General features: G+C 71.3%; 56 protein-coding genes and 4 pseudogenes (2 of these 60 only partly in view). 30 read left to right on the top strand and 30 right to left on the bottom strand.

All coding sequences use genetic code 11. The features are described 5' to 3' along the window. The 9 genes from OG329_RS23660 to OG329_RS23620 all read right to left on the bottom strand — a co-directional run. Positions 1-1303 carry the beginning of a sacsin N-terminal ATP-binding-like domain-containing protein gene (locus OG329_RS23660; RefSeq protein ID WP_405797868.1) on the bottom strand. The gene continues 1808 nt to the left of window position 1, outside the view, so 1303 of the gene's 3111 nt are visible here — the first part of the coding sequence; its start codon is at positions 1301-1303; the stop codon falls past the left edge of the window. A gap of 107 nt (positions 1304-1410) precedes the next feature. Further along, positions 1411-2217 carry a hypothetical protein gene (locus OG329_RS23655; RefSeq protein WP_405797866.1) on the bottom strand — a complete coding sequence of 269 codons (807 nt, stop codon included), beginning with the start codon at positions 2215-2217 and terminating at the stop codon, positions 1411-1413. 186 nt (positions 2218-2403) lie between these two features. Further along, positions 2404-3393, bottom strand: coding sequence for a hypothetical protein (locus tag OG329_RS23650; protein WP_405797865.1), 990 nt, complete (start codon positions 3391-3393; stop codon positions 2404-2406). Next, a complete protein-coding gene (locus OG329_RS23645) occupies positions 3390-3845 on the bottom strand; it encodes an NUDIX domain-containing protein (RefSeq protein WP_405797863.1) in 456 nt (151 codons plus the stop codon). Before OG329_RS23645 ends, OG329_RS23650 begins: the two co-directional genes overlap by 4 nt. 72 nt (positions 3846-3917) lie before the next feature. Further along, a complete protein-coding gene (locus OG329_RS23640) occupies positions 3918-4118 on the bottom strand; it encodes a hypothetical protein (protein WP_405797862.1) in 201 nt (66 codons plus the stop codon). 115 nt (positions 4119-4233) lie between these two features. Further along, complete coding sequence (locus tag OG329_RS23635; RefSeq protein ID WP_405797861.1) at positions 4234-5076, bottom strand: helix-turn-helix domain-containing protein; 843 nt, start codon at positions 5074-5076, stop codon at positions 4234-4236. After that, complete coding sequence (locus OG329_RS23630) at positions 5073-5228, bottom strand: DUF6879 family protein (protein ID WP_405801982.1); 156 nt, start codon at positions 5226-5228, stop codon at positions 5073-5075. Before OG329_RS23630 ends, OG329_RS23635 begins: the two co-directional genes overlap by 4 nt. Before the next feature lie 99 nt (positions 5229-5327). Further along, positions 5328-5987 carry a GntR family transcriptional regulator gene (locus tag OG329_RS23625; RefSeq protein ID WP_405797860.1) on the bottom strand — a complete coding sequence of 220 codons (660 nt, stop codon included), beginning with the start codon at positions 5985-5987 and terminating at the stop codon, positions 5328-5330. 257 nt (positions 5988-6244) lie between these two features. Further along, positions 6245-7045, bottom strand: a complete 801-nt coding sequence (locus tag OG329_RS23620) for a GntR family transcriptional regulator (protein WP_405797859.1) — start codon at positions 7043-7045, stop codon at positions 6245-6247. Positions 7046-7144: 99 nt separating this feature from the next. Here OG329_RS23620 and OG329_RS23615 point away from each other — a divergent pair, with 99 nt between their 5' ends. Both OG329_RS23615 and OG329_RS23610 read left to right on the top strand, forming a co-directional pair. Then, positions 7145-7498 carry a hypothetical protein gene (locus OG329_RS23615; protein ID WP_405797858.1) on the top strand — a complete coding sequence of 118 codons (354 nt, stop codon included), beginning with the start codon at positions 7145-7147 and terminating at the stop codon, positions 7496-7498. 92 nt (positions 7499-7590) lie between these two features. Continuing rightward, entirely contained in the window at positions 7591-7947 is a 357-nt protein-coding gene (locus OG329_RS23610; protein WP_405797856.1) for a hypothetical protein, read from the top strand. On the opposite strand, the gene OG329_RS23605 is transcribed toward OG329_RS23610, so the two are convergent. Then, the gene (locus OG329_RS23605) at positions 7884-8156 is read right to left on the bottom strand and encodes a hypothetical protein (protein ID WP_405797855.1); all 273 of its coding nucleotides are present in this window, start codon (positions 8154-8156) and stop codon (positions 7884-7886) included. The genes OG329_RS23610 and OG329_RS23605 overlap by 64 nt on opposite strands. Here OG329_RS23605 and OG329_RS23600 point away from each other — a divergent pair. Further along, complete coding sequence (locus OG329_RS23600; protein ID WP_405802242.1) at positions 8092-8481, top strand: hypothetical protein; 390 nt, start codon at positions 8092-8094, stop codon at positions 8479-8481. The two genes, OG329_RS23605 and OG329_RS23600, sit on opposite strands and share 65 nt — an antisense overlap. Then, positions 8478-8927 carry a nuclear transport factor 2 family protein gene (locus OG329_RS23595; protein WP_405797854.1) on the top strand — a complete coding sequence of 150 codons (450 nt, stop codon included), beginning with the start codon at positions 8478-8480 and terminating at the stop codon, positions 8925-8927. The genes OG329_RS23600 and OG329_RS23595 overlap by 4 nt, the downstream gene beginning before the upstream one ends. 59 nt (positions 8928-8986) lie before the next feature. On the opposite strand, the gene OG329_RS23590 is transcribed toward OG329_RS23595, so the two are convergent. The 4 genes from OG329_RS23590 to OG329_RS23575 form a co-directional block, all read right to left on the bottom strand. Beyond that, the gene (locus OG329_RS23590; RefSeq protein WP_405797853.1) at positions 8987-9691 is read right to left on the bottom strand and encodes a L,D-transpeptidase family protein; all 705 of its coding nucleotides are present in this window, start codon (positions 9689-9691) and stop codon (positions 8987-8989) included. Between the two features lie 117 nt (positions 9692-9808). Next, positions 9809-11968: a choice-of-anchor A family protein gene (locus tag OG329_RS23585; protein WP_405797851.1), complete on the bottom strand. Its 2160-nt coding sequence runs from the start codon at positions 11966-11968 to the stop codon at positions 9809-9811. 178 nt (positions 11969-12146) lie between these two features. Continuing rightward, a complete protein-coding gene (locus OG329_RS23580) occupies positions 12147-12854 on the bottom strand; it encodes an HNH endonuclease (protein WP_405797849.1) in 708 nt (235 codons plus the stop codon). Between the two features lie 255 nt (positions 12855-13109). Next, positions 13110-14009 carry a DUF3027 domain-containing protein gene (locus OG329_RS23575; RefSeq protein ID WP_405797848.1) on the bottom strand — a complete coding sequence of 300 codons (900 nt, stop codon included), beginning with the start codon at positions 14007-14009 and terminating at the stop codon, positions 13110-13112. A gap of 418 nt (positions 14010-14427) precedes the next feature. Here OG329_RS23575 and OG329_RS23570 point away from each other — a divergent pair, with 418 nt between their 5' ends. The 5 genes from OG329_RS23570 to OG329_RS23550 all read left to right on the top strand — a co-directional run bounded on the left by OG329_RS23570 (position 14428) and on the right by OG329_RS23550 (position 19074). After that, positions 14428-15777, top strand: a complete 1350-nt coding sequence (locus OG329_RS23570; RefSeq protein WP_405797846.1) for an MFS transporter — start codon at positions 14428-14430, stop codon at positions 15775-15777. A gap of 27 nt (positions 15778-15804) precedes the next feature. Then, entirely contained in the window at positions 15805-16296 is a 492-nt protein-coding gene (locus OG329_RS23565; RefSeq protein WP_405797845.1) for a DUF2771 domain-containing protein, read from the top strand. A 43-nt stretch (positions 16297-16339) separates the two neighbouring features. Then, positions 16340-17041 (top strand): futalosine hydrolase, encoded by a 702-nt coding sequence (locus tag OG329_RS23560; RefSeq protein ID WP_405797844.1) that lies wholly within the window; start codon positions 16340-16342, stop codon positions 17039-17041. Then, positions 17038-17898, top strand: a complete 861-nt coding sequence (locus OG329_RS23555) for a 1,4-dihydroxy-6-naphthoate synthase (protein ID WP_405797842.1) — start codon at positions 17038-17040, stop codon at positions 17896-17898. Before OG329_RS23560 ends, OG329_RS23555 begins: the two co-directional genes overlap by 4 nt. A gap of 147 nt (positions 17899-18045) precedes the next feature. Continuing rightward, entirely contained in the window at positions 18046-19074 is a 1029-nt protein-coding gene (locus tag OG329_RS23550; RefSeq protein WP_405797840.1) for a questin oxidase family protein, read from the top strand. A gap of 107 nt (positions 19075-19181) precedes the next feature. On the opposite strand, the gene OG329_RS23545 is transcribed toward OG329_RS23550, so the two are convergent. Beyond that, a complete protein-coding gene (locus OG329_RS23545) occupies positions 19182-19721 on the bottom strand; it encodes a TetR/AcrR family transcriptional regulator (RefSeq protein ID WP_405797839.1) in 540 nt (179 codons plus the stop codon). A gap of 106 nt (positions 19722-19827) precedes the next feature. Between OG329_RS23545 and OG329_RS23540 the strand changes: the two genes are divergently transcribed. Next, a complete protein-coding gene (locus OG329_RS23540; protein ID WP_405797837.1) occupies positions 19828-21129 on the top strand; it encodes an MFS transporter in 1302 nt (433 codons plus the stop codon). On the opposite strand, the gene OG329_RS23535 is transcribed toward OG329_RS23540, so the two are convergent. Then, on the bottom strand, positions 21072-21773 hold the full coding sequence (locus OG329_RS23535) for a TetR/AcrR family transcriptional regulator (RefSeq protein WP_405797836.1): 702 nt from the start codon (positions 21771-21773) through the stop codon (positions 21072-21074). The genes OG329_RS23540 and OG329_RS23535 overlap by 58 nt on opposite strands. Before the next feature lie 223 nt (positions 21774-21996). Here OG329_RS23535 and OG329_RS23530 point away from each other — a divergent pair, with 223 nt between their 5' ends. Then, positions 21997-23421, top strand: coding sequence for a serine hydrolase domain-containing protein (locus OG329_RS23530; RefSeq protein WP_405797834.1), 1425 nt, complete (start codon positions 21997-21999; stop codon positions 23419-23421). A gap of 106 nt (positions 23422-23527) precedes the next feature. Here the strand turns inward: OG329_RS23530 and OG329_RS23525 are convergent, their stop codons facing one another. Then, positions 23528-23911: a cold-shock protein gene (locus OG329_RS23525; RefSeq protein WP_405797832.1), complete on the bottom strand. Its 384-nt coding sequence runs from the start codon at positions 23909-23911 to the stop codon at positions 23528-23530. Between the two features lie 248 nt (positions 23912-24159). On the opposite strand from OG329_RS23525, the gene OG329_RS23520 reads away from it, so the two are divergent. Then, on the top strand, positions 24160-24396 hold the full coding sequence (locus OG329_RS23520) for a hypothetical protein (RefSeq protein ID WP_405801980.1): 237 nt from the start codon (positions 24160-24162) through the stop codon (positions 24394-24396). On the opposite strand, the gene OG329_RS23515 is transcribed toward OG329_RS23520, so the two are convergent. Further along, complete coding sequence (locus OG329_RS23515; RefSeq protein ID WP_405797831.1) at positions 24363-25022, bottom strand: HAD family hydrolase; 660 nt, start codon at positions 25020-25022, stop codon at positions 24363-24365. The two genes, OG329_RS23520 and OG329_RS23515, sit on opposite strands and share 34 nt — an antisense overlap. Positions 25023-25149: 127 nt before the next feature. Between OG329_RS23515 and OG329_RS23510 the strand changes: the two genes are divergently transcribed. The 3 genes from OG329_RS23510 to OG329_RS23500 are packed head-to-tail and all read left to right on the top strand — an operon-like array spanning position 25150 to position 28123. Then, positions 25150-26187 (top strand): FecCD family ABC transporter permease, encoded by a 1038-nt coding sequence (locus OG329_RS23510; RefSeq protein ID WP_405797829.1) that lies wholly within the window; start codon positions 25150-25152, stop codon positions 26185-26187. Beyond that, complete coding sequence (locus OG329_RS23505; protein ID WP_405797828.1) at positions 26184-27290, top strand: FecCD family ABC transporter permease; 1107 nt, start codon at positions 26184-26186, stop codon at positions 27288-27290. The genes OG329_RS23510 and OG329_RS23505 overlap by 4 nt, the downstream gene beginning before the upstream one ends. After that, entirely contained in the window at positions 27290-28123 is an 834-nt protein-coding gene (locus tag OG329_RS23500; RefSeq protein ID WP_405797826.1) for an ABC transporter ATP-binding protein, read from the top strand. Before OG329_RS23505 ends, OG329_RS23500 begins: the two co-directional genes overlap by 1 nt. Before the next feature lie 243 nt (positions 28124-28366). Here the strand turns inward: OG329_RS23500 and OG329_RS23495 are convergent, their stop codons facing one another. Beyond that, positions 28367-29425: a hypothetical protein gene (locus OG329_RS23495; protein WP_405797825.1), complete on the bottom strand. Its 1059-nt coding sequence runs from the start codon at positions 29423-29425 to the stop codon at positions 28367-28369. 84 nt (positions 29426-29509) lie between these two features. Beyond that, positions 29510-29980: pseudogene (locus tag OG329_RS23490) on the bottom strand (hemerythrin domain-containing protein); the annotation flags it as partial. 416 nt (positions 29981-30396) lie between these two features. Between OG329_RS23490 and OG329_RS23485 the strand changes: the two are divergent. Continuing rightward, the gene (locus tag OG329_RS23485) at positions 30397-32931 is read left to right on the top strand and encodes a helicase-associated domain-containing protein (protein WP_405797824.1); all 2535 of its coding nucleotides are present in this window, start codon (positions 30397-30399) and stop codon (positions 32929-32931) included. A gap of 13 nt (positions 32932-32944) precedes the next feature. Here OG329_RS23485 and OG329_RS23480 read toward each other — a convergent pair whose 3' ends face one another. After that, positions 32945-33625, bottom strand: coding sequence for a VanZ family protein (locus OG329_RS23480; protein ID WP_405797823.1), 681 nt, complete (start codon positions 33623-33625; stop codon positions 32945-32947). A gap of 186 nt (positions 33626-33811) precedes the next feature. Here OG329_RS23480 and OG329_RS23475 point away from each other — a divergent pair, with 186 nt between their 5' ends. From OG329_RS23475 to OG329_RS23465, 3 genes are all read left to right on the top strand, one after another. Continuing rightward, positions 33812-35218 carry a WD40 repeat domain-containing protein gene (locus OG329_RS23475; protein WP_405797821.1) on the top strand — a complete coding sequence of 469 codons (1407 nt, stop codon included), beginning with the start codon at positions 33812-33814 and terminating at the stop codon, positions 35216-35218. Positions 35219-35286: 68 nt separating this feature from the next. After that, a complete protein-coding gene (locus OG329_RS23470) occupies positions 35287-35526 on the top strand; it encodes a hypothetical protein (protein ID WP_405797820.1) in 240 nt (79 codons plus the stop codon). Between the two features lie 286 nt (positions 35527-35812). Continuing rightward, on the top strand, positions 35813-37456 hold the full coding sequence (locus tag OG329_RS23465; RefSeq protein ID WP_405797818.1) for a DNA repair helicase XPB: 1644 nt from the start codon (positions 35813-35815) through the stop codon (positions 37454-37456). On the opposite strand, the gene OG329_RS23460 is transcribed toward OG329_RS23465, so the two are convergent. Next, on the bottom strand, positions 37414-38661 hold the full coding sequence (locus OG329_RS23460; RefSeq protein ID WP_405797817.1) for a glycosyltransferase 87 family protein: 1248 nt from the start codon (positions 38659-38661) through the stop codon (positions 37414-37416). The genes OG329_RS23465 and OG329_RS23460 overlap by 43 nt on opposite strands. Positions 38662-38737: 76 nt before the next feature. Further along, positions 38738-38953, bottom strand: a complete 216-nt coding sequence (locus OG329_RS23455) for a hypothetical protein (protein WP_405797816.1) — start codon at positions 38951-38953, stop codon at positions 38738-38740. 341 nt (positions 38954-39294) lie between these two features. Here OG329_RS23455 and OG329_RS23450 point away from each other — a divergent pair, with 341 nt between their 5' ends. Both OG329_RS23450 and OG329_RS23445 read left to right on the top strand, forming a co-directional pair. Further along, a complete protein-coding gene (locus tag OG329_RS23450) occupies positions 39295-41442 on the top strand; it encodes a HelD family protein (protein ID WP_405797814.1) in 2148 nt (715 codons plus the stop codon). Positions 41443-41456: 14 nt separating this feature from the next. Next, the gene (locus tag OG329_RS23445) at positions 41457-43091 is read left to right on the top strand and encodes a signal peptidase II (RefSeq protein ID WP_405797812.1); all 1635 of its coding nucleotides are present in this window, start codon (positions 41457-41459) and stop codon (positions 43089-43091) included. 9 nt (positions 43092-43100) lie between these two features. On the opposite strand, the gene OG329_RS23440 is transcribed toward OG329_RS23445, so the two are convergent. Together OG329_RS23440 and OG329_RS23435 are read right to left on the bottom strand one after the other, a co-directional pair. Beyond that, positions 43101-43805, bottom strand: coding sequence for a copper homeostasis protein CutC (locus OG329_RS23440; protein WP_405797810.1), 705 nt, complete (start codon positions 43803-43805; stop codon positions 43101-43103). A 176-nt stretch (positions 43806-43981) separates the two neighbouring features. Next, positions 43982-44929, bottom strand: coding sequence for a hypothetical protein (locus tag OG329_RS23435; protein WP_405801979.1), 948 nt, complete (start codon positions 44927-44929; stop codon positions 43982-43984). A 154-nt stretch (positions 44930-45083) separates the two neighbouring features. Here OG329_RS23435 and OG329_RS23430 point away from each other — a divergent pair, with 154 nt between their 5' ends. From OG329_RS23430 to OG329_RS23410, 5 genes and pseudogenes are all read left to right on the top strand, one after another. After that, entirely contained in the window at positions 45084-47378 is a 2295-nt protein-coding gene (locus OG329_RS23430; RefSeq protein ID WP_405797808.1) for a heavy metal translocating P-type ATPase, read from the top strand. A 135-nt stretch (positions 47379-47513) separates the two neighbouring features. Then, a pseudogene (locus OG329_RS23425) lies at positions 47514-48356 on the top strand (ThuA domain-containing protein); the annotation flags it as partial. A gap of 47 nt (positions 48357-48403) precedes the next feature. Continuing rightward, positions 48404-49426: pseudogene (locus OG329_RS23420) on the top strand (YihY/virulence factor BrkB family protein); the annotation flags it as partial. Positions 49427-49468: 42 nt separating this feature from the next. Further along, positions 49469-50137 carry a hypothetical protein gene (locus tag OG329_RS23415; RefSeq protein ID WP_405801977.1) on the top strand — a complete coding sequence of 223 codons (669 nt, stop codon included), beginning with the start codon at positions 49469-49471 and terminating at the stop codon, positions 50135-50137. A gap of 97 nt (positions 50138-50234) precedes the next feature. Then, a complete protein-coding gene (locus OG329_RS23410) occupies positions 50235-51467 on the top strand; it encodes a Cmx/CmrA family chloramphenicol efflux MFS transporter (protein WP_405801976.1) in 1233 nt (410 codons plus the stop codon). Between the two features lie 312 nt (positions 51468-51779). On the opposite strand, the gene OG329_RS23405 is transcribed toward OG329_RS23410, so the two are convergent. After that, positions 51780-52046 carry a DUF4031 domain-containing protein gene (locus OG329_RS23405; protein ID WP_405797806.1) on the bottom strand — a complete coding sequence of 89 codons (267 nt, stop codon included), beginning with the start codon at positions 52044-52046 and terminating at the stop codon, positions 51780-51782. Position 52047: 1 nt separating this feature from the next. Further along, positions 52048-52446: a hypothetical protein gene (locus OG329_RS23400; RefSeq protein WP_405797805.1), complete on the bottom strand. Its 399-nt coding sequence runs from the start codon at positions 52444-52446 to the stop codon at positions 52048-52050. Between the two features lie 43 nt (positions 52447-52489). On the opposite strand from OG329_RS23400, the gene OG329_RS23395 reads away from it, so the two are divergent. From OG329_RS23395 to OG329_RS23380, 4 genes are all read left to right on the top strand, one after another. Further along, positions 52490-52897 (top strand): MerR family transcriptional regulator, encoded by a 408-nt coding sequence (locus OG329_RS23395; RefSeq protein ID WP_405797803.1) that lies wholly within the window; start codon positions 52490-52492, stop codon positions 52895-52897. A gap of 15 nt (positions 52898-52912) precedes the next feature. Beyond that, complete coding sequence (locus OG329_RS23390) at positions 52913-53830, top strand: MurR/RpiR family transcriptional regulator (RefSeq protein WP_405797802.1); 918 nt, start codon at positions 52913-52915, stop codon at positions 53828-53830. Between the two features lie 123 nt (positions 53831-53953). Then, positions 53954-54922: an N-acetylmuramic acid 6-phosphate etherase gene (gene murQ / locus OG329_RS23385; RefSeq protein ID WP_405797800.1), complete on the top strand. Its 969-nt coding sequence runs from the start codon at positions 53954-53956 to the stop codon at positions 54920-54922. Between the two features lie 275 nt (positions 54923-55197). Further along, positions 55198-55776, top strand: a complete 579-nt coding sequence (locus OG329_RS23380) for a Uma2 family endonuclease (protein ID WP_405797798.1) — start codon at positions 55198-55200, stop codon at positions 55774-55776. Between the two features lie 130 nt (positions 55777-55906). Here the strand turns inward: OG329_RS23380 and OG329_RS23375 are convergent. The 3 genes and pseudogenes from OG329_RS23375 to OG329_RS23365 form a co-directional block, all read right to left on the bottom strand. Continuing rightward, a pseudogene (locus tag OG329_RS23375) lies at positions 55907-56269 on the bottom strand (Uma2 family endonuclease); the annotation flags it as partial. Positions 56270-56463: 194 nt separating this feature from the next. Beyond that, the gene (locus OG329_RS23370) at positions 56464-56697 is read right to left on the bottom strand and encodes a hypothetical protein (protein WP_405797796.1); all 234 of its coding nucleotides are present in this window, start codon (positions 56695-56697) and stop codon (positions 56464-56466) included. Beyond that, a protein-coding gene (locus OG329_RS23365) for a hypothetical protein (RefSeq protein WP_405797795.1) crosses the window boundary here: on the bottom strand, positions 56694-56874 show its 3' portion. It continues 32 nt past the right edge of the window; only the last 181 of its 213 coding nucleotides appear in the window; its start codon lies off the right edge, out of view — the gene reads right to left on this strand; its stop codon occupies positions 56694-56696. The genes OG329_RS23370 and OG329_RS23365 overlap by 4 nt, the downstream gene beginning before the upstream one ends.

Raw genomic sequence — 56874 nt, 5'->3', positions numbered from 1 at the left:
CGGTGTCGGCGCCCGCGCCCTCCACGACCTCCGCCTCGAAAGGCCGCAGCGCGGTCAACTCCTCGCTGGGGGCGGCTGGTTCGAGGAAAGCGACGCGCGGCAGGCGCCGCAGGATCGCGGCCCGCAGCAGCCCGTCCAGCTCACCCTTGCCGAGCGGCCCCGGCACCAGGTCGATGGTGCCGGTGGACACCGGCCGCCAGTCGCCGAGCAGTTCGGCGTACGCGTCGGCGGCGCGCTCCACGAGGAAGTCGGTGAGCGGTCCGGGCGCGGGGTGCCGCCGGGTGGTGTCCAGCGGCAGCGAGGCGATCAACAGGGCCGGTACGCCCAGGGGTTCATCGGTCGGTGTGGGGGCGTGCACGACGGGTGCGGTACGGGGACGGGCCGGGGCGCCCTCGTCGTCCACGGGGACGGCCCAGGTGACCGCCCAGTGGGGCCGCAGGCGTTCCTCGACGGGCCGGCCTTCGAGGAGTTCGGGCGCGGTGACCCCGTGATGACTGACGACCCGCCAGCGCCGCACACTGTCCGCCCGGCTGTCCTCCACATGCACATACGCCCCGTGCTCGCCGCGCCTCAACACCCGTTCGCCGTCCGGGGTTTCGACGGCGATCTCGGTGAGGCCCGGCAGGGTCAGCAGCAGCGCGTCGTCAATGGCGGCGAGCAGCCGCTCCACCAGATCGAGCGCGGCCGAGTCCCGCAGGGGCAGGATGACCACGGTGTCGTAACCCTCGGGCGCGCTGCCCTCGGCGGGCAGCGGCAGCCGCAGCAGCGGCACGTGCCCGTCGCGGCGGCGCAGCTCGTCGCCGAGCCCGGGGCTGGCCTGCGCGGCCTCCTGGGCCAGCTCGCGCGCCTCGGCGAGCGACCAGCGCACGCCGCCGTGCCGGCCGACGACGGCCGGTTCGTCACTGACGGCGATGACGGCGGCGAAGCCGACACCGAAGCGCCCGACGGCGGACTCGTGCCCCTCGCGCTTGGCGGAGGCGCGCAGCGTGCTGAGCGATTCGACACCGGTCGCGTCGAGGGGCGCGCCGGTGTTGGCGGCCACGAGCACGGCGGGCTCCCGCGCCGTGGCGGGCCGCAGGGTGAGCCGGAGCCGACCGGGGGTGCCGGCGCGGGCGGCGGCGTCGGCGGCGTTCTGCGCCAGCTCGACGATCAGGCGGTCACGGTAGCCGCCGAGCGCGAGGTCTTCCTCGGCGTTGGCGTCCTCCCGGAAGCGGGCGGGCCCCGCACCCCACGAGGCCAGTACCGCACGCCGCAGCCGAGCCGTTCCGAACGGGTCGGCCCCCTCGGTCGTCGTGACGCTCACCCTGTGACTCCGCTCTGTCCGCGTACCGGTCCCGCATCGGTCCCGTATCGGTAAGTGTGCGGGCCCGAACGTACCGCGCGGCACGCCTCGGGTGGGGTGCGGGGTTGCTACGCGCCGCTGGTAGCTCGGGGCCGTAGACGGTGATACATCCGCACCGCCGCGTACCCCACGACGGGGACGCCGACAGCGGGCACGATCCACCACTCGACGCCGATCCACACGGCCGGGAGCCCCACCGCGAAGCAGGTGACGACGCTGGTGATGAGCAGCCGTTTGCCGTACGGATTCCAGGTGAACGGCTCGTAGCCACGGGGCTTGACGACGCGCACCGCGCCGAACACGAACCCTTGAGCCGCGAGGAACGCGGCGAGCATGCCGAGGGCGGCGTTCATCTCAAGCTCGTCACGGGGCGCCTGGGAGCTGTTCTGCCGGACCCCGTCCTTGCTGAGCGACATGATCTCGCGGTGCCAGACGGCGGCCGTGACCTGATCTCCCGGCTTCAGTTGCTCAAGGAGCGGTCCCGGGTCACCGAAGTCCACGACGCCCCGCCAGGAGTCCTTGTCCTTCACGGTCGCCTCGTAGGTGGAAGACTTCCCGGATTTGACGACCGTCTTGACGACGGTGAAATGCCAGGTGCTCACGCAGTCGCGCTTCACCTGCTCCGTCGCACGCGTGGGACATGGCTCGGCCGCCTGATGGTCCTGGTAGCGCTCGCGGTCGGTGGGCAGCCACACGGCGAACGCGATGTAGCAGAGCACGGCCGGTACCACCGACAGCAGGACCAACAGCCCACCCACAAACCGCACCCGCCCCGGCGACGGCCGACCGGCACGCTCCTTGCCCTTGCCGCTGCCCTTGCCTGGCGGCCGGCCACCCGGACCCATGTTGTGAATGCTCGGTTGCGTTGTCGGCATCGCCCACCCCCTCGACACCAGCTTCCTTCTTCCGGAAGCGGGAACGCATCGGGGTGGCACGGCAATGGTGAGGGGGTGCCGGCTTCCGCATCCCGGCAATCCTGGCACGATGAGGGGGCCATCGCCCTACGGAGTGGCACCGGCACCCGGCGACGCCGCGCATGGACGGGGTCGGCGAGAGACCGCCTACGCGGTCAAGCCAGGTTCGAAGTACCCCGGGGTGCGGAACAGGCCCGTGAACGTTCCGGGGCCGTGCCGATCGTCCAGCCATGCCCCCAGCGACGTCACATCACCGCTGATGATGGCCGCGAGAAGGCGCGTGTGGCACTCACTCCCTTCCCCGGGGGCGAACTCCTCAAGGAAGTGCGAGTAACGGCGGTTGACGCCCTTCTCGTAACCGCTGAGGGCCGCCCCGTACCGCGTCTGCTCTTCGCTTTCCGGTACGTCCACCACGCGCCGGATGTCGTCTTCCGTCAGCGTCCCCGTCAGGTCCCTGAAGGCGAGGGAGCCGGGAGCGTCCGAGGGTTCCGCCACGCCAAAGCGTTCCGCCGTCTGCCGGGTGACGGCGCGCGCTTCTTTGTCGCACGCGCCTTCCATGACAATTCCCACGTTGCGCGTGTGGTGGCTTCCGCGCCGGTCCGCTGCCGAGTAGGACTGCCCGGTTGCGCGGCGGTAGTTGATTCCGTATTGAGTACGGACAGGGACGCCCGCCACTTCCACGTACCGCCGACGCGCCCCGTAGTGAAGGCAGTCATGGGCGTACGCGCGCAGCAGGTCAAGAAGTGCCAGCGCAGGATTTTCGGGATTCTGCCTTTCCATGGGCCCGTACATGGTGATGACGGCCACCATTTGAAGGTGCCGGTATCCCTGGTCCGGGTGATGGAATCCGCCGAAGGCACCGGCGCGCGAGGAGTCGCAGCCCACCAACACGCGGTCGAGCGGCAACATCTTCGCCAACCCGTACCCGACGTACCGGCGTCTGGCGTTTTCGACACCGGCATGAAAGGGCGTGGTGTCGATTCCGGCTGCCGCCCACCGGCTGAGCATTTCCGAGAGGGGCCGGAACACATGGGCGGGGTGCTTCGCGGTCAGCGGTGACACATCGGCGCGCATCGCCGCCAGTGTCGCCATTGCCTTGGCGCCGGTGACGGACTCGTTCGGGGCGAGTTCCGTCAAGTCGGTGAGCCAGCCTTGATGAGTTGGACGTGGGACTCCTGCATCCCCTCCGGGAGCGCGTCCGGACTGAACCATTTCGCCTGCAGAATCTCGAAGCTGTCGAGCTTGAGAGTTCCACCCACGTGAAGGGCCTCGTAGGCGATTTCCACGCGGAGCTTGTAGCCACTGGTCACTTGCACCAGCCGACCCGGGACGACTTCGAGGCCGGTTTCCTCGCGGACCTCACGAACGACGGTCTGCGCGAACTCCTCACTCTTGATCGCGTAACCGGTGGGAAGTCCCCAAGGCCGGTCTGCGGGCCACATGCGGTGCTTGAGGAGCAGGACTTCCCCCGCCTCGTTACGCACCACTCCCGTGACACCGATCATGAATTTGGCGTGCGCGAACCACAGAACACGCCATTGCAGAGGGCCGCGAATGAGCTTCCACATTCGGGCGATGATGTGCTTCATACGCACCCTGTCGATAGGACAAGCGCATCCAACGCTTGCGATGCTGACTCAACCTGCGCCGTGGAGTACGGGTCACGCCTCGCCACAGTCGACGTGCCGGTAGACGACCACCGCAGAGGCGGACCGCCGTTCCAGCGTTCCCCGGCGGCAACGCTCAAGAACTCCGATCGGCTTCGTGCACGCGGGGCACGTCTCGCCCGCTGGGGCATAGGTCGTGTACTCCCGCTGCCACGCGTCCGTGTCGCTCGTGCTGTCGGCCTCGCTCGCGGCCATCGTCGTCCCCTCGCCACATCGTTCCGATGGCAACGACGCTAGGTCCGACTCGCCCCCAACTCCCGCTGTGTTTCTCGATGTTTCTCGCGCCGGCGCACGATCTTCCCCATGGTTCTCACCCGGCGGCAAGCAGCCGGCGAGCGCGGGCCAGAACCCGGTGAGCGTCGGGGCCGTAGGCGGCGGCACTGTTCAGGCGGTCCCAGACTCGCCCGTAAAGCGCCACGTCGGCCGGGTCGTCCAGCCGTAGCTCCGTGCTGATCGTCTCCACCCGGACCAGCCGCTCATCGAAGATCCAGAATCCATGCTTCGGGGTCAGCTCCATGGGTGCGCCAAGAGGGACGATCCCAAGGGAAACCGTGTCCAGACCGATCAGCCCGGCGAGGCGGTCAAACTGCGCGGCCAACGCCTCGGGGGTGCAGGGGCGAGCGTGCAGCGCCCCCTCCCACACGATGACGCGGTGACGCTTCCCGGGCTCGTACAACGTCTCTTGTCGCCTCATGCGGGCGCGTACGGCGGCCTCCGTATCGCGGGGCGTCCGGTGGATCTCAGCGTTGTGGGTCAGCAACGCCCGTGCGTAGTCGGGAGTTTGGAACAGCCCCGGAATCACGGTCGCCTCATAGGCCCGGACCGTCTGCGTCTCGCGGTACTCGACCACCGACTGTTCCTGAATCGGACCGTGTCCGGCGGAGAGTTGACGACGACGGGATTGAACGTGTGTCTGCAGCCCCCGCAATCGGCGCTTCAGGTCCTCGGCCTCTTCAGGGGCATCACAGCCACGGGCCCACTCGTCCAGGTCTTCTGGCGTCGCCGTCTGACGCCCGTTCTCCAGCTTGGACACCTTGGAGTGGGGCCAGTGGCAGCGCGCGGCCAGTTGCCGGCCGGTCAGCCCGGCCCCGGTGCGCAGCTCCCGAAGCCGCACACCAAGTGCTCCACGGGCTCGCTGGAAGTCGGTACTCACACAGCGGAAGGTACCTGCGTAGCGAATTCCTCGTACGCAACAGCGAAGTGCCAGGCACTGTCACGGACTTGGCACGCCTTGAGTACTTCGGCCGGATCGGTGATCAGCTCCAGTCCAGTCGTGCTGCCGTCCTGGTGGTGAAAGCGGGCCAGCCAGTTTCCGCTGTGACTCCCCCCGTCCGCGTACCGCTCCCGTATCGGTCAGTGCGCGGCCCGAAGGTACGGGTGCGGCGACTTCGGCAACCCCGGCCTTCAGGCGAGCGCGAGCGGATGTCCGGGCGCGTAGACGCCCTCCCCCACTCCGATCACGGTGTCCCCGGTGACGTAGACGCTGCGCATCACGAGCAGAGCGTGGTCCCCGTCCAGCCCGAGATCGGCGCGGTCCTGAGCGGTGCTGATCCGGGCGTCCACAACCTTGGAGGCAACCGTCACCGGCTGCCCCGAGCGCTGCTGGTAGATCGCCTGCCACGACGGGTCGCAGGCTTCCGGCTCATCCACTTCGGGCACGATTTCGGCGACATCAAGGCCGACCCAGGACTGCGACGCCTGCAAGATCGTTTCGCCCCGGTTGACTGTCCGCGCGCGGTTCACGCACTCTCCCTCGCCCAGGATGCCGGCGACCCACGGGGGTGCCTCCACCCGGATGCTGTGCTTGTGGTGAATCGTCTCGTCAGTCTGGGTGATCCCCTCCAGGATCCGGCGCGTGCCGGAGATGAGCGCGCGCCGGTCCATGACGAAGACGCCCTTCCCCTGCTGCGAATGGACGTAGCCCTCCGCCTTGAGCAGTCCGATGGCGCGGTACACCGCGTTGTCGGACAGGTTGAACTGCTGCATGAGGAAGCGGGTCGGGGGGATCTTGTCGCCTGCCTTGAGCGTTCCCGCGTCAATCCGCGCCTTCAGGTAGGCGGCCATGCCTGCGACGGTCCCGGGCACTGGGCCTCCTTCGAGTACTTCCTATCGGATGTCCCTTGACGATAGCCCACAAACCCTTCTAACTTCCCATAGGAAGTCACTTCCTATGGGAAGTTTGCGCGGCGTCGTCAGCCACTTATCGGCGCGATGTCACCTGCACGTGGACAGAGGAGCGGGCCATGATCAGCGAGACGCCACCGAAAGTGGGGGCCTCGGTTGTGGATTCCGCTGCGGGCAGACTGACCGAGTACTGGGGTTCAGTCGTCCAGGTCGATGACGAAGTCAACAACCGTGGTGTCCCCTCTGCGGACGATCGGATGTGCGACCTCCACAACACGTCCGCTGTCCGCGATGTGCCGTCGCGTGTACCGCAACACCGGGACCCCGGCGCCGATACGCAGAGTCGCAGCCTCGGCCTCGGTCGGCATCGCCGCCGTGAAACTCTCGGTGACCCGGTTGACGTGGATACCCAGGCCGCCGAGCTGCGCGCGGGTGCCGCCCGGCCAGGGCTCGTTGATCGGGTCCGCCACGGGTGTGCCGGCGACGTCGGACCAGCGTACGTAGCTGGTGGACATCTGCGTCGGCTGGTCGTTGTCGTGGAAGACGAAGTGCCGGGCGAGCAGCCGTTCGCCCGGCTCGCACTCGAACAGCGCGGCCAACTCGGCGTCGGCCTGGACGCGTTCGTACCGCTTGTCGAGCCGGTACTCGGACCAGCCGATGCCCTGATCGCGGGTGTACGGCGTGGCCCTGGCACCGGGAGCGGCGCGATACCGGTCGGCAGCCATGCGGTGAACGGGCGGCTGCGGCCTCACCCGGGTCCCGGCCCGCGCCTTGGACTCGATCAGCCCCTCGTTGCGCAGCAGGCTGAGCGCGTTGCGGATCGTCGTCTCCGACACGCGGTACGCCTCGCACAGCGCGGGAAGCGTGGGCAGTCGGTCGCCGGGCCCGTACTCACCGGAGGAGATGCGGCGCCGCAGGTCAGCGGCGATCCGCAGGTACTCGGGCTGTGCCACCGCCACACCACCGTCCTCAATGATCGTGTCAATCTGTACACACATACTCTCCCCTCCCGCTTGACCAGCGCCAACTCGCGCGACAATCTGAGTACAGAAAAGCATTATCCGTACTCAGATAGCCATGGAAGCCGAGGGACAGTCATGTCCGAATCGGGACACACCTGGCGCCTGGTCTTCAAGGGTCACCCTGCCGAGGCCGTCCGCGTCCGCCAGTGGACCGGGGACCGCCTCACGCACAGGGACGCCCCCGCCATCGCGAATGAACTGTTCATCGCGATCCTCGGCAACTCACCCGCCCGGTGCTCCGCCGCCATCGAGATCACCCTCTCGACCGCCGGCCGACGCGCACGCATCAGCGCAGACGGCGCCCACCCCCTGCCGATGCTCCAGACCCACGGACCGGGCGCTCTGATCATCGCCCGACTGTCGCAGTCGTCCGGCGTCACCGCCGACGGGTACGGCCTGTGGGCCCAGTTACACCAGGAGTCGGATTGATGCCCAACCAGACGCATTGCGGACCTCGACGGGGCCGCGCCCGCCCGTACCACCGAAAAGACATCACCTACATCTAGGCAGAGGAGCGAGCAATGATCGGCGAGACGCCACCGGAAGTGGGGGCCTCGGTTCTCGACATCGCCATGGGCAGACTGGCCGAGTACCGAGCTACGGTCGCCGGGCTGTGGCGGCTGCGGTCCTATCTGGGTGCGGACCAGTGGGACGCACGTCCCGAGGACGTACGGCGGGCGGAAGAAGTCCACGCGCCGGGCGGTGTCGCGATCCCAGAGGCGCACGCGGAGTGCGAGGAGTGTGACGCCTGGTGGTGGGCCGAGCAACTTGCTTTAGGCGAGGAGGAGTTGAGCGAGGCCGTCGACTGCCGCGTCTACCTCGAACGGCACCACCACGCGGCGCACGGCGGCACCACAAGTACGGCGCGCCCGGCCTGACAAGCCCGTCCGGCGATTGAGGACGAAACCGGACACCGGGCGGACCCGCTTACGTGCGTCGGGGGCTCAGTCGTGGTGTCCCCTCTGCGCACGATCGGATGTGCGACCTCCACGACACGTCCGGTGTCCGCGATGTGCCGTCGCGTGTACCGCAGCACCGGGACCCCGGCGCCGATACGCAGAGTCGCAGCCTCGGCCTCGGTCGGCATCGCCGCCGTGAAACTCTCGGCGACGCGCCTGACGTGGCATCTGCGTTGGCTGGTCGTTGTCGTGGAAGACGAAGTGCCGGGCGAGCAGCCGTCCGCCCGGCTCGCACTCGAACAGCGCGGCCAACTCGGCGTTGGCCCGGACCCGTTCGAACCGCTTGTCGAGCCGGTACTCGGGCTGTGCCACCGCCACACCACCGTCCTCAATGATCGCGTCAATCCGTACGCATATGTTCTCCCGCGTCGATCCGAAGGGAGTACGGCGCCCAGGACGATGTCTGATTTCCGCGAGCACGATGCGCCTTCGCTGATCACGCTGAAGCCATGACGATGTCATCTCCTACAGACTCAGTAACAGTCCTCACCGGCATGTACGCGGCTGAGGCCGAGTACCTGGCGGCCGGCGGCCCTGGCGAGGCCTCGTTCGACTTGCTCGCCCCGTTCTTCGCGTCGGATGTCGAGCTGCATCAAGCGGATGCTCTGCCGTACGGAGGTACTTGGCGTGGGCACGAAGGACTGACGCGGTTCTTTCTCACCATGGGACAGGTCTGGGAGACGTTCGACATGGTGGAGCAGGAGTTTCTTGCCACCGGTGAGACCGCGGTCGTACTCACTCAAATCCGTGCTCGCGCTCGTGCGACCGGCCGTGAACTCAGCTTCCCGATTCTGCAAACGGTCACGGTCAAGGAGGGACGGATCACCGAGGTCCGTCCGTTCTACTGGGACACTCGGGCTATCGCCGACGCCTGCGCCGCGTCCGCGCCGACAGACTGAGACTGAGACCGACTGCGAATCCGCCGGTGACAGCCGGCAGGCTCACAGCCGGCAGGCCCTCAGCCGACCGTGCCCGGCTTCGTACCCCAGATGTACAGCGCGTCGTCGACCGCCAGCAGGTCCCACAAGGTCGCCGCGTCCGCGAGGCGCAGGTTTACGCAGCCCGCCGAGCCGCCGCCGTCGAACAGGTCGTCGGGGCGGCCGTGCAGTGCCTGGCCGCCGTTGAAGAACTGCGAGTACGGCATGGGCGCGTTGTCGTAGATCGTGGAGACGTGGTGGCGGTCCCGCCAGTAGATGGCCTGCCAGCCGGTGCGGGTCTCCTCGTTGTCGCGGCCCGTGCGGATCGGTACGGGGTGGAAGACGACCTTCTTCGCGACCTGGACCCACAGGAGTTGACGGTCGAGGTCGACGCACGTGACCCGGTAGGAGCGCTCGGGGCAGACACCGGCGGCGTTGGGGTTGGCGCGGGCCTTGACGGCCGTCATCGTGCGGTACGTGACGAGGTTGGCGTAGCCGTCGGCGGGGTTGATCGACTCGGACCGCTGGAAGGTGCGGATCGCCGCGCAGTCCTCGGGGGACTGGACACCGTCCACGGTCCGCTTCAGATACTCCTCCATGGGCCGCTGGTAGGGGCCGGTGGAGGCAGTGCACGTCTCCGCCGCCGCCGTCGGTCCGGGCGTGGCCGTCGCTGTCGCTGTCGCCGTACCGGGAAGCGCCGCCGCCAGTCCCGCGCTCACCAGGGCCAGCACCGCGATCCGTCTCATTGCCGGCCTCCTCGTCGCGTACGTCCGTGACCCCACAGCTATCAGGAGCGGGCCGCCCGCGCCCTCGGAGTGCGCCGAACCGGTGAGGCCGGAGCCTCACCGGTTCGGTAGGAGGGGTTACTTGCCCTTGCCGGGCTCCCCCCGCTTGTTCGCGATCTTGACCGTCACCGTCTCACCGGCGTTCTGCTCGGTGATCACGTACGGGCCCTTCACCGGGTCCGCCGGCAGGACGTAACCCTCGGGTACGGCCGTCTCCAGCAGGTAGTAGCTCCCGAGCGGCAGGTCGTCGAAGACGCACACCCCGACGCGGTCCGTCGAGCAGCCCGGACCGGTGCGGGTGTCCGGCGGTACGATGCCGTTCGGGCGGGTCTGGAGACCCGTGATCCCGTTGGACTCGCGCCACAGCTCGAAGACGGCCCCGGCGAGCGGCTTGCCGTTCTTCGCGTCGGTCTTGGCGACCTTGATGGTCGAGTCCTTCTGCGGCACCGGCGACTTGCGGTTGTCCGCGGTCACGGTGACACCGGCGGTGGCGTTCTCGTCGGTGAGCACCAGCGGGCCGAACACCGAGGGGGCGGGCAGCTCGTACCCGGCGGGTGCGGCCGTCTCGCGCCAGTAGTACGTGCCGGTTTCGACGGTCTTGGCGCACTGTCCGTTGGCGCCGGTCGTGCAGGAAGCGCCGATCGGGGTGTCGGGGGTGGTACCGGTGGTCTGGAGACCGGCGACGCCGTTGGTCTCCTCCCACAGCTCGAACACCGCGCCCGGCAGCACCGCACCGCTCTCCGCGTCCTTCTTGACCACCGTCACCGCACCCGTGACCGGGGTCTTCTCGTCCTCGACCGTGATGCTGACGCCGTCCGGGATCTGCGCCGGAGTCAGCGTCACCGGCCCGAAGACCGTCTGCGGAGGCAGCTCGTAGCCCGGCGGCGCGGCCGTCTCCCGCCAGTAGTACGTACCGAGGTCCACGGTCTTCGAGCACTCACCGTTGGCGCCGGTCGTGCAGGAAGCGCCCACCTGGGTGTCGGGAGTGGCACCGGTGGTCTGAAGACCGGCGACGCCGTTGGTCTCCTCCCACAGCTCGAACACCGCGCCCGGCAGCACCGCACCGCTCTGCGCGTCCTTCTTGACCACCGTCACCGGAGCCTGGGCCGGCGGGACCGTGCAGTCCGGCAGATCGCCGTCGAACGGGTAGGAGTGCATCTCCTGGCCGCCGCCCCCGCTCGCCGCGCTGGTGTGGGTGAGCGAACCGGTCGTGAAGAAGCGGCCGTTGACACCCGGCAGCGTGATCGTGGTCTCCGAGGCCGGGTTGCCGATCAGGACGCTGCCCTGGAACTGGCCGGTGCCGGCCAGATTCACCGTCGTGGCGTCCGGGAAGTTCCACAGCAGGCGCGGGCGGAGCTGGTTCAGCGGGTCGGTGTCCGCGATGCCGCCGCTGTACGTGCTGAGTGTGCGGGTGGTCCCGAGGACGTTGACCAGGACCGTGGCGCCCGCGGGGATGTTCCGGAAGACGAGGCCCTGCTGGGCACCGGTGCTCGTGGTCATGTCGAAGTCGACGTTGAAGACCTGGAGCGCCGAGGTGTTGTCGCCGGTGAAGAGGGTCTGGCCGCCCTGGTTGACGGCGGTGCCGGTGGCGGGCCGGGGTCCGGTGGCGTCGCGCGCGTAACACTGGCTCGCCGTCGTGAGCTGGCCGGGCAGCTCGCTGTACGGTGCGGCGGCGTCCGGGTCGGCGACGACCGTGCCGGCGATGGTGCCGGTGGCCGTGCCCGCGTGCCGGACGACTCCGCCCTCGGCGAGCAGGCGCTGGCCGGTGGCCACGGAGACGTTGCCGCCCGTGGTGAGGAAGTCCGCGCCGTCCGGCGGGGGGACCCGTGAGCCGACGCCCACGATGCCGACGTTGTAGACGGCGCTGCCGCCGGCACTCTTGTTCTGGTCGAAGTCGCCCAGGACGACGAGGCGGCCCTCGGCCTCGGCGGCACGCCCGCGTACGCGGTAGTCGCCGCCCGCGAAGATGTTGATGCCGTTGTCGCGGCCCGCGATCGGGCCGTTGCTGACCGGCGGGTACGGGTCGGGGCAGTCGCCCGGGACACAGGGGCCCAGACCGCCGGGGAGCGGGGCGGCGACGGCCGGGGTGGCGGTCGCGGTGGCGGCCCCGAGGGCGATGATCGGGGCCGATGCGGCGGCCACGATGTACGCGAGGCCGATGGTGGTCCAGGCGCGGGCCCGCGCGGGCGGGCGTCGGGTGGCGCCCCGGCCTGCCGACCGGGGGAGGAATGGTCTCATACGGGCCGTTGTCGCACGCCCGCGCGAGGTTCCCGCCCGCGGACACCCCACCCGGACCATTTGCCGCATCCGGAATCACCCGGCCGACGCGGTGAGGGGGCCAATGGGGCAGGCGGGGCGAGGCAGGCGGGGGCATGCGGGACTTCGAAGACACGGCCTGGCGGGCGCCGCGCCAGGACTACGCGGGCGCCGGCGTGTAGATCACGACTGTCCGTTCACAGGCGTTGTCGGCGAGCAGCTTCAGGGTCTCCAGCTCGTCCTTGTCGACACTCAGCGACCAGCGGTGCTTCGTGGCCACCCACTCCCCGACGTAGCGGCAGTAGTTGTCCCCCGCGAGGGGGAGCCAGTCGGCCACGTCCTGGGCCGCCTTCTCCCTGACCGTCCGGGCGGTGACCGCCACCAGGGTCGTCGGCACCGCCTGGTCGTTCGCGTACGCCTCACGCCGGGCGGCGGACCAGGTCCTGGCGCCGGAACCCCACGCCTCCGCCAACGGCACGAGGTGATCGACGGTCAGGGCGGCGGTGCCGGTCACGGACTGGTTGTCGTAGTACGAGAGCCACTTGCCCCCCGTGATCTCGCACCCGGCACCGACCTCGGGCGCCTCCACGGCCTCCGCGATCAGCACTTCCTCACGCGTCGTGCACCCGTCGTCCGCGTCCTGCCCCTCGTTCCAGTGCTCGAAGGCCCCGGCCTCGAACCCGGTGCGGTCCTCATCGGCGGTGGGGAGCGTGGACAGGGCGTCTTCGAGCTGCTGGACCACGGCGGCGTGCGCCGGGCGCGCGGCAAGGGGACCGGGGAGGAAACCGAGGGGGAGGAGTACGGGGGTCAGCGCCAGGGACACGGGCACCAGAGTCCGGGCCAGGCGGCGGCTCAGGGAATCAGTCATGCCCCATACGTAGCGGTCGCGGCACCCCCGGTCCGTACGATTGGCCCGCAATCCACCCGTACGGGCAGATCAGGGGCTCGAGCGCGCGGCCCGCACCCCACCAACCACACACCCACCCCACCCCACCCACCAACCCGCGCGCCCGCCCGCCCGGGTAACCCCTGGCCCTCGGTGTGCAACTCGACCATGACGGGGCCCGGCGGGCCGTCGCGGGCCGGCCGGATCCCCGAAGATCCGCGATCCGCCGGACAGGGCCTAGCCGTCCTCCCCCGACGGCCCCAGCGGAAACGCGTCCGCGCCCAGTTCGTCCAGTACGTGCGGTGCCGGGCGCGGTGGCGTCGGCATCACGGCCGCCTCGGAGTGGCCGCCGCAGCCGTACGCCAGCGACACCACCCGGCCGTCCGCCGGCGAGAACTCGTTCGCGCAGACCCCGAACGCCTGCCGCAGCGAGCCCGCGAGCGGCAGGAGGAAGCCGCAGGACACGCACGGCGCGGGCGCCGCCTGGGCCATGGGGGTCTTCGCGCCGAACGCCTCGTCCCAGCGGTCGGCCGCGATGTGGAGCCCGTACCGGGACAGCACTCTGGCCCGGCGCATGCCCAGTTCCTCGGCGACCGCCGCGATGGTGCCCCGGCCGGGGACCGGTGCGGCTTCGTCGCGGGCCGTCTCCTCCGCGTCCTCCGCCTCGACCAGGTCGGCCAGGGCCTGCGGGGTGACGGCGTCCCGCCCGGCCTCGCGAACGGCGGAGTTCGGCGGGGGCGCGTCCTCGCCGCTGTAGCCGGGCTCCAGGCGCAGATCCTCGGCCTCGGTCGGCAGCAGATCGCCGGGGCCCATGTCGCCGGGGCGCAGCCGGTCGCTCCACGGCACCCATTCGGGCGGCTGGAGGGAGTCGGGGCCGGGCAGCAGCACCGTTTCGTCAAGGGTGACGAGTTTGGAGCGGGACGCGCGGGCGACGGTCACCGCCCAGCGCCAGCCGCGGTAGCCCATCTCCTTGCATTCGAACAGATGAGTGACGACGCGGTCGCCCTCGGACACCGCCGACACATGCTCGCCGACGACACCCGGCGCGGCAGCCTCCTCGGCTGCGGCCCTCGCGAGGTCTACCGCCTCGGCGCACAGGCGGTCGGGGGTTCGGCTTCGAGTCGTCGCAGCACTCACAGGTCTCGCTTCTCTCCTACGCCGTTTCACGGGTGCGCCGGCCGATTTGCGATGCACGGGCCGAGGGCGGAGCGGACCAGAGGGCCGCATCGACGTCCACGCCCGACGTCTCTCGGGCACACCTACCGTCAACCATTCTGCGGGATGACGAAGAGGCGCGCGGCCGAGAACAACCGCCGGTGGCGCGCTACGCACGCTACCCCCTTCGTCGCCCGGCGCCCACCTGCGCGCCCTCTTTCCCGGAGTTCGGGCAGCCCGGAGGCCGCGCGACGGCGCGGGAAAGGGCTGGGAGACAGCGGTGAAGGGGACACCTGAGCGGCCGTGAAATCTCGGCAAAGTAATAAGAAGAGGAGCCGAAGTCCGCGCGTCAGAGACGTCGCGGGCGTTCCCCCGCCCGAAGTGGGGGCAGTATGACGGGGTGGCAGCCGCCAGGTCGTCCAAGGGACCCGGACCGTTCCGCAGAGCGGGCCGGACGGTCGGGCGTGCCCTGCATCTGCCGTTCACCGGCACCGCCAGGGGCATCCGCAAGGCCACGCACGCGCACGGCGCGGGCGAGTCCGGTCTCGGCAGGCTGATCGAGCTGCACGCCGTGAACGGCGCGGGTGACGTCATGATCACCGTCGCCCTCGCGTCGACGGTCTTCTTCTCCGTACCGACCGACGAGGCCCGTGGCCGCGTCGCGCTCTATCTCGCCGTCACCATGGCCCCCTTCACGCTCCTCGCCCCGGTGATCGGCCCCCTCCTCGACCGCCTCCCGCACGGCCGCCGGGCCGCGATGGCCGGCGCCATGCTGACCCGGGCGCTGCTCGCGCTGACCATGTCGGGAGCGGTGGCGACGGGCGGACTCGAGCTGTATCCGGCCGCGCTGGGCGTGCTCGTCGCGTCGAAGGCGTACGGGGTCGTGCGCAGCGCCGTCGTGCCACGGCTGCTACCACCGAACTTCTCGCTGGTCCGGGCCAATTCCCGGGTGACGCTCGCGGGGCTGCTCGCGACGGGCGCGGCGGCCCCGATCGGGGCCGGCCTGCATCAGATCGGGCCGCAGTGGCCGCTGTACGGGGCGTTCCTGATCTTCGTCGCGGGTACGTTCCTGGCGTTCACGATGCCGCCGAAGGTGGACTCCGCGAAGGGCGAGCGCAGGGCGCAGCTCGTGGCGCGCACCGGCAAGAAGCGGCCGAGTCTGCGTACGGTCGGCCCGTCCGTCTTCAACGGCCTCCAGGCGAACGCGGCGCATCGCGCGCTCTCCGGGTTCCTGATCTTCTTCCTGGCGTTCCTGCTGCGGCAGCACCCGTTGGCGGGGCAGAGCGCCGCCGTCTCGCTCGCCATCGTGGGTGTCTCCGCCGGCACGGGCAACGCGGTCGGTACGGCGGTGGGCGCCTGGCTCAAGGCCCGCGCCCCCGAGTTGATCATCGTGACCGTGCTGGGTCTCGCGCTCGCGGCGGCGACACTGGCGGCGGTGTTCTTCAGCGGGCTGACGATCGCGGTGCTGGGCACGGTGGCCGGTTTCAGTCAGGCGCTGTCGAAGCTGTCGCTGGACGCGTGCATCCAGCGGGACGTCCCGGAGGAGGTCCGTACGTCCGCCTTCGCGCGCGCCGAGACGCTGCTCCAGATGTCCTGGGTGGTGGGCGGCGCGATCGGTATCGCGCTGCCGCTCAACGGTGTGCTGGGCATGTCCGTCGCCGCCGCTCTGGTGGCGACCGGGGCGCTGTTCTCCGTACGGGGGCTGCTCGGCGCGGCCCGGCACGGCGCGCCGCACCCGCGCGTCGCCTGAGCCGGGCCGGGCGATAGCCTTCGGCTCATGACCGTTGCGTTTATCTCTGCCAGGGTTCGCCGGACCGGTGTCGCGCTCGGCGCCGTGTCCGCGGGCCTGCTCGCCCTCTCGGCCTGCGACAAGCCGACGCCGCTCGCGACGGTGACGATCGGTACGGACTCCGTGCACTCCGAGGCGGCCTGCTACAACGACGGCAAGCCGCTCAACGACCAGGCGGAGCTGGCGACGTGCCTCAACGACACGTCCGGGAGGAAGACGATCTCGGTCTCCCTGGACGACCGGATGCACTTCGGCGTCGACCCGAAGATCGCGGACAACGGCTGGACCTTCTACCTCGACGGACAGCAGGTCGAGGCGGAGCCGAACAACGACACCTACCGCACGATCCAGGCGGGTTCGTTCTTCGCCTCGCAGACGGGCGAGACGATCAAGTCCGTGAATCTCGGAATCGTGGAGACGAGCGAGAAGGACAAGGCGGTCGTCGGAGTCTGGAACTTCGAGTTGAAGACAAAGTCCTGACCCTGGTCCTCACCCTGGTCCTGACCCTGTTGGGGAGGCGTTCGTGCGCGTACTCGTCGTGACGGCCGTGGCGGCGGAGGCCGAAGCGGTCTCGGGCGGGCTCGGTGCGGGGGCCACGGAGCGCGCCCTGCCCGGTGGTTACGCCCTGAGCGCCCACGACCGCCCGAGCGCCGATGTGCTGGCGGCCGGGGTCGGCCCCGCGGCGGCGGCGGCCGGTACGGCGACAGCCCTGGCCTCCGCGTCCCTCTCCCCCGCGCCGTACGACCTGGTCGTCTCCGCCGGTATCGGCGGCGGGTTCCAACCGCTCGCCCCCCTGGGCTCGTTGGTGGTGGCCGACGCGATCGTCGCGGCCGACCTGGGCGCCGAGACGCCCGGTGGTTTCCTCCCGGTGGACGAGCTGGGCTTCGGCCGCACCGTCCACCACCCGCCCCCGGAGCTGGCCGCCCGGATCGCGCACCTGCTGGACGCCGTGCACGCGCCGGTGCTCACCGTGTCCACCGTGACCGGATCGGTCTCCCGTACGGGCGAACTGACGGCCCGTCACCCGCGCGCCGCCGCCGAGGCCATGGAGGGCTTCGGTGTCGCGGAGGCCGCCGCCGCGTACGGGCTGCCGGTGATCGAGATCCGCGCGGTCTCCAACGCCGTTGGCCCGCGCGACCGTTCGGCGTGGCGGATCGGTCCGGCGCTGGACGCGCTGCGGTACGCCTTCCAGCAACTCAGCCCCGTCTTCGAGGAGTCGCCATGAGCCGCGCCGCCGCCGCCCCGCCCCTGCGCATCGCGTACTCGCCCTGCCCCAACGACACGTTCGTCTTCGACGCCTGGGCGCACGGCCGGGTGCCCGGCGCGCCCGAGCTGGACGTGACGTTCGCCGACATCGACATCACCAACGGCATGGCGGAGCGCGGGGAGTTGGACGTACTCAAGGTGTCGTACGCCGTGCTGCCGTGGGTCCTCGACGAGTACACGCTGCTGCCCTGCGGCGGGGCGCTCGGCCGGGGCAACGGTCCGCTGGTCCTGACCCGCGAGCCGGCCGCCGACCTGACCGGGAAGACCGTCGCCGTACCGTCCGAACGCTCCACCGCCTACCTGCTGTTCAGGCTGTGGGCGGCGGAGGTCGTGCCGGGCGCGGTGGGCCGGATCGTGGTCATGCCCTTCCACGAGATCATGCCCGCGGTGCGCGACGGCAGGGTCGACGCGGGGCTCGTCATCCACGAGGCGCGCTTCACGTACCAGGATTACGGGCTGCACCGCCTCGCCGACATGGGCGAGCACTGGGAGTCCACGACGGGCCTGCCGATCCCGCTGGGCGCGATCATCGCGAAGCGGAATCTGGGCCCGGACACGCTCCAACTGCTGGCGGACTCGGCGCGTACGTCGGTCCGTATGGCGTGGGACGACCCGGAGGTGTCCCGGCCGTACGTCCGCGCGCACGCGCAGGAGATGGACCCGGCGGTGGCGGAGCAGCACATCGCTCTGTACGTGAACGAGTTCACCGCCGATCTGGGCCCGGACGGCTACGCGGCGGTGCGCGGCCTGCTCACCCGCGCGTCGGCGGAGGGCCTGGTGCCGCAGCTCTCCCCGGAGGCGCTGTCCTTCGGCTGACGGGCCGGCGGGCCGGCGGGCTGACGGGGCGGCGGGCTGACGGGGCGGCGGGCTGACGGGGCGGGACCTCGGTCCTAGGACCGTAGTTGGGGTGCCTGGTCCGCGCGGCCGATACGCGACGGCAAGAGCCGCCCTAGCGTCGTGGCCATGCCCAACAACGCGAACACGAACGGTGTCCTGGAAGAGGCCCTGGAACGGCTGCACGCCTCGGGCCCCGAGATCTACGAGTGGCGCCTGACCAACCACGCCCCGATGGTGGTCGAGGCCCTGGCCACGCACGGCCGGTCGGCGTCCGTGCACCGCTGGCTGGACGCGTACGAGGAAAGACTCGACGACTTCCCCGACCGGGTGTCCCCCGTCACCGACGCCAACTGGCGTGTGGCGCTGGGCGATACGCGCCGGGGAGCGGACTGGATCGGGTACTTCCTGCGCGCGTTCGAGGAGCGGCCCTGGCGGGATGTGCTCGCCGAGTGGTGGCCCCGGCTGCTGCCCGGTATGTACGGCGGGTCCACCCACCCGGTGATCCGGGTCGGCCACGCCGTACGCGTCATCACCGAGAGTGGCGAGAACGCGCCACGCCTCACCGAACTCGCCCACGGACTCGGCTACTGGGCCGCCCGCCACCGGCAGATCCCCGGAGTCGTCCCACTCTCCGGCGCCCCGGACGCGGACGGCGCGCTGGAGGCCGTACCCGCGATCCGCGACTCCCAGGGCGGCTTCACGGAACGCCTCGCCCAGGTCGACCGCCTGCCGGTGTGGTCCGCGTACGTGACGGACCCGGACGAGGCGCGCCGCCGGCTGACAGAGCTGGTGACGGCGGCGACCCACCGCTACGCCACCCACGGCCACGGCAACGCGACGATGCTGGTCCACGCGGCAACGGCCCCGAACGCGGTGCTGCGCACACTGCCCGCCCTGCCCCGCGCCCTGTGGGTACCGAGCCTCCACGCGGCCTGGACGGCCACGGCGGCGGTGACGTCGATGTACGCCCCGCCCGAGCCGTCCCCGTACACCCCGGCGACGGGCACGACGGCCGAGGAGGTCTTCGAACGCGCGCTGGCCCACGGCGACGAACACGTCATCAAGTTCGCGGACACGGCGGTGGACGTGGGCGACGAACGGGCCCTGACGGCGGCTCTGCGCGCGGTCGAACTGAGCGAGCCGCTGAGCTACTGAGCGAGCCGTTGGGCTACTGAGCTCCGGCTCACCCGGTGAACGCGTACTCAAGCGCGTAAAGATGCCCGGCGGGGATCGGGAGGGACCGGCCGCCGGGCGGGGCGGGGTCAGGTCAGCAGGCCGGCCGCGATCGTCCTGGCGGAGCGGAACGCCTCCGCGTCGCGCTCCCGTACGACGGTGATCGTCGCCCCGTCCATCAGCAGCACGAACTGCCGGGCCAGCGCGTCGCCGTCGGGCCGGCCGGCCCGCGCGAGCAGACCGGCGATGTAGTCCGTGACCGCCCGCTTGTGCTCGACCGCCAGGCGGTGGACCGGGCCGTCGGCGTCGGCGGCCTCCGTCATGGCGTTGGTGAAGGCGCACCCCCGGAAGTCCCCCCGCTCGGCGTCCTGCGCGAGGGCGTCGAAGACGGCCAGCGGCGCACCGCCCCGGGCATCGACCTCCGCCGTCAGCCAGCGGCGCCAACTCGTGTCGCGCTCTTCGAGGACCGCGACGACCAGTTCGTCCTTGCCGGTGAAGTGGCGGTAGAAGGACGCGCGACCGATACCGGAGTCCGCGAGCAGGCGTTCGACGCCGACCGCGCGGATGCCCTCCGCGAAGAAAAGTTCCTTGGCTGCCTCGATGAGGCGCTCGCGAGCGTGGGTGGCCATGCGCCCCACGCTAGCCGACCTTGACGGCAAACGGTACTGATCGGTACCGTCCATTCCCGGAAGACGGTACCGATCGGTTCCGAATTCCTTCCGGAGCGACCGAATCGTGCGCCCCGGGCGATCCGCGAAGATCTACGACTGGACGGTCATGGACAGCGACTCCCCACGCGCGACTCCCCCAACACCCGTCACCCGCTGGGGCGTTCCCATGCTGGGCTTCGCCACCTTCGCCGTCGGGACGGACGAATTCGTCCTGGCCGGCGTGCTGCCCGAACTCGGCCGCGACCTCGGAGTCTCCGTCACCACCGCCGGACAGGTGGTGACGGTCTTCGCGCTGACCTGCGCGGTGGTCGCACCGGTCCTGGCCACCGCCACCGCCCGGCGGGCGCGGCGCGGGGTGCTGTTGGCCGCGATCGCCGTATATCTGCTGGGCGGCGTGGCGACCGCGCTCGCCCCGACCTTCGCGACGGTGCTCGCGGCGCAGATGGTCGCCGCAGTCGGCGCCGGGCTGTTCGTGCCGACCGCCGCCGTCACCGCCGCCGCGCTGGTCCCGCCGGGCCGCAAGGGCCGCGCCCTCGCGACGGTCGCCATCGGGTTCACCGCAGCGACCGCGCTGGGCGCGCCCATCGGCACCGCCCTGGGCGGCTACCTGGGCTGGCGGGCGACGATGTGGTTCGTCGCCGCACTCGCCGTACTGGGACTGATCGGCGTACGGGCCCTGGTGCCCGCGCGGGTGCCGACACCGGCGCCGGAGGGACTGCGGCAGCGGCTCGCCCCGCTCAAGGACCGCCGGGTGCTGGCCATCCTGGCGACCACCCTGATCGGCTTCACCGCCGTCTACATCCCGTACACGTACATCGCCGTCGTCTTCGAGCCCGCCACCGGGGGCAGTGGCGACCGGCTGGCGGTGCTCATGTTCACCCTCGGGGTGATCGGTACGCTCGGAAACTTCGGTGCCGGGTCTCTCGCGGACCGCTTCGGCGGGCGGATCGTGGTCGCCGTGGCGCTGCTGTGGATGGTCGCGGCACTGGTGGTGTTCCCGGCGGCCACGGGGGCGTTCGGCCCGGCGCTGGTGATGATCGTCGTCTACGGTGCGGCGGCCTTCGCGATCACCACGCCCCAGCAGCACCGGCTGATCACCCTGGACCCGGAGTCGGCCTCCGTCCTGATCGCGCTCAACGCCGCGATCCTGTATCTGGCGATCTCGCTGTCCGGCGCGGTCGGGGCGCTGGGCATCGCCTGGGTGGGCGCCAACTCCCTCCCGCTGATCGCGGCGGTCCTGGCCGCGGTGGCCCTGATCACCTCAGAACTGGGCCACCGGCTGACCCGCGAAGCCGCTCGGGAGCGGGATCAGGACGGCGCTCCGAGGCGGGCCGTCAGGCCGTCGAGGACCCGGTCGAGGCCGTAGGCGAAGTCCGCGTCCCGGATCTGGCGGGGGTGGGTCGCCTGGTGGGCGGAGGTCCCCCCGCGGAATCCCGAGTGGTTCCGTGCCGCCTCGTCGAAGGCCGGGCGGAGGTCCGCCACCCATTGCTGTTCCGTCTTGCCGCTGCGGGTGATCAGGGAGAGATACGCGGCCTCGGAGGTCGCGATGCCGATGACGTACGCGGTGAGCGTGCCCACCGCCTGGTCCTTCTCCTTCGCGGGGAAGCCCGCCGCCTCGAACCGGGCGAGCAGACCCGATGACATCCGCATGGCGTTCGGACCGATGTGGACGAGGCCGACCTGGCCGAGTTCGGGGGCGATCCAGGGGTGGCGCAGGGTCATCTCCCGCAGATCGGTGGCGGTGCGGGCGACAGCCTCGCGCCAGGGGGTGGCGTCCGCGGTGGCCGGTACGTCCAGTTCGCCGAAGACCTCGTCCACGACCAGCTCGATCAGCTCGTCCTTGTTGGCCACATGCCGGTAGAGCGACGTGGCCGCGGCGTCCAGGCGCGTACCGAGGTTGCGCATGCTGAGCGCCGCGACGCCCTGCGCGTCCAGCAGTTCGATCGCCGCGGTCACGATCTGTTCGCGCGTCAGATGCTTGCGCTGCGGGCGGCGTGGGCGCGTCCACACCGATGCGATCGGATTCTCGTCGGCCGGCCTGTCGGCCGGCCTGTCGGCCGGCGTATCGGCCGGCGTATCGGCTGGCGTGTCGGTTGGCATACGGCCCTCGTCCCTGCTCGTCCCGCTGCTCCTCCCGCACTCTAGCGCACGCCGTACGCATATTGCGTGCGTCGTTACGTTGTGCGTACAGTGTTCGCAACGAGAACACCGTACGCATCGAGTGGGAGCGACTATGTCCAAGAACGTGAAGGCGAACGTGAACCTGGACCTCGGCCACTGGCAGGCCCGCCTCGACGAGCTGCGAGTGAGGCACCACGTCCCGGCCGCCTCACTCGCGATCCTGGTCGACGGGACCGTCCACGAGCTGGCCAGTGGCGTACTGCACCGCGGCACGGGCGTGGAGGCCACGACCGACTCCGTCTTCCAGATGGGCTCGATCGCGAAGCTCTACACCGCCACCCTGGTCATGCGGCTCGCCGAATCAGGCCAACTGGACCTGGACGCCCCGGTCGTGGACGTCCTGCCGGAGTTCTCGGCCGCCGACCCCGAGGCGGCCAAGGCGATCACCACACGGCAACTGCTCAGCCACACCAGCGGCCTCACCTGCGACTTCACCCATGACAGCGGACGCGGCGACGACTGCCTGGCCAAGTACGTGACAGCCGCCAAGGATGTCGCGCTCGACTGCCCGCCCGGCACCGCGCTCTCCTACAGCAGCGTCGGATACAACGTGCTCGGCCGAATCGTCGAGGTCGTGACCGGCAAGGTCTGGGACGAGGCGCTGAGGGACCTGCTCCTCACGCCGCTCGGCGTCACGCACACGATGACACTGCCGGAGGAGGCGCTGCGCTTCCGTGCGGCGATGGGGCACCTGGGCGAGGCCGGCCAGGACCCGGACCCGGCGCCCTCCTGGGACCTGATGCCGCGCTCGGCGGGCCCGTACGGCCGGGTCATCGCCACGGCGGGCGATGTCGCGCGGCTCGCGCGGATGCACCTCGACGGCGGTCTGGCGCAGGACGGCACCCGCGTGCTGTCCGAGGAGTCGGTCGCGCTGATGCAGCGGCGCGTGGTCGACTCGCCCGACAAGTGGACGGTCAGCGCGGACGGTTGGGGTCTGGGCTGGACCCTGTACGACTGGGACGGCGTCCGGGGCTACGGACACGACGGCGCCTCGATCGGACAGTACGGCTATCTGCGCGTCGTGCCGTCGGCGGGCGTCGCGGTCGCGCTGCTCACCAACGGCGGGGGTGCGCGTGAGCTGTACGCGGCGCTCTACCGTGAACTGCTCGCCGAGCTGGCCGGGGTGACGATGCCGGAGCCCTTCGCCCCGCCGGCCGAGCCGCCCGCGGTCGACTACGGGCCGCTCGTCGGCACGTACCGGCGCGAAGGCGTGGTCATCACCGTGACCGAGCGGGACGGCGCGGGGCACGCGGTGTACGAGTTCGTCGACGGCATGAAGGACTTCTCCGAGCCCCTGGAGATCGACCTCGTGCCGGTAGCACGAACAGAGGCGGGGACCGGGGCGGAGACGGTCTTCGCCGGTACGGGGGTGGGCGCGGCGTTCAGCGAGGACTACATGCCCGTGGTCTTCGCCACGCTGCGGGACGGCACGCGGTGCGTGTACATCGGAATGCGGTGCGGTCCGAAGGTCGCGTAGCGGGAGGCGGACGAGATGAGGCGGACGGGATGAGGCGGACGAGATGAGGGGCGAGGGAGCCCCGGGCTCACGGCAGGTGAGCCCGGGGAGATCCGCCCGACCCGTCTCACACGTCGAGTTGGTCCGCCACCGCGCGCAGCAGGCCCGCGATGTTCGCGCCCTGGGACTTGTCCGGGTATCTGCCGCGCTCCAGCGTGGGGGTGATGCTCTCCAGGAGCGTCGTCAGGTCCTGGACGATCGAGGCCAGTTCGTCGGGCTTGCGGCGCTGGGCCGCCGCCACCGAGGGGGCCGGGTCGAGGACCGTGACCGAGAGGGCCTGGTCGCCGCGCTGGCCGGCGACGACGCCGAACTCGACGCGCTGGCCCGGCTTCAGTGCGTCGACTCCGGCGGGGAGGACCGATGAGTGGACGAAGACGTCTCCGCCGTCGTCACGGGAGAGAAAGCCGAAGCCCTTCTCGCGGTTGAACCACTTGACCTGGCCGGTAGGCACGTCTGTCCTCGTCCTCATATGTGTTGGGGGCGCTGGCGCGCACAAAAACGGCTCTGGATAGCACTACAGCGGGTCGGACGACCCGCCATCCCCAAGGCTAATGGTCCAGGGGCTGGTGACAAGACGTCGCCGGTTGGTTCCTGTCCGCAGGGAACTACCCTGGTGGAGTGACTGCTACTCCTTCATCACCCGTGCCGGAATCCGCGCCGCGACCCGCGTCGAATCCCACGCCCGATCCGGCGGCCGACGTGGCCGGTCCCGGTGACCAACTGGTGCGCATCGGGGCGATCGTGTTCATCGTCGGCGTGGTCGCCACACTGGTCACTGTGGCCCCGCTGTTCCTCGGTACGGACCCGTTCCCGACCGCCGCCTATGCCCTCTGCACCCTCATGGCGGTCGGCTTCGTGATCGCCGGCACCGGGCTTCTGCGGTCGATCGCCGCGCAGCGCCGTCAGGCCAGATCGGTGGTGGGCTCTCCCACGTAGGAGCGCAGCCACGCCGGGAACGCCAGCAGGTCCGGCAGCAGCACGTCCGCGCCCGCCGCCCGCAGCTCCTCCTCGTCGCAGGGGCCGGTCGGCACCGCGACCGAGAGCGCCCCCGCCGTACGGGCGCCGCGTACATCACCCGTGTGGTCGCCCACGTACACGCTCGCGCCGTGCTCGCGCAGCGCCTCCGCCTTCGCTTCGGCCCACAGCCAGCCGATGACCGCGTCAGGTTCCACACCGAGATGCGCGAGATGCAGCTTGGCGTTCGGCTCGTGCTTCGCCGTCACCACGATCGCCCGCCCGCCGAGCGCCTGAACGGCGGCGACGGCCTCGCGGGCCCCGGCCATCAGCAGCGTCGGCTCGATGGCGTGTGTGGGGTAGATCTCCCGGTACCGGTCGCCCACCGCCGCGACGCGGTCCGCCGGGAACCAGTACGCCAACTCCTGGTCGAGCGGCGGCCCCAGCCTGGTCACGGCCAGATCGGCGTCGATCGCGACACCGGTCTCGGCCGAGAGCGCGCGGAAGGCGGCGTGGATGCCGGGCCGGGAGTCGATCAGCGTCATGTCGAGGTCGAAGCCGACCGTCAGCGGATGTGGGGTCGGGGGCGTGGCCGGGAGGTCAGTCATACAAGCATTGTGCCTGGGGCCCTCCGCCGGTCGGTGGCCAGATCTCGACGCTTAGACTTAGCCAAGCCTTACCAAGCCATGCCGCCCGCGCCGCCTTACCTCCGAGCCCAGTATCCGATTGGTCCCGATGCCAGCCGCCGCCGTCCCGACGACCCACCGCACCAGACGCGCCCTCGTCGCCCGCCGCATCGGCTGGACGGCCGCCGCCGCCGCGGCCCTGCTGCTCGCGGTCCTGCTCAGCCTCGCGGTCGGGGCCCGCGCCGTCGCGCCGAGCGCCGTGTTCGACGCCCTGCTCAACGGGGGTCACAGCGACGACGCCGAGGTCGTACGGCAGTTGCGGGTGCCCCGTACCGTCATCGGCCTGATGGTCGGCGCGGCGCTCGCACTCGCCGGTACGGTCCTCCAGGGCATCACCCGCAACCCCATCGCCGACCCCGGCATCCTCGGTATCAGCCAGGGCGCGGCGGTCGGGGTCGTCATGGCCATCGCCTTCGCCGGGGTGCACACGCTGACCGGATACGTGTGGTTCGCGTTCGCCGGCGCGGCCGTCGCCTCGGTCGCGGTGTACGCCATCGCCGCACGCGGCAGGGGCGGCGCGACCCCGGTCAAACTCGCCCTCGGCGGCGCGGCGATCAACGCGCTCCTGGTGTCCGTGACGATGGGCATCCTGACGACGCGGGCCGCCGCGCTGGACGAGTTCCGCTTCTGGCAGGTGGGGTCGGTCGCGGGCCGGGACGCCGAACTCGTCGGCCAGGTCTGGCCGTTCCTCGTCGTCGGCACGGTCCTGGTGGTGAGCGTCGCGCGCGGCCTCGACGCGCTCGCGCTCGGCGAGGACGTCGCGAAGGGACTCGGGCAGAACGTCGGAGCCGTACGCGTCGTGGGCGGCGTCGGCGCGACCGTACTCGTCGGTGTCGGTGTCGCGGCGGCCGGTCCGATCGCGTTCATCGGCCTCGCCGTCCCGCACATCGCCCGCGCGATCGTCGGCAACGACCACCGCTGGCTGATGCCGATGGCCGCGCTCGTCGGGCCGGTGATGCTGCTCGTCGCGGACGTCCTCGGCCGGGTCCTGTTCCCGCCGGGCGAGGTGCCGGCGGGTGTGATGACGGCGCTGCTCGGTGTGCCGTTCCTGGTCGCTCTCGTACGCAGGAAGGCGGTACCGGCGTGAGTACGACGGTTGCTGACCGGAACCGGAAGGTCACCGGCGCGCCCGCCGGGGTGCGGCCCGCCGGATACGCGCTCGTACGCACCCGACTGGGCACCCGGCGCGTGTCGTTCCTCGTGCACCGGCGCGCGGCCGTCGTCGCGGGCGCCCTCGTGGTGCTGCTCGCGCTGACCTGCGTCGCCTACCTCAGCGTCGGCGAGAGCTTCATCGCCCCCGCCGAGGTCCTGAAGGTGATCCTCGGACAGCCGTCGCCGGACGAACTGGTCGTCGGCACGCTGCGGCTGCCGCGCATGGTGGTCGGTCTCCTCGTCGGCGCCGCCTTCGGCGTCTCCGGCGCGCTCATCCAGACCGTCGCCCGCAATCCGCTCGCCAGCCCGGACATCATCGGTGTCACCCAGGGCGCGAGCGCGCTGACGGTCTTCGCGATGACGTACGGCGTCACGTCCTTCACCGTCCTGCCGTATCTCTCGGTCGCGGGCGGCATGCTGGCGGCCGTGCTCGTGTACGTCTTCGCCTGGCGCGGCGGGCTGCACGCGACGCGCTTCGTACTCATCGGCATCGGCTTCGCGATCGCGCTGCGCTCGCTCACCACACTCTTCATGACGAAGGGCGACTATCTCGTCGCCCAGCAGGCCCAGGTGTGGATGACCGGCTCGCTCAACGGGCGCGGCTGGGACGAGGCCGTACCGCTCGGCTGGGTGCTGCTGATCCTGCTGCCGGCGGTGGCGTGGGCGGCGTACGCCCAGCGCACGGTGTCCATGGACGACGACACGGCCACCGCACTGGGCGTACGCCTGGGGCACGTACGGCTCGGGCTCGTCCTGCTCGGCGTGGTGCTCGCCTCCGTCGCGACGGGCACGGCGGGGCCGGTGGACTTCGTGGCGCTGCTCGCGCCGCAGATCGCACGGCGGATGACACGTACGGCGCAGATTCCGCTGCTCTGCTCCGCGCTGCTCGGCGCGGTGATCGTGGTGCTCGCCGACCTGTTCGCGCGCAAGCTGTTCGCGCCCACCGAGTTGCCCGTGGGGGTGCTCACGGCGGCGATCGGCGCGCCGTATCTGATCTGGCTGATCATTCGCAGCCGTACCGCAGGAGCTGAGAAGTGATGAGGACGCGGAAGCAGACCGGGCAGACCAGGCTCACGGCGCACGAGCTGACGCTCGCCTACGACGACCGCACGGTCGTCCACGATCTCGAACTGGCCGTCCCGGACGGGCGGGTGACCGTCATCGTCGGCCCCAACGCCTGCGGCAAGTCGACCACGCTGCGCGCGCTCGGGCGGCTGATGAAGCCGAAGAGTGGTTCGGTGCTGCTGGACGGCGCGGAGCTGGCGGGCATCCCGACCCGGAAGATCGCGCAGTCGATCGGTCTGCTGCCGCAGTCGCCGACCGCGCCCGAGGCGATCACCGTCGCCGACCTGGTCTCGCGCGGGCGCCAGCCGCATCAGCGCTGGTGGCAGCAGTGGTCGGAGGAGGACGAGCGGGCGGTCACGGACGCGATGGCGCGTACGGACGTGACGGAGCTGGCCGAGCGGTCGGTCGACGAACTGTCGGGCGGGCAGCGGCAGCGCGTATGGATCGCGATGGCGCTGGCGCAGGAGACGGATCTGCTGCTGCTGGACGAGCCGACGACGTTCCTGGACATCGCGCACCAGGTGGAGGTCCTCGACCTGGTACGACGGCTCAACCACGACCAGGGGCGCACGGTCGTGATCGTGCTGCACGACCTCAACCAGGCGGCGCGGTACGCCGATCACCTGGTGGCCATGAAAGAGGGCCGGATCGTCGCGGAGGGCCGGCCGGACGAGGTGGTCACGGCGGAGCTGGTACGGGAGGTGTTCGGCCTCGAATCGGTGGTGGTCCCGGACCCGGTGACGGGGTCACCACTGGTGGTCCCGGGGGCGCCGTACCGGCCACGGGACGGGGCGGACGCGGTGTAGTGGTGAAGGTAGTGGCTGCTTGGCGGCGCTTGGGCGGGCGTCTTGTCCTCGATCGCCGGACGGGCTTCATTTGCAGCCCGCCGCCCTCGAGCGTGGAGCTGCCGAGACGGCTCACGTGTTCCTGCGCGTTGGGGCGCCCGCACCTGCGGCTCAGGGTGAGCGAGCGACATCCGGGCCGGACCGGGCTCCAGGGCCGGGGCCGGGGGCCAGGGCCCGGCCCCGTGACACCGCGCCGCGCGGGCGTCAGCGGTGGCGGGAGCGCCAGACCAGGAACAGCGCCGAGCTGACCGCCGCCACCCGGACCACCACCGGCCACGTCTGCGAGACCGCGTCACCCATCGCGCCCTCCGGGATCTCCTCGCCCCAGCGCTCCGTCATACGGCCCCAGAGCCAGATCCCGCCCCCGGCCACGGACACGATCGGCAGCCCGAAGACCGCCAACTTCGCCTCGAAGGGCTTCAGTCGGCGTGAGGCGTACGCGAGGACCCAGCCGCCTGCGAGCGCCAGCCAGGAACCGAGGACCGCGCCGACGACGAGGAGCGCGGCGGCCAGCAGCAGGAACGGGTTGGTGAGCCGGAGCCCCGGGCCGCGGCCGGTGTCGCTGTCGGCGGTCTTCTTTCCGCGGCGGCGGGGTCGCGGCAGCAGCCGGCGCCGTACGGGCGGCTCCGCCACCTCGCCCGCCTCTTCCTCGGCCTCGGCGTCCTCCTCCGCCTCTTCCTCCTCCGGCTTGGGCGGCGGTTTCAGTATCTCGGGGATCTCGACCCCGCCGACGAAGCCGGAGACACCGGTCGCCGCCCCCATCGGGCCGGGGTCGACGCGCCACCAGTCCGGTTCGCCGCCGGAGGGGCCGAGTTCGTGCATGGGGGCCAGATGGGGCGGGGACGCGGTGGGTTCGGCGGGCGTCTCGGGTACGGCCCGGCGCGTCTGCTTCGGCAGCGAAGCACCGAGGCCCAACCCGAGGCCCAACCCGCGCCCCCGCCTGCCCCGTTGCTTCGGCAGCGACGGCCCGGACGAGGACCCCGACGACGGCTCGGGCGGAGCCTCCGGCGGCGGCTGCCGGTCGGCGAACGAACCGCCCGACGCCGCCGCCCCCACCACCTGGTCCGGCGAACCGAGCCGCCCCAGGATGCGGCGGACGGCGGCGGGGCTGTCGCCGCCGAACTTCCCGCGCTGCTTGTCGATCTCGCCGCGCAGCTCGGAGACGAGTCTCATCCGTTCACCTGAGGGCAACTGCCGTTGCTGGGCCACATCTCCGACCCGGCTCAGATAGTCGTAGACGAGCTGGTCGCTCTCGATCCCCACACTGCCCTCCGCACCTACGCGCCGTACCTGCGGCCGATGGTGTCGCGCTCGTCCCCGTACGTCCAGTACGGCACGGGCGAACGGCTACCGGCCCGGCGGCCAGGGCACATCCGCCACGAGCGGCAGGATCACCTCCTCCTCGTAGTCGAGATGCGCGGTCAGCTCCGTCGTCATCCGCGCCAACTCGGCGCGGAGAAGCGGCGGATCGGCGCTACCGAGGTCGCCCAGCAGCACCACCAGCCGCTCCTGAATGCGCGCGACCGTACGGTGCTCCGCCCGGAGCCGGTCGAAGACGTCCGTCAAGTGCGGGTGGTAGTGGGCGATCCCGGGGAACAGGTGCCCGTCCTCGGCGGTGTGGTGGAACTCCAGCGCCTGGCAGAACGCCAGGCAGCGCTGCCGGATCTGTAGGCCGAGGCTCGGCGCCGGCCGCTCGCCGGGCCCCTCGTGGGCGGCGAGCGCCGCGAAGTGCGCGTCGACGTCGGCGGTCACCAGCCCTAGTTGGGCGCGCAGTTGGTCATGGACCTCAAGGATCTTGTCGGCGAGGGTCCGTACGGACGATGTGGGCATGCGTGTGTGTTCTCCGGTAGACGAAGGCAGCCCGCAGAGCCGATGCCGGCTGCGAAGGCTGAGAAGGGTGAGGAGGGTGAGGAGGGTGAGAGACGAGGGGGGACGTGCGGCGGCGCTCGTTCGCGCTCGCGGCTACGTCACGTACGGATCGCGGAGACCGTGGAGTACGTACTCAAGACGGATCCCTTGCCTGCGGGGTGCTCGCCCGGTCACCGGCCCGCCCACTGCTTTTCGGCCGGCGCCACGCGGCACCGCCCCCATTACAGGCAGCCGCCCGCCACCTGTCAACAGACGCCGGCGCAGCCGCGCCGCAGCGCCCCTCGACCGCCGCCACCCCGGCCCGGCGCCCCACAGGGGCTAACGTGGGGCGGATGGGAATCAGCTAGCCGCCCCTGGAGGCGCACGTGTCCGAACGAACCGGCGGAACGCCCCCGCGTACGCTCGCGGAGGCCCTGCGCACCCGCGACGACGACGCGCTGGCCGCCCTGCTGCGCACGCGTCCCGACCTGCTGAGCCCCGTGCCGAACGACCTCAGCCAGCTCGCCACCCGGGCCGGCACCCGCGCCTCCGTCATGCGGGCGCTGGAGCGGCTCGACCGCTTCACGCTCCAGACCGCCGAGGCGCTGGCGGCCTCGACCGACCCCGCGCCGTACGGCGCCGTACGCGCGCTGATGACCGGCGACGAGGGCGACCCGCGCGTCGAGGCGGCCCTGCCGCGCGCCGTCGCCGCGCTGCGCGAGCAGGCGCTGATCTGGGGCGCCGACGACCGGCTGCGGCTGGTGCGTACCGCCCGCGAGGTCCTGGCGCCGTCCCCCAACCACCCCTCCCCCACCGGGCTCGGCCCGACCGTCGCCGAGGCCACGGCGGGCATGTCGCCCGGCCGGATCCAGGAGATCATCACCACCGCCGGTCTGCCGTCCACGCACGACCCGGTCTCGGCGGTCACCGCGCTGGCCGCGCTTTTCACCGACCGCACGCGCATGGCGGCGCTGCTGGACACGGCCCCGCCCGACGCGCTGAGCGTTCTCGACCGGCTGGTGTGGGGGCCGCCGTACGGCGAGATCACCTCGAAGCCCGCGCCGCCCGTGCAGTGGCTGCGCGACCACGGGCTGCTGCTGCCGACCTCCACACGCACGGTCGTGCTCCCGCGCGAGGCCGCGCTGCATCTGCGCGGGGGGCGCGCGCACCGGCACACCGAGCCGGAGCCGCCGGAGATCCAGCCGCACCCCTCGACGTCGTCGGTGGCTTCGACGTCCGCGAGCCGTCCACAGGTTGTGGACAGCGCGGCGGCGGCGCAGGCGTACACCGCGCTGGAGACCGTCGAGGAGCTGGCCAAGGAGTGGAACGAGGGCGGCCCGAACGTCCTGCGGGCCGGCGGCCTGTCCGTACGCGACCTCAAGCGCACCGCCACCGCGCTGGACGTCACCGAGCCCGTGGCCGCCTTCTGGGTCGAACTCGCCTACGCGGCAGGGCTGTTGGCGGCGGACGGCGAGGCGGACGAGCGCTACGCGCCGACGCCCGCCTACGACCAGTGGCCCGAACTGCCCCCGGCCGAGCGGTGGGCCGCGCTGGCCACGGCCTGGCTGGGCGCCACCCGCACGGCGGGCCTCGTCGGGGGCCAGGACAGCAAGGGCCGTACGCTCGCCGCGCTCGGCCCCGACCTGGACCGCGGCGCCGCGCCGGAGGTACGGCGCCACGTACTGGACCTGCTCGCGAGCCTCCCGGAGGGCACCGCACCCGACCCGGAGAGCGTGCTCGCCCGGCTGCGCTGGGAGCGCCCGCTGCGGGGCGCGGTGGCGGGCCGGCCAGAGGACCTGCGGGCGCGCATCGCCGCGTGGACGCTGAACGAGGCGGAGATGCTGGGCGTGACCGGGCGCGGCGCGCTGTCGTCGCACGGCCGCGCGCTGATCGCATCCCCGGCGCCGGACGGCGGGGCGATGGGGTCGTTCCCGAGGCCCGCCTCCCGTACCGGCTCCGCCACCCCCGCCGAGTTGTCCACCCTCGGCCTGCACGCCGCCCGCGCCCTCGCGCCCCACCTCCCCGAACCCCTCGACCACGTCCTGCTCCAGGCCGACCTCACCGCCGTCGCCCCCGGGCCGCTGCTGCGTCCGCTCGCCGAGACGCTGTCCGTGATCGCCGACATCGAGTCGCGGGGCGGCGCGACCGTCTACCGCTTCACGCCCGCGTCCGTACGCCGCGCGCTGGACGCCGGGCAGTCGGCGTCCGACCTGCACGCGTTCCTCGCGGCCCACAGCCGTACGCCGGTACCGCAGCCGCTCAGCTATCTCATCGACGACATGGCCCGGCGCCACGGGCATCTGCGGATCGGCTCCGCGTCGGCGTACGTACGCTGCGACGACGAGGCCGTCCTGGACGAGATCCTGGCCGACCGGCGCTCCCACGGCCTGCGGCTGCGCCGCCTCGCCCCCACCGTCCTCGCGGCCCAGGCCGACCCCACGACGCTCCTGGACGGGCTGCGCACGATGGGCCTGGCACCGGCCGCCGAGTCGGCGGAGGGCGACGTCCTTATCACCCGCGCCCACGCGCACCGCACCCCGCCGCGTACGCCCCCGGTCCCCGTCCCGGACGGCCCGCCGGTGCCCGCGCCGACACTGCTCGGCGCGGCGGTACGGGCGATCCGGGCCGGGGACCAGGCGGCGACGGTCGTACGCAAGACGCTCCCCGAACCGGCGGGCGCGGATCTGCCCCGTACGACATCGGCCGAGACCCTGGCGACGGTCCAGGCGGCCGCGCTGACGGGCTCGGCGGTGTGGATCGGCTACGTCAACGCGGAGGGCGCGGCGAGCCAGCGCGTGATCGCGCCGGTGCGGGTGGAGGGCGGCTTCGTGACGGCGTACGACCACACGGCGGACGAGGTCCGCACGTACCCGCTGCACCGGATCACGGGCGTCGCGGAACTGGCGGACGACCCGGCGTAACCGCTGCCGGGCGCTACGTCCGCCCGCGCCGCGCCGCGCCTTTGGGAGCGGCGGCCTTCTTGGCGGTCGCGGCCTTCTTGGCCGGTGTCTTCTTGGCCGGCGTCTTCTTGGCAGTCGCGGCCTTCTTGGCACCGGTCTTCCCGTCCTGCCCCGCCGACGCCTTCTTCCTGGCCGCCGCTTCCGCCCTCTTCGCGGCCCGCGCCCGCCGCCGCTCCCTCTCCCGCTCCTCCGCCCGCCGGGCCTGTCCCTCCAGCGAGCGGAACCCCAACGTATGGAACCGGTGGCTCAACCGCCGCCCGAGCAGCAGATACGCGACGAACGCACCGCTCGTGTTCATGATCACGTCGTCCACGTCGAAGGCCCGCCCCTCGACGATCGCACCCTGCGCCAGCTCCACCACGGTCATCGTGACCACGGTCAGCACCATCACCCGCAGCATCCGGTGCCTGCGCGGCACCAGCACCGGCAACAACAGCCCGAACGGCGCGCCCATCAGCACGTTCCCGCCGACCTGCTTGCAGGCGGCGAGGAAGGTGTAGTCCTCGGCGTACTGCCGCAGCGAACGCCCCGGCCGCAGATTGGCCCCGGCGATCTCCGAGGACGCGGGTGACGGCGTGAGCGTCAACTGCGCGAGTACGACGGCGAACCCGACGAGCAGCAGCAGCGCGACGACCAACACGACCACCCGCAACACGGCCCCACCCCACGACGTCCGCCACGCCGCACCCGAACCCCCCGCTCCCCGCGCACCGGTCCGTTCCGTCTCAGCACCCATACACCCCAGTTGCCCCCGCAGGGGCCACGTAAGCAGCCGGGTCGGGCTGACTGTCAGACCCCTCTGCAAGGATCACTGCTGAGTCACTTCTTCAGGGGGACGACGATGTCGACCGATATGTACGGCGTGCGGGTGCTGGAAGTCGATCCTGACCAACTCCGGGTCAGGCTGAAGGTGTTCGTCGTCTATTACGAGACCGGGTCGCGCACGTACATCCCGCTGCCGGACGACGAGCCGGGTATCTTCCTGCAGTTCCTGTGGGATAGCGACGAGGGGCGCCATCTGAGCGACGACGACGAACGTACCGGTTCCCTGGGCAGGGTGCTCAGCACCGATGACATCCTGAACTTCGAGTGGGTCGACACCAACGCGCGCCGTTTCATCTCGGAGGTCCGGCGTGCCAAGACACTCAACGACCCGCCCACCGAGGAACAGTGGGAAGGACTCCACGATTTCTACTACGAGCGTGACGGTGCCTGGAAGGATGAGAATCTGCTGGTCCAGGGCGAGTACGAGATACGGGTCACGGACCGCAAGTGGCTGGCGCACCTGAGCGAGGGGCAGTCCTGGGCCTCGACCTTCTTCCCCCTGAACGGCGACAACTGGACGGCCGAGGACGCGCCGCACATACCCGACCTGTCCGAACCCGCCTTCACCCTGCGGCCGTTCGAGACGACGACGGGCAGCCTCAAGTACGACGGCGTCGAGGCCCTGGAGTTCTCGGACGACGGCACGTACCTGGCGGTGTGCAGCGACAAGGGGCGGGTGTGGGTGTACGACACAGCGGACTGGAGCGAGACCGTGCACACCCACGCCGGTGACTGGGTCGTGCCGGTGATGATGTGGGTGCCGGGCGAGCACGTCCTCGTGGTCAAGCGCTACGACTCCGGGGACGGGCCCGAAGAGGAATCGCAGTGGGCCTATGACGTGGACCGGGGCACGACGGTGGAGGTGCCCTTTCAGCGCGGGCTCCGCCGCTCGGGCGACGGCTCGTACCGAATCACCCGGAACCACGCGGGCGGCGAGGGCGGCTTCGACCTGCACGGGGAGCAGCGTGAGCCCTACCGGCGGCTGTCCCACGCCGGCAAATGGGACCCCATCCAGTGCCACGCCTTCTCCGGTGACTCCGCCCGGCTGTTCCTCGGCGCCCAGCAGAACCTGTACATGGTCGACCCGGCCGAGGCCGAGGTGGTCGACAAGGTCATGGACGCCTCGGAGCGCTTGTTCAAAATCGCGTCCAACCCGGACGGAAGCTATCTGGCGATCGGCAGCTTCACCCGGAAGCTGAGCTATCTGGTGCTTGGCGACGACCGGCCGCACGAGTTGTGTATCTGGCGGACGGCCGACAAGAAGATCATCCTGGGCCACCAGTTCCAGACGTACATCGACGAACTCGCCTGGTCCCCCGACAACGGCCGCTGGCTCGCGGTCGCCCTGGAGCCCACTGGCGAGGGCCAGTTCCACCAGGGCAAGGCGGAGATCGCCGTCTTCCGGATGGGTCCGGGCCATTGAGGGCAAGGCCCTGACGGCGGGGCTCGCCGCCGCGCGCGGTCTCACCGATCCGCCGTGGGCGGGGCAGCGTGCCCGCGCTTGCGGCGGCCCGCCAGGCCGAGAGCGAGCTGGCGGACATCGCGAGGCGGCTCCCCGAGGAGCGGCGCGCGGCGCTGCCGGCCGAGCAGTCGGCCTTCCGGCGCGTGCTCCACGAGGAGTGGCCGGCGGCGGTACGGACGGGGGCCGGGGGCAGCTCCAGGGCGGTTCCCTTCGAGGACGTGGACGTCCCCCGCAAATGGACCGAGGGGACGACACCCGCGACTACGTGATCCGCGCCCGGGGCGAACGGAGACCCGAGACCCGGGACCCGGATCGCCCTGATCCGCCACGCGCTCCCGGCTGCCCGGCCCTGGCGGCAACCGCACGCGATCTCGGCGGCCCGCCCGCGATCCGCGAGTTCCTTCAGGCCCTCGTGGACATGCACCGCTGGTGGCCCTGAGGTTCCCCTGCCCCGAAAGCGTCGGCGATGCGCCACACTGGACGTTTGGCCGCAGGACGTGGCCGTTGGCCGTTGGCCGTACGAAGGACGAAGGACGAAGGACGAAGGGCGCGACTGTGAATGGACCTCTCATCGTCCAGAGCGACAAGACGTTGCTGCTGGAGGTGGATCACGAGCAGGCCGACGCCTGCTGGCGGGCCATCGCGCCCTTCGCGGAGCTGGAGCGGGCGCCCGAGCACATCCATACGTACCGGCTGACGCCGCTCGGGCTGTGGAACGCGCGGGCCGCCGGGCACGACGCCGAGCAGGTCGTCGACGCGCTCGTGGCCTTCTCGCGCTACCCCGTGCCGCACGCGCTGCTCGTGGACGTCGCCGAGACCATGGCCAGGTACGGGCGCCTCACCCTGTCCAAGCACCCCACCCACGGGCTCGTGCTGACCAGCACCGACCGGCCGGTGCTCGAGGAGATCCTGCGGTCGAAGAAAGTGCAGCCGCTCGTCGGGACGCGCATCGACGCGGACACCGTCGCCGTGCACCCCTCCGAGCGCGGGCAGATCAAGCAGACGCTGCTCAAGCTGGGCTGGCCGGCCGAGGACCTGGCCGGGTATGTGGACGGCGAGGCGCACGCCATCGAGCTGGACGAGCGTGAGTGGTCGCTGCGCCCGTATCAGAAGCAGGCCGTCGAGGGCTTCTGGCACGGCGGGTCCGGGGTCGTCGTGCTGCCGTGCGGGGCGGGCAAGACGCTCGTCGGCGCGGGCGCGATGGCGCAGGCCAAGGCGACGACGCTGATCCTGGTCACGAACACCGTCTCGGCGAGGCAGTGGAAGCACGAGCTGATCAGGCGGACGTCGCTGACCGAGGAGGAGATCGGCGAGTACAGCGGTACGCGCAAGGAGATCCGCCCGGTCACGATCGCGACGTACCAGGTCCTCACGGTGCGCCGTAAGGGCGTCTATCCGCATCTGGAGCTGTTCGACTCCCGCGACTGGGGGCTGATCGTCTACGACGAGGTGCATCTGCTGCCCGCGCCCGTCTTCAAGTTCACCGCCGACCTCCAGGCGCGGCGCCGGCTGGGGCTGACGGCCACGCTCGTACGGGAGGACGGCCGCGAGTCGGACGTGTTCTCGCTCATCGGGCCCAAGCGCTTCGACGCGCCGTGGAAGGAGATCGAGGCGCAGGGCTACATCGCGCCCGCGGACTGTGTCGAGGTACGGGTCAATCTGACCGACAGCGAGCGCCTGGCGTACGCGACGGCCGAGCAGGAGGAGAAGTACCGCTACTGCGCGACGACGGCGACGAAGCGCAAGGTCACGGAGGCGCTGGTCCGTAAGCACAAGGGCGAGCAGACGCTGGTCATCGGCCAGTACATCGACCAGCTCGACGAGCTGGGCGAGCATCTGGACGCCCCGGTGATCAAGGGCGAGACGAGCAACGCGCAGCGGGAGAAGCTGTTCGAGGCGTTCCGGCAGGGCGAGATCTCGGTGCTCGTCGTGTCGAAGGTCGCGAACTTCTCGATCGATCTGCCGGAGGCGACGGTCGCCATCCAGGTGTCGGGCACGTTCGGCTCCCGGCAGGAGGAGGCGCAGCGGCTGGGGCGGGTGCTGCGTCCGAAGGCGGACGGTCACGAGGCGCGCTTCTACTCGGTGGTGGCCCGCGACACGATCGACCAGGACTTCGCGGCGCACCGCCAGCGCTTCCTCGCGGAGCAGGGGTACGCCTACCGCATCGTGGACGCCGACGAGTTGCTGGCCGGCAACTGAGCCGGGAGGGGAGGGAGCGGCGGGAGCCGGAGGGCCGTCGCGGGCTGCCGGGTGATCGTACGGTGGCGGTGACGGTGGCGGTACGCCGCGTACGCGAGGACGGCCAGGACCGTGAGCGCCAGCAGCGGGTACGGGGACGCCAACATCTGCTGCCACCAGGGCAGTTGAAGCTCAGCCCCGCCCTCGCGCGGTACGAGACGCAAGGTGCGCGCCGCGAAGACCAGCGCGACCGCCGACGCCGTACGCCAGCGGCCCTCCGCCAGCAGCACGGCCAGCAGCGGCACGCACCACACCCACTGGTGGGACCAACTGACCGGCGAGACGAGCAGCGCGGTCAGCGCGACGGCCAGGACACCCCACGTCTCATGTCCCGCCCGCAGGACGGCCCTTCGCGCCAGCCACAGACCGGCGAACGTGACGCCGACGCACGCCAGCGCCCAGCCGACGCCCGGCTCGGGCGTGTGCAGCGCGCGGGCGAACAGCCCTTGCAGCGACTGGTTGTCGGCGCTCCACCCCGCGCCCGGACCGCCGGTCTCGAAGACCCGTAGCGTCCAGAAGTCGAGGCTGGCCCGTGGGAGGACGAGGGCGCCGAGCAGCATCGTGCCGATGAGCGACGCGAGGGCGGTGAGCCCCGCGCGTACGCCGCCGGGCCGGCCCGTCAGCAGCAGATAGGCGATGAACAGGGCGGGGGTCAGCTCGACGCCTGCCGCGATGCCGAGGGCGAAGCCCTTGCCGAGCGCGTGGTCGGGGCGGGTCAGGTCCCACAGGACGAGGCAGGTCAGCGCGAGGCTGATCTCCCCCTGGAGGACCGTCCGGAAGACCGGTTCGAGCCACAGCGCGAGGGCGACACACAGCACGACGAGCACGACGGGGGCAGGGCGCCCCCCTGCGGGGCGTCCCCCGGCGAACCGCCAGGACAGCCGGACGAGAAGGGCGAGAAGCAGCACGTTGCCCGCGACGACGACCGCCTTGAGCGTGGCCACCGGCAGCCAGGTGGCCGGGACGAACAGGATCGCCGCGAACGGGGGCGAAGTGGCGGGCAGTCGCCACTCGGTGACCGCGAAGCGTTCGGCCACGGGGATCGGCCGGGCGAGCAGGGCGTACTGCGCCGGGCAGAGCGCGGTCAGTGCGATGAGTGCCGTCAGCGACAGGGCGAGTGCGCCAACTGCGAGGAGTGACCGGACAGTCACGGTCGGGTGCGTCACGGCCGCGAGACTAGCCGATCAGCTCGCAGGCGCGGACGCCTGACGGTACGGACCCTGCGGACGTACGTGCTCGGTGTCAGCGCATGATGCCCGCCTCCTCCCCGTACTCCCCGAGGACGGCCACGCTGAACGCGGCGGCCACGAAGACCTTGACGGCCCGCAGCGCGTTCCCGACAGGGTGTGGCGCGTGGGAGTCCGAGCCGGCGTGAGGGGCGGAACCGAGCGCCGTCGCCCCGCTGCGCGGCGGGCCGACGTGCACGGACTGGACCGGGGTGAACGTCGCTGTACTCATACATCAATGGTGCGTCTTCAGCGACCGCAGCACATCGCTCCGCAGGGGGAATCAGCGGGGCCGTTTCCTACGCCTCCGGGGATACGGCATCCCCTACGGGGACTACGGCCCCGCCCCTGACCGCTACCAGGGGATGAGCACCTCGCGATAAACCCGTTCGCCCCGCCGCCGCCCGCTGACTACACTCGCTCTCTTCCCCCGCCTCCCTCCGAGGAGCGCCGCCGCCCGGTCGGAAACCGGCCGGCTGCCCTGACGTGATCCACCGCCGACAACCGGTCCACCGCCACCCCGCCCCCACCGGGTCGCGGCCCGTCGGCCTGCGTACATCCGGAGGCACCACCGTGTCCGCGCACGACCCCGCACCGACAGAAACCACCGGCGCAGAAACCACCGGCGCAGAAACCGATCCGCTCGCCCGCGAGCGCGCCCACCTCGGCGCATCCCGCGCCGCCCTGCGCTCGATGCGCGAGGACGTCCAGGCCCTCGACATCCGCGACGTGACGGCGAACTGGGTCAACGCCGCCGTCCTCGAATCGCAGATCGAGGAACGCGTCAAGGCGCTCGCCGACCTCTCCCACACCCCGCTCTTCTTCGGCCGCCTCGACTACACGCACGCGGTCGGCGCCGACGAGGCCGAGGGCGCCGAGGGCGAGCGCTTCTACATCGGCCGACGCCATGTCCACGACGCCGACGGCGACCCGATGGTCATCGACTGGCGCGCCCCCGTCTCGCAAGCCTTCTACCAGGCATCCAAGAAGAACCCGCTGGACATCTCCCTGCGCCGCCGCTTCGGCTACACGGCCGGCGAGCTGACCGCGTACGAGGACGAACACCTCTCCGACCCGATCGACCCGACCGACCCGACAGACACGGCCCACACCAGCAAGCTCCTCCAGGCCGAGATCGAGCGCCCGCGCGTCGGCCCCATGCGCGACATCGTCGCGACGATCCAGCCCGAGCAGGACGAGATCGTCCGCTCCGGGCTCGGCGGCTCCGTCTGCGTCCAGGGCGGCCCCGGCACCGGAAAGACGGCGGTGGGCCTGCACCGGGTGGCGTATCTGCTGTACGCGCACCGCGAGCGGCTGGCCCGTACCGGCACGCTGGTCATCGGACCGAACGCGTCCTTCCTCCACTACATCGAGCAAGTGCTGCCCGCGCTGGGCGAGTTGGAGGTCAAGCAGGCGACCGTCGACGAGCTGGTGGCGTCGGCGCCGGGCCAGGTGCGGGTGCAGGGCGTGGACAGCGCGGCGACGGCGGTCGTGAAGGGCGACGCCCGGATGGCACAGGTGCTGCGCCGGGCGGTCCGTTCGCATGTCACGCTGCCGACGGAGCCGGTGATGGTGGTGCGCGGCTCCCGGCGCTGGCGGGTACCGGCGTACGAACTCGAGGAGCTGGTACGGGAGTTGCTGGACCGCGACATCCGCTACGGCGCCGCGCACGACGCCCTGCCGCAGCGCATCGCGCACGCCGTGCTCGTACAGATGGAGCGATCCGGCGAGGCCCCCGACGACCGGGTGCAGGACGCGGTGGCCCGTAACCCCGCCGTGAAGGCGGCCGTCAAGGCGATGTGGCCCGCCGTCGACCCGGCGAAGCTGGTGCTGCGGCTGCTCTCCGACGCGGACTTCCTCGCCGAGCACGCGGCGGGGCTGCTGACGGACGACGAGCAGAAGCTGCTGCTGTGGACGAAGCCGCCGCGCGGCCTGAAGGCGGCGAAGTGGTCGTCGGCGGACGCGGTGCTGATCGACGAGGCGAACGACCTGGTGTCCCGTACGCACTCGCTCGGCCACGTCGTCCTGGACGAGGCGCAGGACCTGTCGCCCATGCAGTACCGGGCGGTGGGGCGGCGCTGCTCGACCGGCTCGGCGACGGTGCTCGGTGACCTCGCGCAGGGCACCACGCCCTGGGCGACGGCGAGTTGGGCGGACGCGCTGGCGCATCTGGGCAAGCCGGACGCGGTGGTGGAGGAGCTGACGGCCGGTTTCCGCGTACCGCGCGAGGTGATCGCCTACGCGTCGCGCCTGCTGCCCGCGATCTCGCCGGGGCTGACGGAGGTGGCGTCGGTACGTGAGTCGCCGGGGTCGCTGGCGGTACGCGCGGTGGGCCCGGCGGACGCGGACGCGGCGGTCGTCGGCGCGTGCGTGGAGTCGCTGCGCCACGAGGGCTCGATCGGCCTGATCGCGGCGGACGCCCGTATCCCGGCCCTGGCCGCCGCGCTGTCGGCGGCGGACCTGCCGTACCTCTCCCCGGGCGAGGAGACGACGGCGGACGCCCGACTCACCCTGGTCCCCGCGTCGCTGGCGAAGGGCCTGGAGTACGACTACGTGGTCCTGGACGAGCCGTCGACGCTGGTAGCGGCCGAACCGGACGAGCGCACGGGCCTGCGCCGCCTGTACGTGGCACTGACCCGCGCGGTCTCGGGCCTGACCGTGATCCACAGCTCGCCGCTGCCGCCCCAGTTGGACACGGCGTGGGCGGGGCCGACCGGGTAGGCGACACTGTCCAGGTGAACTCGAACGATGAGCCCGAGGCGAAGACGGCGACGGCGACGACGGCGGGGACGGAACCGGTCGGCCCGGGGTCGGCCGCCCCTGACGCGTCGGCCCCGGACGCGCGCCACGTGGCTGAGGCCGTGGCGGCAGCCCGTACGGCCACGGGCCCGGCAGCCGCCGACGCTGCCGCGGGCGGGAGCGGTACGACCGTGGCCGGCGCGGTCCCCGCGACCGGAGTCGCCGGGACGGCGTCGGTCCCGGCTGAGACTGCCGCCACAGGCGGGAGCGAGGCAGGCGCCACCGCCGACGCGGACACGCCGACCGCAACCGAAGCGGCCGGTACGGCCGACACAGCGGACGCCTCGGCCTCACTCGGCGCCGACGCGCGCCAAGTAATCGCTACGGCTGCCGCAGGCACCCCCGGCAGGGCCGCTACAGCCCAAGCCGGTGCGGGCGGCGAAGCCGCCGCAGGCGGGAGCGAGACGGCCGACGCCGCAGAGGCGGCCAGTGCTGCCGAAGCTGGTGTGGTCAGCGCGACCGCCGACACCGACACGTCGGCCCAAGCCGAGCCGACCGCCGCAACCGCCGCCGCAGGCGAGCCGGCCGGTACGGCCGAAACCGACGCCGCCCCCACGACCGCCGCGTCGGCAGCCCGTACGCCCACGGCCACGGGCCCGGCAGCCGCCGACGCGGACACTGCCGCGGGCGGGAGCGGTACGACCGTGGCCGGCGCGGGCAGCGCGACGGGAATCGCCGGGACAGCCGCGACCGCAGATGCCGACACGTCGGTCCCAGCAGAGACCGCCACCGCAGGCGGGAGCGAGCCGACCGGTACGGCTGAGCCGACCACCGCAGGCGAGCCGGCCGGTACGGCCGAAACCGACGCAGTCCACGCGACCGCCGCGTCGGCAGCCCGTACGCCCACGGCCACGGGCCCGGCAGCCGCCGACGCGGACACTGCCGCGGGCGGGAGCGGTACGACCGTGGCCGGCGCGGGCAGCGCGACGGGAATCGCCGGGACAGCCGCGACCGCAGATGCCGACACGTCGGTCCCAGCAGAGACCGCCACCGCAGGCGGGAGCGAGCCGGCCGCCGCAGGCGAACCGACCGGTACGGCTGAGCCGGCCGCCGACGCCGCCGGCCACGGCGGCCCCGCTCCCACCCACCGCCTCTTCTGGTCCGCTCTCGTCGTCGCCCTCGGGCTTCTGCTCGTCGACCAGGTGTCCAAGTGGTGGGCCGTCAGCGCGTTGGGGGACTCCGAGTCCATCGATGTCGTCGGCGACGTCATCCGCTTCTGGCTCGTCTACAACCCCGGCGCCGCCTTCTCCATGGGCACCGGCGTGACCTGGATCTTCACCGTCTTCGCCGGTGTCGCCGTGGTGGCCGTCGCCTGGTACGCGTGGCGCGTGCGGTCCACCCCGTGGGCGTACGCGCTCGGGCTGCTCCTCGGCGGTGCCACCTCACACTTCGGTGACCGGCTCCTGCGTGAGCCCGGTTTCGGGCGCGGGCACGTGGTCGACTTCATCGACTACGCGGGCTTCTTCGTCGGCAACGTCGCCGACATCGGGATCTTCGCGGGGGCCGTGACCATCGTGGTGCTCTCGTTCAGGGGCATAGAGCCTGTCCGGCCCACCACACCGGCGGAGTGAGTGACCCGGCTACCCGTCGATCGCCTCTCGCCACTCCCGTACCGTCCCCTCGTCCACCGGCGCCCCCCAGCCGTTCGGCCGCGCCGCGCCGCCGATGTGGAAGGCGTTCAGGCCGCCCGCGCGCAGGCGGGGCAGGTGGTCCAGCCGCAGGCCGCCGCCGACGAGGAGTTGGGGGCCGTAACCCGGTTCGCCACGGGCGGCGGACTCCGCCTCCGCCAGCAGGACCGGGATGCCCGCGTCGACCCCGTTCGCCGAACCCGCCGTGAGGTACGTGTCCAGGCCCGGCAGCTCCGCGAGCTGCTTGCGCAGCGCGTCGCGGTCGGCCGCGCGGTCGATCGCCCGGTGGAACGTCCAGCGGCAGGGGTCCAGCTCGGAGACGAGCCGTTCGACCGTGACGAGGTCCACATTGCCGGCGATGTCGAGGAAGCCGAGTACGAACTCGTCGGCGCCCTCGACCCGCATGGCGTCCACGGACGCCACCAGCACGTCCACCTCTTCCGGTGAACCCGCCGCGAACCCGTCCTGGAGCCTGAGCATCACGCGCAGCGAGATGTCGACGGAGGCACGGATCTTGGCGAAGGTCTCGACCGCCGGGGTGAGACCGTCCGCCGCCATGTCGGTGACCAGCTCAAGCCGGTCCGCCCCGCCCGCCTGGGCCGCGACGGCGTCCTCGGCGTTGAGGGCGATCACCTCCAGGACTGCGCGCTTGCTCATGGGAACCCATTTCCGTTCGGGAGTTCGGGAGGCTGGTTAGCCGGGCCAGGACGTCGGGCCGGCCGGTCGGCGGTCGGCCCGCTACGGACTTATAGGTCTAGTCCAATAGCCAGCCTACGATGCCGCACGGCGCGTCCGCATCACCAAACCTCCAGCACACCACACACCCGCACACATCAGTGCCCCTGCGCCCCCACGGTGAAGGCCGCCGTCCGGACCTTCCCCTCGTGCTTGAAGTCGAAGAACAGCCGGTACGAGCCGTCGCTGGGCGCCGTCGCCCCGAAGGACACCTTCGCGCCCGACCGGCCGTCCGGGTGGACGTGCAGGTAGGCGAGGTCTCCGGCGCGCAGGGCGACGAGGTGGCCGTACGCCCCCAGGTAGGGCTGGAGGTCGTTGACGGGCTTCCCGTCCTTGCTGACGCTCAGTTTCAGCGCGCTCGCCTTGCCGGGGGTCAGGGCGCCGTCGAGGGCGACCTGGTAGCCGTCGACGTCGGAGGTGGCGCGTACGGGCGGGAGATCGGACGGTTCGTACGGCCCCGATACGGCGAGGTCCGCGCCCAGTGTGAGGTTCGTCGCTGTGGCCGCGTGACCGCCCTCCGCGTGGGCACCGCCCTCCTCGGCGGCCCCACCCTTCCCGCTCGGCGTGAAGTCGGCGAAGACCCGATAGTCGCCCGCCTTGGGCAGGTCGACGGGGATGGACCAGACACCGTCGGCCGCCCGCGTCGGGTGCAGATGACGGAAGACAGTCAGATCGCGCGAGGCGACGATGAAGTGCAGCTCCTTCTCGTGCTCGCGCTCGTACGAGGTGAGATTGCGGTCGTGCTCGTCCTTGATCGAGAACTTCAGGTCCGTACGGGCCCCGGCCGCGATCGCGGTCTTCTCCACATCGAGGCGGTAGCCGCCGTCGGAGATCTGGAGCCCGCCTGCGGGCAGCTTCGCCACGCCCTGCCCCTCCCCCTTCTCCTCCGTCCCCGCGCCCGCGCCCGCGTCGTGCGCCTTCTCATGCTGCGCGGGCGGCGGCTTCTTCGCGACCACGGGGTCAGTCCCCGCCCCCACGCCGTACGCGACGCCGAACGTCGCGGCGAGCGCGGCGGCGTACGCGGTGATCCTGACTCCGGTGTTCACGTTGATGCTCATACCCTGAAGATACCCCCCTGGGGTATAAAGTCAAGCGAGGAACTACTCTTGCTTCCGATAGGGGCGAGGGGTATACATGGAGCGAGAGGGAGATACCCCCCTAGGGTATTTGCCGGACGCAACGCAGAGGAGAAGGCCAGTCATGAGCACCACACCGGCACCAGCAACCGACACACCCGTCAAGGTCGACGTCGAGCTCGCCATCGGTGGCATGACCTGCGCCTCGTGCGCGGCCCGTATCGAGAAGAAGCTCAACCGGATGGACGGTGTCGAGGCGACCGTCAACTACGCCACGGAGAAGGCCAAGGTCAGCTACGCGCAGGGCGACCTCTCCGTACAGGACCTGATCGCCACCGTCGAGAAGACCGGTTACACCGCCGCCGAGCCACCCCCGCCCCAACCGGCAGGCGGCGCGCACGCAGGCCCCGCGACGGCGGCGGACACCCGTCCCGACGACGGGCTGCGCACCCTGCGGCAGCGGTTGATCACCGCCGTCGTCCTCGCCGTCCCCGTCATCGCGATGGCGATGATCCCGGCCCTGCAGTTCGAGTACTGGCAGTGGCTCTCCCTCACCCTCGCCGCACCCGTCGTCGTCTACGCCGCGTGGCCCTTCCACCGGGCGGCGTGGACCAACGCGAAGCACGGCGCGGCGACGATGGACACGCTCATCTCGGTCGGTACGTCGGCCGCGTTCGCGTGGTCGTTGTGGGCGCTGTTCTTCGGTACGGCGGGCATGCCCGGAATGACCCACCCCTTCGAGCTGACCATCGCGCGCAGTGACGGCGCGGGGAACATCTACCTCGAAGCGGCAGCCGGCGTCACCGCGTTCATCCTGGCCGGGCGGTATTTCGAGGCCCGTTCCAAGCGGAAGGCGGGCGCCGCGCTCAAGGCGCTGATGGCGCTGGGCGCGAAGGAAGTCACCGTCCTGCGGGACGGCCGTGAAGTGACGCTCCCCACTGGCGAGTTGGTCGTGGGCGACAGGTTCGTCGTACGGCCCGGGGAGAAGGTCGCCACCGACGGAACGGTGGTCGAGGGCACCTCGGCCGTCGACGCCTCGATGCTGACGGGTGAGTCCGTACCGGTCGAGGTCGGGCCCGGTGACAGCGTCACCGGGGCGACCCTCAACGCGGGTGGGCGGCTGGTCGTCGAGGCCACCCGGATCGGCTCCGACACCCAACTGGCCCGCATGGCCCGCATGGTGGAGGACGCGCAGAACGGCAAGGCCGCCGCCCAGCGCCTCGCCGACAAGATCTCCGCCGTGTTCGTGCCCGTGGTCATCGCACTGGCGCTCGGCACCCTGGGGTTCTGGCTGGGCAACGGATCGGGGCTGACGGCCGCGTTCACGGCAGCCGTCGCCGTACTGATCATCGCCTGCCCCTGCGCCCTGGGGCTCGCCACGCCGACCGCGCTCATGGTCGGTACGGGGCGCGGCGCGCAGCTCGGCATCCTCATCAAGGGTCCCGAGGTGCTGGAGTCGACCCGCAAGGTCGACACGATCGTCCTGGACAAGACCGGCACCGTCACCACCGGCCGGATGACGCTCCTCGCCGCGCACACCGCGCCGGACACCGGCAGCGACGAACTGCTGCGCCTCGCGGGCGCGTTGGAGCACGCCTCCGAGCACCCCATCGCCCGCGCGATCGCCGCCGGGGCCACCGAGCGGACCGGCACCCTCCCCACCCCCGAGGACTTCGCGAACATCCCGGGCCTCGGCGTCCAGGGGATCGTGGAGGGCCACGCCGTCCTGGTGGGGCGTACGAAGCTGCTCGCCGAGTGGGAGATCCACCTCCCGCAGGAGTTGGCGGACAGGAAGGACGAGGCGCAGAAGCAGGGCCGTACCGTCGTCGCGGTCGCCTGGGACGGAAAGGCGCGCGGCATCCTGGAAGTCGCCGACGCCGTCAAGGACACCAGCACCGAGGCCATCCGGCGGCTGCGCGGCCTCGGCCTGACCCCGATCCTCCTGACCGGCGACAACAAGGCCGTCGCCGAAGCGGTCGCGAAGGAGGTCGGGATCCACGCCGGTGACGTGTTCGCGGAGGTCATGCCGCAGGACAAGGTCGACGTCGTCAAGCGCCTCCAGGCGGAGGGCAAGTCGGTCGCGATGGTCGGGGACGGGGTCAACGACGCCGCCGCCCTCGCCCAGGCCGACCTCGGTCTCGCCATGGGCACCGGCACGGACGCCGCCATCGAGGCCGGCGATCTCACGCTGGTCACCGGTGACCTGCGCGCCGCCGCCGATGCCATCCGGCTCTCCCGCCGGACCCTGGGCACCATCAAGGGCAACCTGTTCTGGGCGTTCGGCTACAACGTCGCGGCGCTTCCGCTCGCGGCGGCCGGGCTCCTCAACCCGATGATCGCGGGTGCGGCGATGGCCTTCTCCTCGGTCTTCGTCGTCGGCAACTCGCTGCGGCTGCGCGGCTTCAAGGCGAGTGTCTGAGCGAGTTCCAAACCTGGTCCAGACCAGAGCCTTGACAGGGTGGCGCTTCACTTCTTAGATCGAAGAAGTGAAGCGCTTTCTGTCGCTTTCTGCTTGTCATATGCATGGCAACCCCCACCAGGAAGGGATCGCCACGTGCTCACCCGGAAACGTTCCACGCACCACCCACTCCGTCTGTTCCTGCTGCTCGCCGTCCTGCTCGGCCTCGCCGCGACACCCACCACCGGCCGCGTCGCGTCGGCCACTCCGCAGACCACTCAGCAGGCCGCGGACTTCAAGGTCCTCGCCTTCTACAGCGGCACCTGGGACGCCGCGCACATCAACTTCGTACAAGAGGCGAACAAGTGGTTCCCGCAGACCGCCGCCGCGAACAACTTCTCGTACGAGTCGACCAACAACTGGAACAGGCTGACCGGCAGCGGCCTCGATGGCGTCGACGTCGTCCTGTTCCTCGACAACCTGCCGCAGAACGCCGCCCAGCGCTCGGCCTTCGAGCAGTACATGCGTAACGGCGGCGGCTGGATGGGCTTCCACGTCTCCGCCTTCACGACGGGCGCCCAGCAGTGGCCCTGGTACCACAACGAGTTCCTGGGCAGCGGAAACTTCAAGTCCAACACCTGGGGCCCGACCACCGCCAAGCTGAAGACCGAGAACGCCTCGCACCCGGCGCTCGCCGGCATTCCGGCGACCTTCACGTCCCCGGTCAGCGAGTGGTATAGCTGGTCCAACAATCTCCGGTCGAACCCCGCCATCAAGGTCCTGGCCTCGGTCGACCAGTCGAGCTTCCCGCTCGGCACGGACCCCAACCAGTCCTGGTACAGCGGGGATTACCCCATCCTGTGGACCAACAGCAACTACAAGATGCTGTACGCGAACTTCGGCCACAACGCCATGAATTACGACACCAACACCGGCCTGTCGTCCACGTTCGACAGCGCGACGCAGAACCGCTTCGTGGTCAACGGCCTGAAGTGGCTGGCCGCGCAGTGAGCCAGTGAGCCGTTGAGCGCTCGGGTCGTACCGTCGTGACGGTACGACCCGAACCACCGGCCTCCCCCAACTCCGCGACTCCGCAGGGCACCCTGAACCTTGAGACCAAGCTCAGGACGGCCGCAGCCCGGCCGTACAGCCCACCGAACGGGGAGACGAGAGTGCCCAAGCCCCGCCCGGCACGCGCCCCGGCCCGCACCCCCGCACACCACTGGTGGCACCCGCGCCCGCACCCGCGCCGACCGCGCGCCGTGCGCGCGGGCCGTCGCGCCGCCGGCGCGCTCCGCCGTACCCCGGTCGCGCTGTGGCGGGACGACGCCACCGACTCGGCCGCCGCCCTCACGTACTACACGGTCCTGGCGATCGTCCCGGCTCTCCTGGTGACCGTGGCCGCCATCGGACTCGCGGGCTCCGAGGCGTCCAACGAACTGGCGACCGAGATCACCGCGCTCGTCCCCGCCCAGTCGCGGCAGCTCATCCATGAGGCGCTGAACCAGATGACGCACCAGCGCACCGCGGCCTGGCTGCTGACGATCTTCGGCACGGTCGGCGCGCTCTGGTCCTCCTCCAGCTATCTCAGCGTCTTCCGGCGGGCGCTGCACCGCATGAACGGCGCCGTCGACCACCACACGCCCTGGCGCAAGGCCCCGCGCATCGTGATCACGGCGTGCGCGCTGCTCGCGCTCCTCGTCACGAGCGCGTTCACGCTGGTGCTGACCGGCGACGCGATCCGCCGGATCGCTCCGCTGCTGGGCGTCGGGAGTACGGCAAGCGTGGTGTGGTCGGTGCTGAAGTGGCCGTTGTTGCTGGCGCTCGCGGCGGTGCTCGTCCTCATCGTGTTCCGTACGGGCCCACCCGGCACCCGGCATCTGCGCAAGGCGCTCCCCGGCGGGGTGCTCGCCGTGCTGCTGTGGCTGCTGATGTCGGCGGGATTCGCGCTGTACGCGGCCCACTCGGGGACGTACAGCCGGCTCTACGGCTCGCTCGCGGGCAGCGTCGTCTTTCTCGTCTGGCTGTGGCTGTCGAATCTGTCGCTGGTGGCCGGCGCCCAGTTCAACGCGGAGCTGGCCGCCGGGCCGAGGGCTCTAAGCTCTCCCTCCATGTCAGCTCACGACGCGCTGCGCAGCCGCTGGCTGCGCACCATGGACGCGGTCCGCAACGGCGAGACCGCCCCCAACGCGCCTCCCGCCCCGCTCCCCGACCCCCTCCCCTACGCCGAAAACCTCATGGCCCGCTGGGCCGAGCCCCAGCGCCGCTACCACACCACTGATCACCTCCTCGCCGTCCTGGACCACATCGACACGCTCGCCGCGTACGCGGAGGACCCCGAAGCCGTACGCCTCGCCGCCTGGTTCCACGACGCGATCTACCGCCCCGACCGCTCCGAGAACGAGGAGCGCAGCGCCGTCCTGGCGATCCGCGCGCTCACCGAGGCGGGCGTACCTGCCGCTGTCACGGACGAGGTCGCCCGTCTCGTCCGCCTCACCGTCACCCACGACCCGGCGCCCGGCGACAGCAACGGCGAGGTGCTGTGTGACGCGGATCTCGCCGTCCTGGCGGGCGCCCCGGAGGCGTACGAGGCGTACACACGCGCTGTACGGGAGGAGTACGGCTTCGTCCCGGACGACGCCTTCCGGGCGGGCCGGGCGGCCGTACTGCGCCAACTCCTCGACCTGGAAAGGCTGTTCCGCACGCCGCACGGTGCGGCGGTGTGGGAGGCGCGGGCCCGCGCGAATCTCACGGCCGAGCTGGAAAGTCTCAGCGACTGACAAAAGTAGCCAAGAGTGGCCAGGAATGGTGACGTGGGGGCCGGTGGTTGTACGGGCCATGCCTCACTCCGCTCCCGTCGCGCCCGACCGCGCCCGAATGCCGCTCGCCGTCTACATACTCGGGCTGTCCGTCTTCGCCCTCGGGACCAGCGAGTTCATGCTGTCCGGGCTGCTGCCGCCGATCGCCGACGACATGGATGTCACCATCCCGCAGGCCGGTCTGCTGATATCCGCCTTCGCGATCGGCATGGTGGTCGGCGCCCCGCTGCTGGCCGTGGCGACGCTGCGGCTGCCGCGCCGTACGACGCTCATCGCGCTGATCTCCGTCTTCGGCCTCGGCCAGGTCGCGGGCGCGCTGGCGCCCAACTACGAGGTGCTGTTCGTCTCACGCGTCGTCAGCGCGTTCGCGTGCGCGGGCTTCTGGGCGGTCGGCGCCTCGGTCGCGATCGCGATGGTGCCGCGCACGGCGCGCGCCCGCGCGTTGGCCGTGATGATCGGCGGGCTGTCGATCGCGAACGTGCTCGGGGTGCCGGCGGGGGCGTTCCTCGGTACGCATCTGGGCTGGCGTTCCGCGTTCTGGGCGGTCGGCGCGGCGTCGGCGGTCGCGCTGGTCGGTGTCGCGACGCTGATCCCGCGCATCCCGCTGCCGGAGCGGAAGCCGGAGCTACGGCGCGAGCTGCTGATCTACCGCGACCGCCAGGTCTGGCTCGCGATCGCGATCACGGCGCTCGCGGCGGGCGGGGTCTTCTGCGCGTTCTCCTATCTGGCGCCGCTGCTGACGGACGTGGCCGGTCTCGACGAGGGCTGGGTCCCTTCGGTGCTCGGGCTGTTCGGCGTCGGCGCGCTGATCGGTACGGTGATCGGCGGCCGGGTCGCGGACGCGCACCTCTTCGGGGTGCTGCTGAGCGGGGTCGTGGCGTCGACGGTTTTCCTGGCCGCGCTGGCGCTTCTCGCGTCGAGCGCGGTGGCGGTGGTGGCGCTGTCGCTGCTGCTCGGCTTCTCGGCGTTCTTCACGGCGCCGGCGCTGAACGCCCGGATGTTCAACGTGGCGGCGGCGGCCCCGATCCTGGCGGGCGCGACGGCGACGTCGGCGTTCAACCTGGGCAACACGGGCGGCCCGTGGCTGGGCGGCACGGTGATCGACGCGGGCTTCGGCTTCGCCTCGACGGCGTGGGCGGGGGCGGCGATGACGGTGGTCGCGGTGGGCCTGGTGACGCTGGCGATGCGCCACCAGCGGACGGGCACGACGCGGGTGATCGCGACGGGCGCGACGGACGCGAATCAAGCCCGCCCGGCGATTGAGGACACCCACCCACAGCCCACACCGTGAGACAACCCGGCCACCTCCAGCCCACCCGCCGATCGAGGGCGCCGTTCCAACCCACCCGCCGATTGAGGACGCCGTTCCAGCCCGTCCGGCGATTGAGGACGCTCTTTCAGCCCGCCCGGCGTTTGAGGGCGCATTTCAAGCCCGTCCGGCGATTGAGGACACCCACCCACAGCCCGCACCGTGAGACAACCCGGCCACCTCCAGCCCGCCCGGCGATTGAGGGCGCTCTTTCAGCCCGCCCGGCGTTTGAGGGCGCATTTCAAGCCCGTCCGGCGATTGAGGACACCCGGCCGGTAGGCCACCCGGCACCCCCTACCCACCCCACCGCTTCCGCCGCCGCAACCCCGCTCCCGTCAGCCTCCGCACCAGCTCCCGCGACCCCACCTCCACCGCACCCGCCCGCACCGCGTCCCCGTACCGATGCGCCGGTACGTCGTAGTGGTCCCGGTCGAACGCCCGCGCCGGGCACCCGATCCCCGCGGCGAACGCGTGCAACTCCTCGTACGACACATCACTCACCAGGTGCGACCACATCCGCCCATGCCCCGGCCACGCGGGCGGATCGATGTACACGCTCACGTCACCCGGCCCCCAGAACCGCGCCCAGCGACCCCACCGGCGCCACCACCACGGCCGCCTTCCCGCACACCCAGTGCGGATCGGCGCCCAACTCCGGCTCCACCTCCAGCGCGTGCGGCCCGCCCTCCGCCGCCAGCTCCGTACGGGACTCGCCGCAGACGGGGCACAGCGGCCAGCGCCCGTGCGTCTGGAGAAGGGCGTCCTGTACGTCCTGGGCGATCAGCCCGGCGACGTACTCGATGCCCTCCGGCCACTGCTCCACCCACCAGCGCCGGTGCGACACGGCGTCCTCCACCAGCGAGACGATCTCGGCCCGCGCGACGTCACCCGCCGCGAGATCGGCGAGGACCAGGGCGCGTGCGGTGTGCAGCGCCTGCTCCAGGGGTTTCATGTCTTCCATGACCCCATTGTCATACGCACCCGTGCAAAGGACGGAAAGCCTCATGCGTATCGGTGAACTGTCGGACCGCACCAGCACCTCCCGCCGTCTCCTTCGCTACTACGAGGAGCAGGGCCTGATCGTCTCCACCCGCTGCGCGAACGGCTACCGCTCCTACGACGAGCCGACCGTCGACCGCGTCATACAGGTACGGGGGCTGCTCGACGCCGGCCTGCCGACCCGGATCATCAAGCAGATCCTCCCGTGCCTCGACAAACCGCGCGCCATCCACTTCCCGGACGCGACACCGCAGATGCTGGCGACGCTCGAAGTGGAACGGGACCGGATGACGCGGCGGATCGACTGTCTGATCCGTAACAGGGACGCGGTCGTGGAGTATCTGGCGGCGGTCCGCGAGACGGCCGCCCCTGCCACCGCCCTCGACGCGGGCCTTGACGCCACCCCCCTCTGAAATTATCTTTCAGTCGTGACCAGTGACGTGAAGGAAATTTACAGCGGCGGCGCCCCTCCGGCCCCCGCCGCCCTCGCGGCCAAGGTGCGCACCCTCGCACCCTCCATGACCCGCTCCATGCAGCGCGTCGCCGAAGCGGTGGCCGCCGACCCCGCGGGCACCGCCGCGCTCACCGTCACCGGTCTCGCCGAACTCACCGGTACGAGCGAGGCCACGGTCGTCCGCACCGCCCGCCTCCTCGGCTACCCCGGCTACCGCGATCTGCGGCTCGCCCTCGCCGGCCTCGCCGCCCACCAGGAGTCCGGCGCGGCCCCGGCGGTCACGGCCGACATCGCCGTGGACGACCCGATCGCCGACGTCGTCGCCAAGCTCGCGTACGACGAGCAGCAGACGCTCGCCGACACGGCGGCCGGGCTCGACACCGTCCAGCTCGGCGCCGTCGTCACGGCCGCCGCCTGCGCGCGCCGTATCGACATCTACGGCGTCGGCGCGAGCGGTCTCGTCGGCCTGGACCTCGCGCAGAAACTTCTGCGCATCGGTCTGATAGCCCACGCGCACAGCGATCCGCACCTCGCCGTCACGAACGCCGTGCAGTTGCGGCCGGGCGACGTGGCCATAGCGATCACGCACTCCGGCTCCACCGGGGACGTCATAGAGCCGCTGCGGGTCGCCTTCGACCGGGGCGCGACGACGGTCGCGATCACGGGCCGTCCGGACGGCGCGGTGTCGCAGTACGCGGACCATGTCCTCACCACGTCCACGGCCCGCGAGAGCGAGCTGCGGCCGGCGGCGATGTCCAGCCGTACGAGTCAACTCCTGGTCGTGGACTGCCTGTTCGTAGGCGTCGCCCAACGGACGTACGAGACGGCCGCACCCGCTCTCGCCGCGTCCTACGAGGCGCTGGCGCACCGCCACACACCGCGCACGCGCTGATCCGCACACCCGCCCGCACCCGCACCGCACCACCGCACCCGCACCGCCGCACCACCGCACACGCACGACCAAAACGGGGCTTCCTCAGGTTTCCACCAGCTCGCGAGAAAGAGCCGCCTCCCCATGACCTCCAGCACCTCCCCTTCCCCCTCCCCCTCGTACGGTGAACTCCGCGCCGAGCTCGCGACCCTCACCACCGAGGCGTTCCGCCCCGAACTCGCCGAGATCGACCGCCGCTCCACCGAGGACATCGCCCGCCTCATGAACGGCGAGGACCAGACCGTCCCGGCCGCCGTCGCCGCCCAGCTCCCCCGTATCGCCGCCGCCATCGACGCCACCGCCGCGCGGATGTCCCGTGGCGGCAGGCTGATCTACTCGGGCGCGGGCACGGCCGGCCGGCTCGGCATCCTGGACGCCAGCGAGTGCCCGCCCACCTTCAACACCGACCCGTCGGAGGTCGTCGGCCTCATCGCGGGCGGCCCCGGCGCGATGGTCAAATCCGTCGAGGGCGCCGAGGACTCCAAGGAACTGGCGGCCACGGATCTGGACGAGCTGAAGGTCGGCCCGAACGACACGGTCGTCGGCATCTCGGCGTCCGGCCGCACCCCGTACGCGGTCGGCGCGGTCGAGCACGCACGCGCGCTGGGCGCGCTCACGGTCGGCCTGTCCTGCAACGCGGACAGCGCGCTCGCGGCTGCCGCCGAGCATGGCCTGGAGATCGTGGTGGGGCCCGAACTGCTCACGGGATCAACGCGGTTGAAGGCCGGTACGGCGCAGAAGCTGGTCCTCAACATGATCTCGACGATCACGATGATCCGGCTGGGCAAGACGTACGGAAACCTGATGGTCGACGTCCGCGCGTCCAACGAGAAGCTGCGGGCCCGCTCCCGCCGCATCGTCGCGCTCGCGACGGGCGCACCGGACGACGAGATCGAGGCGGCACTGGCGGCGACGGACGGCGAGGTGAAGAACGCGATCCTCACCATCCTGGGCGCGGTCGACGGCCCCACGGCGGCGGACCTCCTGGCGGACTCGCGCGGGCACCTGCGGGTGGCGCTCCAGGCGTCGAGGGGGGCGGGCTCCGCCTCGTAGTTCGGGAGGGGGCGGCGCGCTGCGGCCTCAACTGGGCCGCACGCCCCGGGTGTTCACTTTCGGTGACCGACTTGCCACGTGACGTGTCGACCGTCTAGCGTTCCGAATAGCGAACAATCAGACGGCCTCCGCCAGGTGACGTGATGCTCCCGTACACCAGGGCCCGCCGTCCTCCACATACCGCGACGCGCCGTCCCCCCGAAGAGGACTCACGTATGACCGTTCAACCCACCCGCTCCGGAAGCAGGGCACGATGTAGGGGAGGAGGCGACGCCATGACCCCCAGCACCGCTGACCACGCCCAGATGTCCGTCGAGGAGTTCGAGCAGATCGCTCACAGCATCCCCGAGACGGTGACGCTCGAATTCATCAATGGAAAACTGGAGGTCAAGCACGTGCCGGACGGGGCTCACGACGAGATCATCATGTGGGTCGCCGACCAGTGCATGCAGTCCAGGCCGGAACTACGGCTGTACCGCGAACGCGGGCTCAAGGTCGAGACATACCGCAGAGGACGAGCCCGTCCCGATGGAACGCTCGCGCCACGCGGACACTTCGCCGCCCATGGCGAGTGGTCCGACCCCGACGGCGTCCTCATGGTCGCCGAGGTGACCTCGTACGACGGTGACACCGACAGCCGCGACCGCAAAGAGAAGCGCGACGGGTACGCGGCGGCCGGTATCCCCGTCTATCTCCTCGTCGACCGCGACGCGGACGAGCTGGTCGTCTACACCAACCCCCGCAACGGCGCGTACAAGGCCCGCACGTCCCACCCCTACGGCGCCGCCGTCACGCTCCCCGATCCGGTTTCAATCACCCTCGACACCGACGAGCTGAAGAACTACGCCCGCTGAACGCCCCCTGCGGTCGGTCCGATTCGTAAGCCAGAACCGGACCGCCCGCAGTACGCCCCACGATGAGGCGTTCCGCCGCGTCTTCGGCGGAGATCACGCGTGACATCGCTCAGAGGGGAAAGGCCGCAGTCTCCACGATGAGGAGGGCTTCCGAGGCGTCCACCGGGTCATTACTGTCGGGATCGACGGCGTCGATCGCATCGGACGGCATGATGACCAAGTCCGGTACGTAGAGCTTGTCGAGCGGCGCGATGTGAACGCCAAGGGTCTGGTAGATCTCCAGGTCCTCGGAGAGAACTCTGTAGAGCGTGCGCTGCACTTTTGCTGCGATGCCGTTGTGGTGCGCGGACGGCGGCGGTACCAGGAAGATCCGCCCTTGGTCGATCTCGGCGCGCCACCCGTCAGGCACGTCCAGTTCACGCCACGTCCCCAGCAGGTGCTCCCACGGGCGGAACCCGGATGACGGGTCCTTCTCGACCATCGCGGCGGTCATCGCGAATCCCTTCTCCGTGGCCTGAGTACGGCGAGCGTAGATCGGCAGATGGACGGCCCTCGCCCACCTTCACGCTGCGTCCCGCGATCGAGTGACGAACGCAGCGACCTGCCGCCGCCCAGGCCGCCGGGCCTGCCCTCCGCCGATTCGGGCCCCGCACATGTGCACATTTCTGAGAATGTGGCGCCACCACCTCACGGCAGGCGGCGTGCGCGGTTCATCTCCGTCACCTTCGCGCGCAGCGTCTCGTTCGGTGGTGCCGGGTGGACGCAGCCCGGTGGGCAGTCCCACTCCAGGCCGCCGCCCGGCGGCCGTAGCTGTACGCAGCCTTCCTCCAGCGCCATCACCTGACCCACGCGCCCGTCCCGCGAGTCGACGGCGTACGTCCCGACGTCGGGCACGAACCCGCTGCCTTCGCCGCCGCTCATGACTGGGCCCCTTCCAGTACGGCGACGATGCGCCGCGCGGTCGCCAAGTTGCAACGGCCCAACTCCACCAGCGGGTTGGCCGGTTCGCTGCCCGCGCACGAGACGGGGTCGATCCGCAGCGACGGCAGCGTGATGCCCACCGCCGCGAACGCGGACCGCAACAACTCGACGGCCTCC

The sequence above is a fragment of the Streptomyces sp. NBC_01506 genome (genome assembly GCF_045040295.1).
Lineage (GTDB): Bacteria > Actinomycetota > Actinomycetes > Streptomycetales > Streptomycetaceae > Streptomyces.
This window is presented reverse-complemented; position numbering and strand designations above follow the sequence as displayed.

Coding starts and splice junctions, on each gene's coding strand:
- OG329_RS23655 (WP_405797866.1), bottom strand. CDS start 2,217: ATGCCGACAACGCAACCGAGCATTCACAACATGGGTCCGGGTGGCCGG.
- OG329_RS23610 (WP_405797856.1), top strand. CDS start 7,591: ATGATCGGCGAGACGCCACCGGAAGTGGGGGCCTCGGTTCTCGACATC.
- OG329_RS23545 (WP_405797839.1), bottom strand. CDS start 19,721: ATGGCCACCCACGCTCGCGAGCGCCTCATCGAGGCAGCCAAGGAACTT.
- OG329_RS23400 (WP_405797805.1), bottom strand. CDS start 52,446: ATGGAAGACATGAAACCCCTGGAGCAGGCGCTGCACACCGCACGCGCC.
- OG329_RS23515 (WP_405797831.1), bottom strand. CDS start 25,022: ATGACTGACCTCCCGGCCACGCCCCCGACCCCACATCCGCTGACGGTC.
- OG329_RS23645 (WP_405797863.1), bottom strand. CDS start 3,845: ATGAAGCACATCATCGCCCGAATGTGGAAGCTCATTCGCGGCCCTCTG.
- OG329_RS23555 (WP_405797842.1), top strand. CDS start 17,038: ATGAGCCGCGCCGCCGCCGCCCCGCCCCTGCGCATCGCGTACTCGCCC.
- OG329_RS23510 (WP_405797829.1), top strand. CDS start 25,150: ATGCCAGCCGCCGCCGTCCCGACGACCCACCGCACCAGACGCGCCCTC.
- OG329_RS23595 (WP_405797854.1), top strand. CDS start 8,478: ATGACGATGTCATCTCCTACAGACTCAGTAACAGTCCTCACCGGCATG.
- OG329_RS23410 (WP_405801976.1), top strand. CDS start 50,235: ATGCCGCTCGCCGTCTACATACTCGGGCTGTCCGTCTTCGCCCTCGGG.
- OG329_RS23475 (WP_405797821.1), top strand. CDS start 33,812: ATGTCGACCGATATGTACGGCGTGCGGGTGCTGGAAGTCGATCCTGAC.
- OG329_RS23395 (WP_405797803.1), top strand. CDS start 52,490: ATGCGTATCGGTGAACTGTCGGACCGCACCAGCACCTCCCGCCGTCTC.
- OG329_RS23530 (WP_405797834.1), top strand. CDS start 21,997: ATGTCCAAGAACGTGAAGGCGAACGTGAACCTGGACCTCGGCCACTGG.
- OG329_RS23605 (WP_405797855.1), bottom strand. CDS start 8,156: ATGCCGACCGAGGCCGAGGCTGCGACTCTGCGTATCGGCGCCGGGGTC.
- OG329_RS23615 (WP_405797858.1), top strand. CDS start 7,145: ATGTCCGAATCGGGACACACCTGGCGCCTGGTCTTCAAGGGTCACCCT.
- OG329_RS23580 (WP_405797849.1), bottom strand. CDS start 12,854: ATGACTGATTCCCTGAGCCGCCGCCTGGCCCGGACTCTGGTGCCCGTG.
- OG329_RS23440 (WP_405797810.1), bottom strand. CDS start 43,805: ATGAGCAAGCGCGCAGTCCTGGAGGTGATCGCCCTCAACGCCGAGGAC.
- OG329_RS23565 (WP_405797845.1), top strand. CDS start 15,805: ATGACCGTTGCGTTTATCTCTGCCAGGGTTCGCCGGACCGGTGTCGCG.
- OG329_RS23620 (WP_405797859.1), bottom strand. CDS start 7,045: ATGTGTGTACAGATTGACACGATCATTGAGGACGGTGGTGTGGCGGTG.
- OG329_RS23455 (WP_405797816.1), bottom strand. CDS start 38,953: ATGAGTACAGCGACGTTCACCCCGGTCCAGTCCGTGCACGTCGGCCCG.
- OG329_RS23640 (WP_405797862.1), bottom strand. CDS start 4,118: ATGGCCGCGAGCGAGGCCGACAGCACGAGCGACACGGACGCGTGGCAG.
- murQ (WP_405797800.1), top strand. CDS start 53,954: ATGACCTCCAGCACCTCCCCTTCCCCCTCCCCCTCGTACGGTGAACTC.
- OG329_RS23590 (WP_405797853.1), bottom strand. CDS start 9,691: ATGAGACGGATCGCGGTGCTGGCCCTGGTGAGCGCGGGACTGGCGGCG.
- OG329_RS23500 (WP_405797826.1), top strand. CDS start 27,290: ATGAGGACGCGGAAGCAGACCGGGCAGACCAGGCTCACGGCGCACGAG.
- OG329_RS23415 (WP_405801977.1), top strand. CDS start 49,469: ATGTCAGCTCACGACGCGCTGCGCAGCCGCTGGCTGCGCACCATGGAC.
- OG329_RS23585 (WP_405797851.1), bottom strand. CDS start 11,968: ATGAGACCATTCCTCCCCCGGTCGGCAGGCCGGGGCGCCACCCGACGC.
- OG329_RS23550 (WP_405797840.1), top strand. CDS start 18,046: ATGCCCAACAACGCGAACACGAACGGTGTCCTGGAAGAGGCCCTGGAA.
- OG329_RS23625 (WP_405797860.1), bottom strand. CDS start 5,987: ATGGCCGCCTACCTGAAGGCGCGGATTGACGCGGGAACGCTCAAGGCA.
- OG329_RS23430 (WP_405797808.1), top strand. CDS start 45,084: ATGAGCACCACACCGGCACCAGCAACCGACACACCCGTCAAGGTCGAC.
- OG329_RS23380 (WP_405797798.1), top strand. CDS start 55,198: ATGACCCCCAGCACCGCTGACCACGCCCAGATGTCCGTCGAGGAGTTC.
- OG329_RS23370 (WP_405797796.1), bottom strand. CDS start 56,697: ATGAGCGGCGGCGAAGGCAGCGGGTTCGTGCCCGACGTCGGGACGTAC.